The 54,881-nt window shown below is 62.6% G+C and carries 56 protein-coding genes and 1 riboswitch (1 of these 57 cut by a window edge); of the genes, 33 read left to right on the top strand and 23 right to left on the bottom strand.

Annotation, left to right across the window (positions count from 1 at the left end):
- Both J7E24_RS04575 and J7E24_RS04570 read right to left on the bottom strand, forming a co-directional pair.
- Positions 1-675 carry the beginning of a M13 family metallopeptidase gene (locus J7E24_RS04575; protein WP_215135591.1) on the bottom strand. Its footprint begins 1,437 nt before the window's first position, so only the first 675 of its 2,112 coding nucleotides appear in the window; its start codon is at positions 673-675; the stop codon falls past the left edge of the window.
- A gap of 181 nt (positions 676-856) precedes the next feature.
- On the bottom strand, positions 857-1,927 hold the full coding sequence (locus J7E24_RS04570) for an NADH:flavin oxidoreductase/NADH oxidase (protein WP_215135589.1): 1,071 nt from the start codon (positions 1,925-1,927) through the stop codon (positions 857-859).
- Between the two features lie 152 nt (positions 1,928-2,079).
- Between J7E24_RS04570 and J7E24_RS04565 the strand changes: the two genes are divergently transcribed.
- The 5 genes from J7E24_RS04565 to J7E24_RS04545 all read left to right on the top strand — a co-directional run bounded on the left by J7E24_RS04565 (position 2,080) and on the right by J7E24_RS04545 (position 5,185).
- Entirely contained in the window at positions 2,080-2,937 is an 858-nt protein-coding gene (locus J7E24_RS04565) for a pirin family protein (RefSeq protein WP_215135587.1), read from the top strand.
- Between the two features lie 113 nt (positions 2,938-3,050).
- A complete protein-coding gene (locus J7E24_RS04560; RefSeq protein WP_215135585.1) occupies positions 3,051-3,500 on the top strand; it encodes an Rrf2 family transcriptional regulator in 450 nt (149 codons plus the stop codon).
- 147 nt (positions 3,501-3,647) lie between these two features.
- Positions 3,648-4,211, top strand: coding sequence for a biotin/lipoyl-binding protein (locus J7E24_RS04555; RefSeq protein ID WP_215135583.1), 564 nt, complete (start codon positions 3,648-3,650; stop codon positions 4,209-4,211).
- A gap of 38 nt (positions 4,212-4,249) precedes the next feature.
- Positions 4,250-4,522, top strand: a complete 273-nt coding sequence (locus J7E24_RS04550; protein ID WP_215135581.1) for a phosphopantetheine-binding protein — start codon at positions 4,250-4,252, stop codon at positions 4,520-4,522.
- Positions 4,523-4,612: 90 nt separating this feature from the next.
- Positions 4,613-5,185, top strand: a complete 573-nt coding sequence (locus J7E24_RS04545) for a GNAT family N-acetyltransferase (protein ID WP_215135579.1) — start codon at positions 4,613-4,615, stop codon at positions 5,183-5,185.
- Between the two features lie 176 nt (positions 5,186-5,361).
- Here J7E24_RS04545 and J7E24_RS04540 read toward each other — a convergent pair whose 3' ends face one another.
- On the bottom strand, positions 5,362-6,120 hold the full coding sequence (locus J7E24_RS04540) for a PPK2 family polyphosphate kinase (RefSeq protein ID WP_215135576.1): 759 nt from the start codon (positions 6,118-6,120) through the stop codon (positions 5,362-5,364).
- A gap of 283 nt (positions 6,121-6,403) precedes the next feature.
- A complete protein-coding gene (locus tag J7E24_RS04535; RefSeq protein WP_215135574.1) occupies positions 6,404-7,051 on the bottom strand; it encodes a hypothetical protein in 648 nt (215 codons plus the stop codon).
- 233 nt (positions 7,052-7,284) lie between these two features.
- On the opposite strand from J7E24_RS04535, the gene J7E24_RS04530 reads away from it, so the two are divergent.
- Entirely contained in the window at positions 7,285-7,665 is a 381-nt protein-coding gene (locus J7E24_RS04530; RefSeq protein WP_215135572.1) for an Hsp20/alpha crystallin family protein, read from the top strand.
- A 339-nt stretch (positions 7,666-8,004) separates the two neighbouring features.
- Here the strand turns inward: J7E24_RS04530 and J7E24_RS04525 are convergent, their stop codons facing one another.
- Positions 8,005-8,328: a hypothetical protein gene (locus tag J7E24_RS04525; protein WP_215135570.1), complete on the bottom strand. Its 324-nt coding sequence runs from the start codon at positions 8,326-8,328 to the stop codon at positions 8,005-8,007.
- Between the two features lie 308 nt (positions 8,329-8,636).
- A complete protein-coding gene (locus J7E24_RS04520; protein WP_215135568.1) occupies positions 8,637-8,915 on the bottom strand; it encodes a VF530 family DNA-binding protein in 279 nt (92 codons plus the stop codon).
- A 133-nt stretch (positions 8,916-9,048) separates the two neighbouring features.
- On the opposite strand from J7E24_RS04520, the gene J7E24_RS04515 reads away from it, so the two are divergent.
- The 3 genes from J7E24_RS04515 to J7E24_RS04505 are packed head-to-tail and all read left to right on the top strand — an operon-like array spanning position 9,049 to position 10,529.
- Positions 9,049-9,894: a glycoside hydrolase family 25 protein gene (locus J7E24_RS04515; RefSeq protein WP_215135566.1), complete on the top strand. Its 846-nt coding sequence runs from the start codon at positions 9,049-9,051 to the stop codon at positions 9,892-9,894.
- Between the two features lie 41 nt (positions 9,895-9,935).
- A complete protein-coding gene (locus tag J7E24_RS04510; RefSeq protein ID WP_215135564.1) occupies positions 9,936-10,310 on the top strand; it encodes a septal ring lytic transglycosylase RlpA family protein in 375 nt (124 codons plus the stop codon).
- A 27-nt stretch (positions 10,311-10,337) separates the two neighbouring features.
- Entirely contained in the window at positions 10,338-10,529 is a 192-nt protein-coding gene (locus tag J7E24_RS04505; protein ID WP_215135562.1) for a hypothetical protein, read from the top strand.
- A gap of 106 nt (positions 10,530-10,635) precedes the next feature.
- Here J7E24_RS04505 and J7E24_RS04500 read toward each other — a convergent pair whose 3' ends face one another.
- Complete coding sequence (locus J7E24_RS04500; protein ID WP_215135560.1) at positions 10,636-11,037, bottom strand: DUF6799 domain-containing protein; 402 nt, start codon at positions 11,035-11,037, stop codon at positions 10,636-10,638.
- Positions 11,038-11,204: 167 nt separating this feature from the next.
- Here J7E24_RS04500 and J7E24_RS04495 point away from each other — a divergent pair, with 167 nt between their 5' ends.
- From J7E24_RS04495 to J7E24_RS04450, 10 genes are all read left to right on the top strand, one after another.
- Positions 11,205-12,119, top strand: a complete 915-nt coding sequence (locus J7E24_RS04495; protein ID WP_215135558.1) for a DnaJ C-terminal domain-containing protein — start codon at positions 11,205-11,207, stop codon at positions 12,117-12,119.
- Positions 12,120-12,217: 98 nt separating this feature from the next.
- Entirely contained in the window at positions 12,218-12,547 is a 330-nt protein-coding gene (locus J7E24_RS04490) for a chaperone modulator CbpM (RefSeq protein WP_215135556.1), read from the top strand.
- A gap of 173 nt (positions 12,548-12,720) precedes the next feature.
- Positions 12,721-14,307, top strand: coding sequence for an OmpA family protein (locus J7E24_RS17840; protein WP_215135554.1), 1,587 nt, complete (start codon positions 12,721-12,723; stop codon positions 14,305-14,307).
- Between the two features lie 163 nt (positions 14,308-14,470).
- Positions 14,471-14,836, top strand: a complete 366-nt coding sequence (locus J7E24_RS04480) for a BlaI/MecI/CopY family transcriptional regulator (RefSeq protein WP_215135552.1) — start codon at positions 14,471-14,473, stop codon at positions 14,834-14,836.
- Positions 14,833-16,413, top strand: a complete 1,581-nt coding sequence (locus tag J7E24_RS04475) for a M56 family metallopeptidase (protein WP_215135550.1) — start codon at positions 14,833-14,835, stop codon at positions 16,411-16,413. Before J7E24_RS04480 ends, J7E24_RS04475 begins: the two co-directional genes overlap by 4 nt.
- Before the next feature lie 280 nt (positions 16,414-16,693).
- Positions 16,694-17,077 carry a hypothetical protein gene (locus tag J7E24_RS04470; RefSeq protein WP_215135548.1) on the top strand — a complete coding sequence of 128 codons (384 nt, stop codon included), beginning with the start codon at positions 16,694-16,696 and terminating at the stop codon, positions 17,075-17,077.
- 115 nt (positions 17,078-17,192) lie between these two features.
- The gene (locus J7E24_RS04465) at positions 17,193-17,612 is read left to right on the top strand and encodes a hypothetical protein (protein ID WP_215135546.1); all 420 of its coding nucleotides are present in this window, start codon (positions 17,193-17,195) and stop codon (positions 17,610-17,612) included.
- Positions 17,613-17,836: 224 nt separating this feature from the next.
- On the top strand, positions 17,837-18,157 hold the full coding sequence (locus J7E24_RS04460; RefSeq protein ID WP_215135544.1) for a hypothetical protein: 321 nt from the start codon (positions 17,837-17,839) through the stop codon (positions 18,155-18,157).
- A gap of 234 nt (positions 18,158-18,391) precedes the next feature.
- Complete coding sequence (locus J7E24_RS04455; RefSeq protein WP_215135542.1) at positions 18,392-19,924, top strand: bifunctional GNAT family N-acetyltransferase/carbon-nitrogen hydrolase family protein; 1,533 nt, start codon at positions 18,392-18,394, stop codon at positions 19,922-19,924.
- A 96-nt stretch (positions 19,925-20,020) separates the two neighbouring features.
- Positions 20,021-20,344 carry a hypothetical protein gene (locus J7E24_RS04450; protein ID WP_215135540.1) on the top strand — a complete coding sequence of 108 codons (324 nt, stop codon included), beginning with the start codon at positions 20,021-20,023 and terminating at the stop codon, positions 20,342-20,344.
- Between the two features lie 130 nt (positions 20,345-20,474).
- Here J7E24_RS04450 and J7E24_RS04445 read toward each other — a convergent pair whose 3' ends face one another.
- Entirely contained in the window at positions 20,475-20,750 is a 276-nt protein-coding gene (locus tag J7E24_RS04445; RefSeq protein WP_215135538.1) for a hypothetical protein, read from the bottom strand.
- A 158-nt stretch (positions 20,751-20,908) separates the two neighbouring features.
- Here J7E24_RS04445 and J7E24_RS04440 point away from each other — a divergent pair, with 158 nt between their 5' ends.
- From J7E24_RS04440 to J7E24_RS17555, 4 genes are all read left to right on the top strand, one after another.
- Positions 20,909-21,316: a hypothetical protein gene (locus tag J7E24_RS04440; RefSeq protein WP_215135536.1), complete on the top strand. Its 408-nt coding sequence runs from the start codon at positions 20,909-20,911 to the stop codon at positions 21,314-21,316.
- 68 nt (positions 21,317-21,384) lie between these two features.
- Entirely contained in the window at positions 21,385-21,750 is a 366-nt protein-coding gene (locus J7E24_RS04435; RefSeq protein WP_215135534.1) for a four helix bundle protein, read from the top strand.
- Positions 21,751-21,995: 245 nt separating this feature from the next.
- Positions 21,996-23,144: a HesA/MoeB/ThiF family protein gene (locus J7E24_RS04430; RefSeq protein ID WP_317195614.1), complete on the top strand. Its 1,149-nt coding sequence runs from the start codon at positions 21,996-21,998 to the stop codon at positions 23,142-23,144.
- A 477-nt stretch (positions 23,145-23,621) separates the two neighbouring features.
- A complete protein-coding gene (locus J7E24_RS17555) occupies positions 23,622-26,378 on the top strand; it encodes a class I SAM-dependent DNA methyltransferase (protein WP_251047013.1) in 2,757 nt (918 codons plus the stop codon).
- Positions 26,379-26,559: 181 nt separating this feature from the next.
- Here J7E24_RS17555 and J7E24_RS04420 read toward each other — a convergent pair whose 3' ends face one another.
- Positions 26,560-27,213 carry a hypothetical protein gene (locus J7E24_RS04420; RefSeq protein ID WP_215135532.1) on the bottom strand — a complete coding sequence of 218 codons (654 nt, stop codon included), beginning with the start codon at positions 27,211-27,213 and terminating at the stop codon, positions 26,560-26,562.
- A gap of 748 nt (positions 27,214-27,961) precedes the next feature.
- Between J7E24_RS04420 and J7E24_RS04415 the strand changes: the two genes are divergently transcribed.
- Positions 27,962-29,131 (top strand): putative sulfate/molybdate transporter, encoded by a 1,170-nt coding sequence (locus tag J7E24_RS04415; RefSeq protein ID WP_215135530.1) that lies wholly within the window; start codon positions 27,962-27,964, stop codon positions 29,129-29,131.
- 155 nt (positions 29,132-29,286) lie between these two features.
- Here the strand turns inward: J7E24_RS04415 and J7E24_RS04410 are convergent, their stop codons facing one another.
- Entirely contained in the window at positions 29,287-30,129 is an 843-nt protein-coding gene (locus J7E24_RS04410; RefSeq protein WP_215135528.1) for a DUF2490 domain-containing protein, read from the bottom strand.
- A gap of 62 nt (positions 30,130-30,191) precedes the next feature.
- Positions 30,192-31,187 carry a GTP 3',8-cyclase MoaA gene (gene moaA, locus J7E24_RS04405; protein ID WP_215135615.1) on the bottom strand — a complete coding sequence of 332 codons (996 nt, stop codon included), beginning with the start codon at positions 31,185-31,187 and terminating at the stop codon, positions 30,192-30,194.
- Between the two features lie 197 nt (positions 31,188-31,384).
- On the opposite strand from moaA, the gene moaD reads away from it, so the two are divergent.
- Both moaD and J7E24_RS04395 read left to right on the top strand, forming a co-directional pair.
- On the top strand, positions 31,385-31,627 hold the full coding sequence (moaD, locus tag J7E24_RS04400) for a molybdopterin converting factor subunit 1 (RefSeq protein WP_215135526.1): 243 nt from the start codon (positions 31,385-31,387) through the stop codon (positions 31,625-31,627).
- A gap of 202 nt (positions 31,628-31,829) precedes the next feature.
- On the top strand, positions 31,830-32,249 hold the full coding sequence (locus tag J7E24_RS04395) for a molybdenum cofactor biosynthesis protein MoaE (RefSeq protein ID WP_215135524.1): 420 nt from the start codon (positions 31,830-31,832) through the stop codon (positions 32,247-32,249).
- A gap of 102 nt (positions 32,250-32,351) precedes the next feature.
- Here the strand turns inward: J7E24_RS04395 and J7E24_RS04390 are convergent, their stop codons facing one another.
- Both J7E24_RS04390 and moaC read right to left on the bottom strand, forming a co-directional pair.
- Entirely contained in the window at positions 32,352-33,575 is a 1,224-nt protein-coding gene (locus tag J7E24_RS04390; RefSeq protein WP_215135522.1) for an NTP transferase domain-containing protein, read from the bottom strand.
- Positions 33,565-34,053, bottom strand: coding sequence for a cyclic pyranopterin monophosphate synthase MoaC (gene moaC, locus J7E24_RS04385; protein ID WP_215135520.1), 489 nt, complete (start codon positions 34,051-34,053; stop codon positions 33,565-33,567). The genes J7E24_RS04390 and moaC overlap by 11 nt, the downstream gene beginning before the upstream one ends.
- 223 nt (positions 34,054-34,276) lie before the next feature.
- Between moaC and J7E24_RS04380 the strand changes: the two genes are divergently transcribed.
- Entirely contained in the window at positions 34,277-35,503 is a 1,227-nt protein-coding gene (locus J7E24_RS04380) for a molybdopterin molybdotransferase MoeA (protein WP_215135518.1), read from the top strand.
- Between the two features lie 9 nt (positions 35,504-35,512).
- Here J7E24_RS04380 and J7E24_RS04375 read toward each other — a convergent pair whose 3' ends face one another.
- From J7E24_RS04375 to metH, 10 genes are all read right to left on the bottom strand, one after another.
- Positions 35,513-36,142, bottom strand: a complete 630-nt coding sequence (locus J7E24_RS04375) for a hypothetical protein (RefSeq protein ID WP_215135516.1) — start codon at positions 36,140-36,142, stop codon at positions 35,513-35,515.
- A 34-nt stretch (positions 36,143-36,176) separates the two neighbouring features.
- Positions 36,177-36,629, bottom strand: a complete 453-nt coding sequence (locus J7E24_RS04370; RefSeq protein WP_215135514.1) for a DUF2007 domain-containing protein — start codon at positions 36,627-36,629, stop codon at positions 36,177-36,179.
- Positions 36,630-36,719: 90 nt separating this feature from the next.
- Positions 36,720-36,863, bottom strand: coding sequence for a hypothetical protein (locus tag J7E24_RS04365; RefSeq protein ID WP_215135512.1), 144 nt, complete (start codon positions 36,861-36,863; stop codon positions 36,720-36,722).
- A 235-nt stretch (positions 36,864-37,098) separates the two neighbouring features.
- Positions 37,099-38,508, bottom strand: a complete 1,410-nt coding sequence (locus J7E24_RS04360) for an OFA family MFS transporter (RefSeq protein ID WP_215135510.1) — start codon at positions 38,506-38,508, stop codon at positions 37,099-37,101.
- Between the two features lie 178 nt (positions 38,509-38,686).
- Complete coding sequence (locus tag J7E24_RS04355) at positions 38,687-40,225, bottom strand: N-acetylmuramoyl-L-alanine amidase (RefSeq protein WP_215135508.1); 1,539 nt, start codon at positions 40,223-40,225, stop codon at positions 38,687-38,689.
- Positions 40,226-40,463: 238 nt separating this feature from the next.
- Positions 40,464-40,991: a hypothetical protein gene (locus tag J7E24_RS04350; protein WP_215135506.1), complete on the bottom strand. Its 528-nt coding sequence runs from the start codon at positions 40,989-40,991 to the stop codon at positions 40,464-40,466.
- A gap of 52 nt (positions 40,992-41,043) precedes the next feature.
- Positions 41,044-41,622 (bottom strand): energy transducer TonB, encoded by a 579-nt coding sequence (locus J7E24_RS04345; RefSeq protein ID WP_215135504.1) that lies wholly within the window; start codon positions 41,620-41,622, stop codon positions 41,044-41,046.
- A 259-nt stretch (positions 41,623-41,881) separates the two neighbouring features.
- On the bottom strand, positions 41,882-42,343 hold the full coding sequence (locus J7E24_RS04340) for a tetratricopeptide repeat protein (RefSeq protein WP_215135502.1): 462 nt from the start codon (positions 42,341-42,343) through the stop codon (positions 41,882-41,884).
- 197 nt (positions 42,344-42,540) lie between these two features.
- Entirely contained in the window at positions 42,541-43,497 is a 957-nt protein-coding gene (gene metF / locus J7E24_RS04335) for a methylenetetrahydrofolate reductase [NAD(P)H] (protein ID WP_215135500.1), read from the bottom strand.
- 109 nt (positions 43,498-43,606) lie between these two features.
- Positions 43,607-47,908: a methionine synthase gene (gene metH, locus J7E24_RS04330; protein ID WP_215135499.1), complete on the bottom strand. Its 4,302-nt coding sequence runs from the start codon at positions 47,906-47,908 to the stop codon at positions 43,607-43,609.
- A 68-nt stretch (positions 47,909-47,976) separates the two neighbouring features.
- Positions 47,977-48,089: riboswitch (SAM riboswitch) on the bottom strand.
- Between the two features lie 191 nt (positions 48,090-48,280).
- On the opposite strand from metH, the gene J7E24_RS04325 reads away from it, so the two are divergent.
- The 6 genes from J7E24_RS04325 to J7E24_RS04300 all read left to right on the top strand — a co-directional run bounded on the left by J7E24_RS04325 (position 48,281) and on the right by J7E24_RS04300 (position 54,782).
- Entirely contained in the window at positions 48,281-49,432 is a 1,152-nt protein-coding gene (locus J7E24_RS04325; protein ID WP_215135497.1) for a PA14 domain-containing protein, read from the top strand.
- A gap of 83 nt (positions 49,433-49,515) precedes the next feature.
- Positions 49,516-50,499, top strand: coding sequence for an SDR family oxidoreductase (locus J7E24_RS04320; RefSeq protein WP_251047012.1), 984 nt, complete (start codon positions 49,516-49,518; stop codon positions 50,497-50,499).
- A gap of 134 nt (positions 50,500-50,633) precedes the next feature.
- Positions 50,634-51,230: a gluconate 2-dehydrogenase subunit 3 family protein gene (locus J7E24_RS04315; protein ID WP_215135495.1), complete on the top strand. Its 597-nt coding sequence runs from the start codon at positions 50,634-50,636 to the stop codon at positions 51,228-51,230.
- Between the two features lie 56 nt (positions 51,231-51,286).
- On the top strand, positions 51,287-52,963 hold the full coding sequence (locus tag J7E24_RS04310; RefSeq protein WP_251047011.1) for a GMC family oxidoreductase: 1,677 nt from the start codon (positions 51,287-51,289) through the stop codon (positions 52,961-52,963).
- Between the two features lie 169 nt (positions 52,964-53,132).
- On the top strand, positions 53,133-53,873 hold the full coding sequence (locus J7E24_RS04305) for an alpha/beta fold hydrolase (protein ID WP_215135493.1): 741 nt from the start codon (positions 53,133-53,135) through the stop codon (positions 53,871-53,873).
- 90 nt (positions 53,874-53,963) lie between these two features.
- Positions 53,964-54,782, top strand: coding sequence for an aquaporin (locus J7E24_RS04300; RefSeq protein WP_215135491.1), 819 nt, complete (start codon positions 53,964-53,966; stop codon positions 54,780-54,782).
- Positions 54,783-54,881: the final 99 nt, after the last annotated feature.

Below are 54,881 nucleotides of genomic sequence, written 5' to 3'. Positions count from 1 at the left end.
CTGCACGTAGGCGGTGCGCACGGCCAGCGAGCGGGCGTCGCTCTTCAGGTAGTAGTCGCGGTCGGGCATGCTCAGGCCGCCCTGGCTCATGCTCACCACGTACTGGCTGCTGTTTTTGCGGTCGGGCGTGACGCCGGCCCGAAAGAACGCGCCGGTGCCCAGCGTCTGCTGGCGGGCAATTTCGGCACGCACGCCGGCCAGGTCGCGGATGGCGGCAATGCGGGCCAGCTCGGGCTTGAGGTATTTGAGGCCGGCCTGTTCGAGGGCTGTCGAGTCCATGCCCGAGGCATAGAAGTCGCCCACTTTCTGGCGGTTGCTACCGGGGGCAGCAGCGCGGTCGGAGGCAGCGTCTTCGAGCAGCTGGCGCAGGCGGGCCTGGGTGCGGTCATTCAGCAGGTTGCGCGGGCCCCAGCTGGAAGCGTAGCCCGGCACCGGGTTGTTGCGCAGCCAGTTGCCGCCCGAAAACTGAAAAAAGTCCTCGCAGGGTTCTATTGAGCGGTCAATGTCGGCCAGGTTGATGCTGCGGCCGGGGCCCAGGTCCTGAACGGCGGCGGTAGGCGTTGAGGCGGCGGGGGCAGTTTGGGTAACGGCCGCGGGCTGGGAAGTAGCGCAACCGGCCAGCGCCAGCATCAAGGCCGCTGCCCCGGCGCGGTGAGGGGTAGAAAGTTTGTTCATGCAGGAAGATAAAGAGAATGCGTAGGATAAGGTCGCGATTTTGCTTGGCAGGCTGCAAGCCAAGTTCGCCACTAGCCTGTAGAACGATGTAGGGGCGGGGCTTGCCCCCGCCCGCCGTTAAACGATAATCGTTGATACGGTGTGAACGGCGGGCGGGGGCAAGCCCCGCCCCTACATCGTTCTACAGCCTCGGTTTGGCTCGCTCGTACTGCACCGGCCACTGCACGTCGGCGCCTAACTCGTGAGCGGCATGCAGCGGGAAGTAGGCATCGCGCAACGACTCACGGCCTAGCAGTACTACGTCGGCCTGGCCGGAAGCCACGATTTCCTCGGCCTGTCGGGCATCGGTGATGAGGCCCACGGCGCCAGTGGCCAGGCCGGTTTCGCGGCGCACCTGCTCGGCAAAGCGCACCTGGTAGCCGGGGCCCACCGGAATGTCGGCCTTTGGTACGTTGGCCGCCGTCGAGCAGTCGAGTAGGTCTACGCCGGCGTCCTGGAGCAGGCGGGCCAGGCGCACCGAGTCGTCGCCGGTCCAGCCGCCTTCGGTCCAGTCGGTGGCCGAAATGCGCACCCACAGCGGCCGGTCGGCGGGTAGTTCGGCGCGGGCGGCCGCCACCACTTCCAGCAGCAGCCGCACGCGGTTCTCAAATGAGCCGCCATACTCGTCGGTGCGCTCATTGCTGAGCGGCGACATAAACTCGTGTAGCAGGTAGCCGTGGGCGGCGTGCAGCTCAACCACGTCGAAACCAGCCCCTACGGCCCGGCGGGTGGCTTGCCGGAAGTCCTCGACAATCTGGGCTATGCCGGCTATATCCAGGGCCTCGGGGGTGGGGTAACCGGGGCCAAAGGCCAGGGCACTGGGGCCCACGGTAGTCCAGCCGCCCTCGTTCGGGCCCAGCGCTTTACCCCCTTTCCAGGGACTGCTGTGGCTGGCTTTGCGGCCGGCGTGGGCCAGCTGAATGCCCGAAGCGCCGCCCTGGGTGCGGATAAAGTCGGTGATGCGGCGCAGGCCGGGCACGTGCTCGTCCTGCCAGATGCCGAGGTCGTCGGGGGTGATGCGGCCGGCGGGCGCGACGGCAGCCGCTTCGAGCAGCACCAGCCCGGCCCCGCCCACGGCCCGCGAACCCAAATGCACAAGGTGCCAGTCGGTACTGAAGCCGTTTTCGGAGCTGTACTGGCACATGGGCGAGATGACGAGGCGGTTGCGGAGCATAAGGCCGCGCTGGGTGAAGGGCTGAAACAAGTGGATCATGTGACGTACTGAGGGTAAAACCGGGGTGAAAATAAACGGGCTAAAGCCAGTGTTATAACAAAATGGGTCGTAAACGTTTTATTCGCCGCCGCTGGCTCTCCTACGGTCAACCGGCTCCGGCAATCAATCCGCTTCTCTAATTTGCTCTCCCGATGCGTACCATTAAAACCGTTCATCAGGCCCAAAACGCCCCCATTGCCGACCTGACGACCTACCGGGCGCTGCCCACCAACTCGCTGCAGCACCTCGACCCGTTTCTGTTTCTCAACCACCACGGCCCGCAGGTATATCCGGCCAACAACCGGGGCCTGCCCTTCGGACCGCACCCGCACCGGGGCTTCGAAACCGTTACGTTTATCCTGGAAGGTGACATTATGCACCAGGATTCGGGCGGGCACCGCAGCGTTATCGGGCCAGGCGGCATCCAGTGGATGACGGCCGGCCGGGGCCTGATTCACTCTGAAATTTCGTCCGACGAGTTCAAGCAAGCCGGCGGGCCACTGGAAATTCTGCAACTCTGGATCAACCTGCCCGCCCGCCTCAAGATGACCGAGCCCCGCTACATCGGTCTGCAGGAGCCGCAGATTCCGGCTGTTTCGCTCGATGAAGGCCGCGTAACTGTGCACGCCGTGTCGGGCGAGTGGGCCGGTAAGGCGGGGGCCGTGCAGCCGCTCACCGATATGGCGCTGGCCACCGTTAATTTCCGGCAGAACGGCCGGCTGCACCTGCCGATTGCAGCCGCACGCACCATTTTCTGCTACGTCATCCGGGGCCGCGTACGCGTGAATGGGCAGCAGGCCGAAGCCCGGCAGCTGCTGGAGTTCAACCCCGACGGCAACGAGCTGCAGGCCCAGGCCCTGACCGACGATACTGTGCTGCTGCTGGGCCACGCCGCGCCACTGCGTGAGCCTATCGTGGCGGCCGGACCTTTCGTGATGAACTCCGAAGCCGAAATCCGGCAGGCTTACCAGGATTATCAGGCGGGCCTTTTCGGTACCTGGACCGAATAGATAAGACAAACGGCCAAAAGGCAGGCGAGGGAAGCGTAGGCTGAAACCAAAATGATTGCGCACAATCATTTTGGTTTCGTACATTTGTAACCGAAACTGTTACTTACCTGGCTATGAACACCCGTTTTGCCGTTGCCACCCACATTATGGCCTACCTCGCGCACTCGGCGGGGCAGCCGGTATCGTCGGATGTGCTGGCGGGCAGTGCTGGCACGCACCCGGTGGTGGTGCGGCGGCTGTTGGGTACGCTGCGCACGGCGGGGCTGGTACGCAGCCAGCGCGGCGCGGGCGGCGGTACGCTGCTGGCCCGCCCGCCGGCCGCTATTTCGCTCCTCGATGTGTACCGGGCTATGCAGCAGGCCGAGCCCGACCTGTTTCAGGTAGGCAGCACCACCCCCAACCACAAGTGCGACCTGGGCCGGGTAATGCAGTTGACACTTGAAGGACTGTTTGGACCCGCCATTGAGGCCATGTGCACGGCATTGGCAGCCGTTTCGGTGGCCCAGCTACAGCAGCAGCTGCACCAGCGGCTGGCCGACTGCTGTTCTCAAAGCTCGGCCTGACTTCGCACTACTGGCCCATAACCGGGCATGTTCTCTTTCCTTGAATCTTATTTCTGCCGGCTTTAGGGCCTTTTCGCAGAAGAACTTTTTTACCGGTGGCTGGCTCAAACAGGATACTATATCCTGAGGGTCTGCTGGTTTCAACTCATGAAAAAATCAATTAGCGCGGGGCTGCTCCTGCTTGCCTTTGCGGCCGGCGGCACTGTGGTTCCCCGCTGGCTTGCACATCCTCGTCCGGCCCCGGTTTCTGCGGCAGTGGTGCCTCAAACACCCACGCCAGCGGCCCCGGCGGCCGGCGAGCCGCTGCTGGCCGGCCAGAGCGGCCGGGTGCACGAAGTGTTCTACCATGTGGGCCAGCAGGTGCGGCGCGGACAGCTGCTGCTAAAACTGCTGCAGAAGCAGCCCAGCGTACAGCAACAGCAGTTGCAGCTTCGGTTGCAGCGGCAGCAGCAGGCTTATGTGGCCCTGCAGCGCCAGGCGGCTCCGGCCGGGCAGCTGCAGGCAGCGCAGGCGCAGCTGGCCGCCACCCGCGAGCAGCTGGCCCGGGCCGTGCCCATGTTCAACTTTGTATATGTAACAGCCCCAGCCGATGGCCAGGTGCTGGCACCCACCGCCCATGCCGGCGACCAGCTCCGGCCCGATTCGCCGGTGGCCCAGCTGGTTTCGTTGCCTGCGCCCGATACTACGCCGCTACTCAGCCACGTTGAGTAGGGCCCTAATAGTTTGTTTTTTTGCTTTCTGACTTTCTCATGGAAAATCTCATTCGGTATCAGGTAGAGCGGATGCTGCTGCGCAAGGGCCGCAACCCGGCTTTGGTGCTGCACCCCGGCACCCGCCTGCAGCAAGACATCGGCCTCGACTCCATCGACCTGGTGGAGCTGGCCATCAACTTGGAGCACCGCTTCCATATTGAAATACCCGACGCTGAAATGGAGCGCCTGCGCACCGTGCAGCACGTGTTCGACTGCGTAGACCACCACCTGAGCGAAACGACGGTAGCCGTGGCGGCGGGCAGCCGGTAGGGCGCTACCGCCAGCCGGTGTAATGGCGCATGAAAGCCCGAACCCAAACCCGGCTATACCCTAACCTGGGCCGGTTGCGTATCTTTTCGCATGATTCCACTCATTACCTACACGCCCCGCCTGACGCTGATTGCCGCCAGCCGGGCCCTGCTGATTGCCGAAACTGCCAAGCCGCACTACTTCCCGGTGCTGCTGGGGGCGCAGCTGCCCCAGCACTGGCCCCCACCCGAATACGACCTGGAGGTGCAGCAGCACGCGCTGGAGCAGCTCACGGCCGGCGGACGCGAGGCGGCCGGCTGGTACGGCTGGTACGCCCTGCTGCGCGCCGGCACCGAAACGCCTGCCAACACGCTCATCGGTACCGGCGGTTTCCATGGCCCGCCCGTTGATGAGACGGCCGAAATCGGGTTTGCCGTAGCCACCGACTGGCAGGGCCGGGGCTTGGGGGCCGAACTGGTGACCGGCCTCGTGCGCCACGCCGCCGACACCGAACTAGTGCGCTACCTCACGGCCCGTATTGCCCCCGCCAATGCGCCCGCCCGCCGCACGCTCGAAGCCAACGGCTTCCACCAGATCAGCGAGGCCCCCGACACCGAAGGCCGGCACCTGTTTGGCCGGAACGTAACGGAGGCGGATAAGAACGAAGTGAGAAGTGAGAAGTGAGAAGTGAGAAGTGAGAAGTGAGAAAAAGTACGTCATTCTGAGCGAAGGCGCAGCCGTAGTCGAAGAATCTCTACCGATGTGCTAACTCCTGACGACAGGATTACCATTGCACGCGGGATTCTTCGGCTACAGCTGCGCCTTCGCTCAGAATGACAGCCGGTTTACTTTTCACTTTTTCACTTTTTCACCTTCCTGCTTGTCGGGTACTGCATGTCGAGGGCCACAAGGGCATCGCGCAGGGTTTGGGCCACAACGTGCGCTTTATACCAGTTCTGGTCGGCGGGCACGATGTGCCAGGGGCAGCTGGCGGGGCTACAGTGGCGGAACACGTCTTCGTACGCGGCGCGGTATTCGGGCCGCTGCCGGGCCTTTTGTTCGTCGCCGGCCTCGTATTTCCAGCGTTTGGCGGGGTCGGTGGTGCGCTCCTGCAACCGTTCCGTCTGCTCTTCCTCCGACACATGCAGGTAGAACTTGAGTACCGTGGTGCCGGCCTGCTGCAGCAGCTTTTCGAAGTTATTGATGGCCGTAAAGCGCCGCCGGGCCTCCGCCTCGTCGATTAGCCCCTCTACGCGGGTAATGAGCACGTCTTCGTACTGCGAGCGGTTGAACACCTGCAGCATGCCACGGGCCGGTGCTTGCTGATGGATACGCCATAGGAAATCGTGGGCCAGCTCGGTTTCAGTGGGCTCCTTGAACGAATACACCCGCACCCCCTGCGGGTTGATGCCGCTGAATACGCGCCGGATCAGGCCGTCTTTGCCGCTGGCATCCAGGCCCTGCAGAATGACGAGCACACTGTGGCGACCCTCGGCATAGAGGCGGTCCTGCAGCTCTACCAGCTCCTGCCGAAGCTTTTTGTTGGCCCGCTTGGTGGCCGCTTTGCGGGCGCTGGCCGGCGCACGGGTTGGCAGTTGGGTAAGGTCGATGTCAGCCATTGTCTTGATCTGCTGCTGGGCTTATATAGGCAACCCAAGTTGCGAAGAACATTGTAGGGGCGGGGACAGGCCCCGCCCGCCGTTGAAAGATTATCGTTGAACCGGCGCGAATGGCGGGCCGGGCCTGTCCCCGCCCGCCGTTGAGAGATTATCGTTAAAGCGGCGCAAACGGCGGGCGGGGACAAGCCCCGCCCCTACAACGTTCTTCGCAACCTGATTTAAGCAGGACTCACGCAAAGCGGAGGCTTCGCGCTACAGTCGTTCTGCGTAGAGCCCACTAGGCCTACTTGCCTACCGTGCCCAGGGCGGCAAGCGTAAGCGGGCCTTCGGACACATAGCGTTGCTGGGCGCTCAGGCCCACGTCGCGCAAATCCTGCAGCAGCCCGGCCCCGGCAGCCTCGGGGGTAAACGCTTCGGTGGTCGTTGAGATGAGGGTAACGGGGCGCTCGGGCAGGCCTACGAGCGTGGCGCGACGGTCGATGGAGGGCGGAAAAACGGGTGCGTACAGCAGCAGCCGGTCGTAGTGGGTGCGGCCGCTGGCCAGCCAGCGGCAGGCGGCCGCTGCGCCATGGCCGTAGCCCAGCACCGTTACGGGTACGTTGGCGGGGCACTTGGCCAGCACGTCAACGGCCAACTCGTCGAGGTACGTCGTCAGGTCGGCCAGGTCGGGCAGCAGCGAATCGGGGGCAAACCACGAAGCGGCCGTAACGGGCGTTTCGGTGGGGCCGGCCGGCAGGGCATAGCGCGAGAGGCCCTCGGGCAGCACCAGCAGGCGGTCGGGCGTATCGAAATTGACGAGTTGGGCAGCAAAGCTGGCCAGGGGCTGGCTTTCGCCGTGCAGGCAAAACCACACATGCTGAATATCGGCACCCGGTTCGCCGAGGCTGATGTAGCGGGCTGTGCGGGAAGTAGTAATGGTGTTGAGCTCCATAACACAAAGGGACTGAAATTGGACAGCTGCCCCTGTGTACGCAGCCCCAGGAGTTTCCGCCACGTATGAGGAGCACAGCAGGCTCCAAATACGCCCGACACAATGGCCGATAAAGCGCAAAACATCCTACCTCAATCAGACTTTATGGCATTATCGGACCACCGAAGTCGGCCCCAGAGTCTTGGTACAACTTTTGAAATAAGTCAGTCACATCACCTGTAAGGACCTATCTTATGAACCTGATCAGCAAAGAATTTATCCGCAACATTGCGCCCCAGCTCGACCTGCTTAACACCTTGGGTGGCGGCATCGCGCAGGCCCACATGCGGGTTGATAAGCGGGAGAAAGGCGTCATTATCCGCGTGGCCCTCCCGTCGGTCAATCCGCAGAGCTTCCACGTGGTGCTCAACGAAAATACCCTTACCGTGTACGCCGAGTTCCGGCACACGCCCGACGATAAGCTGGCCGCGCCGCTCTTTAGCCACAGCCTCAGCCTGCCGGCCGGCCTCAATGCCAGCCGCATCGATGCGGTGTTTGAAGGCTCGGAGCTGCTTGTACGCATCCCGTACGCGGCCAACGACGAGCCGCGCGAAATCGACATCAGGCAGCGCTAAGCCGCGCATTACGTTATAACGCCGGGACCGACCGGCCCATGTTTCATCTGGCCACTGCCTTTGCAGTGGCTTTTTTTATGGGTTTCAGCCTAGAGGCTAGCTAACCCAAGTTGCGAATTACGGTGTAGGGGCGGGGCTTAGCTGCGCTGTCCTGCGGGTGCCCCCGCCCGCCGCCCAAACGGTACGTTAAACGATTGTTGAAATGTCCCTCAATGCCTCGTTGAAACGGCGCGAACGGCGGGCGGGGACACCCGCAGGACAGCGCAGCTAAGCCTCGCCCCTACACCGTGCCGATAGACCTACTGCGCAACTTGGGTTGAGTAAGGCCCGCAGCAGAAATCAGGAGAAGAGCGGGACCAGCAGTGCGAAGCCCACGAGCAGCGAGAGGTAGAACCAACCCATGAGCTGGCCCCTCAGGCGGCGCGGCATCCGGTTGCTGAGCACCAGCACGGCCACCACCACCAGCGTCAGATGCAGCAGCAGAAACACCACCGTCTTCACCCAGTTGCTCACAATGGTGTTTTCGGGCTGCAGCTGATTGGCCATACCCAGGCCCGAAGTAGCAAACTTCAGCAGGTAGTAGGCCACCGTTTCGAAGGCTACGAACAGCCCCGCCCCCACTAAAAAAGCCAGCGGCCCGGTTTTCTGCTTGAGTTCAGCCATGGAAGGGAAATAGGTGGTCTAGGATATGAGAAGCCGGGCTCCGCTACCTGGAGGATGGTGGAGGCCAAAAGTCGGGTTTGCTGAGACAAGCGGAGACAAGCGCCTAATTACTGAGCAGACAGACAGTTACCTATCCTTGTGCAGTAAGTCTATTAGCACGATGTAGGGGCGGGGCTTGTCCCCGCCCGCCATTGAACGAGGCATTTAGGAACCTTTCAATAATCGTTTAACGTGCTGTTTGGGCGGCGGGCGGGGACAAGCCCCGCCCCTACATCGTGCTAATAGACTTACTGCGCAGCTTGGGTTAGTTATCTGGCCTTGCGTAGCTCGGCCGTGCGGGTTTCGATGTAAAGCGCCTCGACCTTGGCGCGGGCCCAGGGCGTACGGCGCAGGAAGGTGAGGCTGGATTTGATGCTGGGGTCCACCGAAAAGCAGTTGATCCGGATGCGGCTGTCCAGCCCGGGCCACCCGTAGGCCGCCACCAGGTACTCCAGAATCTGGGCCAGCGTAATGCCGTGCAACTCCCGGATCAGGTGGCCCGATTCGTCGCGGGCATCGGAGGCGGAAGGGCGGGATGGTTGAGACATAGCAAGGAAATTGAGAAGCCGAAGGTGCGAAAAAACCGGCGGTTGCACCCAATTCGCGGGGTGTTTTCGGGAGCCGGGGCACCAACCGGCCAGCGCGGGTCGTTATCTTTGCCCACGTACCGTTGTCGGTTCTATGCCCCTTACGTCCTCCTCCTCCTCGTCGGCCCGCTCGCGCCAGCCGCGCCCTGCCCGGCGGCGGAAGCCCAAGCCGCGGTGGGCGGGTTGGCTGCTGGCCGGACTGCTGCTGGTGGGCCTGGGCTTTTACGGCCGCTACGCCACACAGCTCAACCGCTATGCCCGCCGGGCCTACGCCACATTGCGCACCAGCTCGCTCACGGGCCAAGAAAAAACCCCGCTTCGGGCCGGATATGCAGTCCACGGCATCGATGTATCGTCTTACCAAGGCCGCATCGACTGGCCGGTGGTAGCCAGCAACCAAGTGCGGTTTGCGTTTATTAAGGCCACCGAAGGCGGCACCCTGCGCGACCCGCGCTTTGAGCGCAACTGGCGCGGGGCGCGGGCGGCGGGCGTTTTCCGCGGGGCCTACCACTACTTCCATCCCAAATCCGACCCCACCAAGCAGGCCAGCCTGTTCACGCGCACCGTGCCCCTCGGCCCCGGCGACCTGCCCCCGGTGCTCGACGTGGAGCACGCCAATTTTCATGATGTGGCCCAGATGCGGCGCGGCGTGGCCCTGTGGCTGCGGCTGGTAGAGCGCCACTACGGCGTGCGGCCTATTCTGTACTCCAACTACGGCTTCTACCAGCGCCACCTGGCAGGCCACTTTGATGACTACCCGCTGTGGCTGGCCCACTACGAAGTCGACCAGCCCCGGCTACCGGCCAGCCGCTGGATTATCTGGCAGCACTCCGACGAGTCGTACGTGCCCGGCATCCGGGGGCCGGTCGACTTTAATGTGTTTCAGGGTAGCTTTGAGCGGCTGCAGGCCCTACGGATTCCGCCGAAACGACGGCCATAAAGACCCAGCCGCCGTATCATGAAGCTTTTAACCTGACTGCTATGCATCTCTTTTTTCGACTTGCGGGGTGCTGCGGGGCCGGGCTGCTGCTAGCCGGCTGCGCGGGCACCGGGGCCTTCACCGAGTCAGGCAAGGCCTCTTTCTACGCCGATAAGTTTGAGGGCCGCCGCACGGCCAGCGGCACCGTGTACCGCGCCGGCCAGCTTACGGCGGCGCACAAAACGCTGCCCTTCGGCACCCGGGTACGCGTAACCAACCCGCGCAACAACCGCTCGGTGAAAGTAGTCGTAACCGACCGGGGCCCGCACGTGAAAGGCCGCATCATCGATTTATCGAAGAAAGCGGCCCGCAAGATTGACATCGTCGACAACGGCGTGGCCCCGGTAACGCTGAAAGTCATTCGTAAAGCCCGCTAATCGGGCTCGTCTTACCACTCCTATCTTATGCGCATCCGTAAAAAAATCCGCTGGACGGCTCCCGCCGAGGCCGACCGTTTCACACAGCTTAGCGCCTTCATCAAGGCGGCCGAAGACGAAGGCTGGAGCGAAGACGAGGTGCAGTTCGTCATCAACGAAATCGTGGAAGCGCCCAACGAGGCCGAGGTAGCCCTCATCTTCCAGGATTACAGCCACTAGCGTTCAACAGCGGCTATCAGCAACATGAAAGAAGGGGCCGGCCATGCGTAAGCAAAGCCGGCCCCTTCTTTCATGTTGCTGATACGTCAGCGTTTCGAAGCGGCAGTTACCGCTTCTTCTTGCCCTTGGCCTTCATTACCTGCACCTGCTGCAGGCTGTCCTGCTCGGCCTTCATGGCGCGGGTGGTCATACGGCCGGTCAGCGACATATAGTCGCCTTCCTGCAGGCGTACGGTGGTGCCGTCGGCCATCATTACGGTACCGTCGGGCTGCACTTTGGTGCCGTTTACCAACGCCGATTCGGCCGTAATGGCACCGGTGTGAGCATTGCGGGTTTCGAGCACCTTACCATCTTTCATCAGGAAGCCATCCTTCATGGTGGCCCCATTGGACACCACGCGGGCCTTGGGCTGCACGCTGCGCCGAGCGGGTGGGGTTTTGGTTTGGGCCTGAGCAGCCAGCGTACCGGCCAGCAGCATTACGGCCGCGAGAGTAGCGAGAAATTTCATAAAGCAAGCGGTACTGGGGTGGTGGTGGATGGGTGGAGAAAAGACCGGCGGGCGCCGGCAATGCGAGGGTAACCCACAACGGGCTGAGTTCGTTCTAAAGTATTGACTGGCCTGCTTTCTACCAAATTCGGGCCGGTTTTTCTTCTGCCTTTCCGCTCTACTCGCTCGTGGATTACAAAGACTATTACAAGACGCTGGGCGTCGATAAAAAGGCCACGCAGGACCAGATAAAAAAGGCCTACCGCAAGCTGGCGCGTCAGTATCACCCAGACGTGAACCCCAACAACGCCGAAGCCGAGCGCAAGTTCAAGGAAGCCAACGAGGCCAACGAAGTGCTCGGCGACCCCGAAAAGCGCCAGAAATACGACCAGCTGGGCGCCGACTACCAACGCTACCAGCAAGGCGGCGGCCGGGCGGGCGGCGGCCCGGGCGGCTTCGACTGGTCGCAGTACGCGCAGGGCGGGGGCGGCGCGGGTGGCGCCGACCCGTTCGGCGGGGCCGACTTCTCCGACTTTTTCGGCTCCATGTTTGGGGGCATGGGCGGTAGCGGCGGGGGCGGTAACCGCCCGCGCGCCGGCCAGGACTACCAGGCCGAGCTGGAGCTGATGCTGGAAGATGCCTACCGCGGCGGGCCGCGCACGCTCACCGTCAATGGTAAAAACCTGCGCCTCACCATTCAGCCGGGCGTTGAGGACGGGCAGGTTATCCGGCTGCGCGACCAGGGCGGGCCGGGCCGTAGCGGTGGCCCGGCGGGCTCGCTCTACATCACGCTCCACATCCGGCCCGACCCGCGCTACGCCCGCACCGGCAACGACCTGACCATGGACGTGCCAGTGGACCTGTACACGGCCCTGCTGGGCGGCGAGCAAACGGTGGAAACGCTGTCAGGGGCCGTCAAAATCAACATCAAGCCCGAAACCCAGAATGGTACCTGCCTGCGCCTGCGTGGCAAGGGCTTTCCGGTATACCGGCAGTCCGGCCAGTTCGGCGACCTGTACCTGCGCCTCTCCGTTAGCCTGCCCCAGCACCTAACGGAGCAGGAAAAGACGCTGTTTCGGCAGCTGGCGCAGTTGCGGGCCTGATTTCAGGCTGTTGGCTACTCGCTTTTCGACTAAAAAACACAATCAGCACGAAAGCCAGCAGCCAACACCTAGTACCTAACAGCTTAAAAGAGAAAGATATGGAAGCGGCTATTATTACAATTACCTTCCGCGAATGCGGGGTGCGCTACGGGCTGAGCGAAACCGAAGTGCGCGAGTTTGTGCGCTATGGCTTACTGCATCCGGCTCCCGACGTACCCGACGCCCTGCGCGAAGAGCCTGAGCGCGTAGCCCGCCTTGCCCGCCTGCACCGGGAGCTAGGCCTGGGCAAAGCCAGCCTCGACGTAGTGCTGAACATGCACCGCCAGCTGGAGCAACTGCAGCAGGAAGTGCGCCGGCAGCGGGCCCGAGTGCAGCAGCTGGAAGCCTTTCTGGGCGGCAGAGGCCCTTTGCTCGACTTTGACCAGTAGGCTGCTTTGCCATGCAAAAATCTCCACTATTGACTATGAATCAATTAGTTATAGTATAAATCTTGGTTATATACAAGCTCATCTATAGATAGACAACTTTTTCGCTCTTGAGCAAGTATAGAAACTCATTCTGCGTCCGCAGAGCACTCTCCCGTCACTTTTTCCCTTTCTATATGCTTCCACGCATTCCCTTTTCGAAGGTGCTGGCGTTGGGTATAACGGCCTGTACGCTGGCCCCCCAACTAACCCAGGCCCAAACGGCCGACCGTAAAACCAACATCAGCGTCTACTACAACTGGCTGCAATACCACGGCGACCTGGGGTCGGAGTGGTTCAAGCAGGACAAAGTAGAGTACGGTCTGGGCCTGACAGTAAGCCGTTACATTGCGCCCGGCCTCGACATTGGCTTGGATCTGAGCTACGGCGACATGAAGTTCTCGGCCGACTATCCGAAGAACACGCAGTACGCCATCCGGCGCTTCGATGCTAACGTGGTGAACGTAGGTGTACCCATTAAGCTGAAGCTCAACAACGGCTGGGCACTGAAGGAAGACGCGTTCATCGCGCCTTACCTGGTAGTGCAGCCCGGCGTATTCTTCGCCAGCCCCGACCTGTACGACATCAACGACCGGCTAGTTAGCAACTCAGACGTGTACGCGTTTGACATTCAGGCTGCTGCCGGCATCAAGTTCAACTTCTCGCCCGCTGTGGGCCTGTTCGTTCAGACTGGTCAGCACTACCCGCTCACCGATCAGGTGGACGGTATTACCAATGTTGGCGACCTCAACGACCGGTACCTGCAACATAAGCTGGGCCTGAGCTTCAACCTCGGCAAAATGGCCGATGAGGATGGCGACGGTGTATCGGACAAGAAAGACAAGTGCCCCGGCACGCCGGCTGGCGTAGCCGTCGACCTGAATGGTTGCCCGCTCGACGGAGACAAGGATGGCGTTCCGGATTACCAGGACAAGTGCCCGACTGAAGCCGGCGTAGCAGCCCTCGAAGGCTGCCCCGACCGCGACGGTGACGGCGTACGCGACAGCGAAGACAAGTGCCCCGATACTCCCGGCAAAGCGGCCCTGCAGGGTTGCCCTGATGCCGATAACGACGGTGTAATCGATAGCGCAGATAAGTGCCCAGACACCCCGAGCGGTGTGCAGGTAGATGCCACTGGTTGCCCGCTTGATGGTGATGGTGACGGCGTTCCGGATTACCTTGACCGTTGCCCTGCCCGTCCGGGCCCAGCCTCGAACAAAGGCTGCCCCGAGATGAAAGTAGAGGAGAAGAAGCGTCTGCAGGAAGCCACCAAGTTCATCCAGTTCGAGTTCAACAAGGCGGCCCTGAAGCCTTCGTCGTACCCGACCCTCGATGCGCTGTCGAAAATCATGCAGGACTACCCTGACTATTTCCTGAGCATTTCGGCCCACGCCGACAGCAAGGGTGAGGACAACTACAACCTGCGTCTGTCGGATGAGCGTGCTGCCTCGGCTCGCGCTTATATGCTCAGCAAAGGCGTACCCGCCGACCGCATCGTGTCGAAGGGTTACGGCGAAGCCAAGCCGATTGCCAGCAACACCACCGATGCCGGACGCGCCCTCAACCGTCGCGTCGAGTTCGATGTGTACCTGCCCGGCGACCCGAACCCAGCCGTAGAGAAGTATGGCCAGGCTCCCGAGATGACGGAGGCCCCAGCCGTAGCTCCCAAGGCTGCTCCGGTGAAGAAAGCCCCGGTTCGTAAGCCGGCTCCGCGCCGCAAGTAATTCCGGCTCTGGTAAAGTAAAAAGCAGCCCGCTCGTTTGAGTGGGCTGCTTTTTTGTGGGGTATTGGGAAGGTTAGTAAAGGCTGATGAAAAAATATTTCAGCAAAATATTATCTACTATTACGAATTATTCGTACAATTACGAAAAAATCGTAATAACTCTTATGGAACGACTTACCCAACCCGAGGAAGATGCCATGCGTATTTTCTGGAACCTTCAGGGCGGCTTTATTAAGGAGGTGCTGGAGCAGCTGCCCGAGCCCCGGCCGCCCTACACCACGCTGGCCTCCACGGTGCGCAACCTGGAGCGCAAGGGCTACCTCAGCGCCGAGAAGCTGGGCAACACCTTCCGCTTTACGCCCGCCATTGCGGCCGAGGAATACCGGAAGCGGTTTCTGGGCACCTTCGTGGGCGACTATTTCCGCGACTCCTATAAGGAGCTGGTTTCCTTCTTTGCCAAGGAGCAGAAAATCAGTGCCGAGGAGCTGAAGGAAATAGTGCGCATGATTGAAAACGGCCCACCGAAATGAGTGCGCCTGAGCTGTTGCCCTACCTGCTGAAGGTAAATGGGGCGCTGGTGCTATTCTGCGCCGTGTATTATCTGGGGCTGCGGCGGCTTACGTTTTTCGGGCTGAACCGGGCCTTCCTGCTCTTTGCCCTGCTGTTCGCGCCCACCTACCCGCTCCTGGATTTCAGCGGCTGGCTGGCCCGTACCGCGCCGCGGCCGGCAGAACTGCTGCGCCTGCCGGCCGAGTGGTCGGGGCTGGCGCTGCCCTCCCCAACGGCCGCGCCGGCCGCTACCAACTGGCTGCTGGTGGCCTACTGGGCCGGCGTGGTATTGTTTGGGCTACGGCTGCTGATACAGTTGCTGGCCGTGTACCGTTTACACCGCCAGGCCCGGCCGCAGGCGCTGCACGGCTGGTCCTTTCGCCGCCTGAGCGGGTCGGTAATGCCTTTCGCATTCTGGCAAACCGTGTATCTGAATCCAGACCGGCACCCGGCCGCCGAGTTGCCCGCCATTCTGGCCCACGAGCATGAGCATGTGCGCCTCTGGCATACGATGGATATCCTGCTGGCCCAGCTGAGCCTCGTGTTTTACTGGTTCAACCCGGGTGGGTGGCTGCTGCGTCGGGCTCTGCACGAAAACCTCGAGTTCCAGGCCGATTACCGGGTGCTGCAAACCCAGGCCCACGATGCCAAAGCCTACCAGTATGCGCTGCTGCATCAGAGCATAGTACGCGGCCCGGCCAACGAAATAGTCTGTCACTTCAACTTCCACCTTCTTAAAACCCGCATTGCCATGATGAATACGAAACCATCTGCATCCCGCCATCTGCTGCGCTATGTAGCTGTAGTGCCACTTGCCGCCGGCCTGCTGTTTGCCACCGCCGCCTCGACTGCGGCGCCCACGGTGGTACCGGTTGCTGGTTTGGAAGCTGTAGTAATTGATATAGAAAAGCAAGCTCCTATAAGCGCCTTGCCACCGGCTGCGCTGGCCTACATCGTTCAGCAGTACCCCGGCTACCGGCTTATCGGCCTGACGGAGGTGCGGGCCAATGATGGCAGCAACCTGCGCTACAAAGCCCAGATTGCCGTCGGCCGCCGCCCGACCGAGGTGCTATTCGACGAAAAGGGGCAGCCACTCCAAACCGGTGATCCGCTGATTTTCCTCGATGGGAAGCGCATCAGCCAGGCAGAGCTGAATAAGCTGGACCCCAAGCTGATTGAAAGCATGAACGTGCTTAAGCGTGATGCGGCCCTGAAGGCCTTTGGCCAAGAAGCTGTCAACGGGACCATTCTGATAATCACAAAGCAAAACAAGAACTCCCCCGAAGTGCAGGCTTTCATGCGCAAGCATGCCATTGTGAATACCCCAGCTAGCCCGGAAACCCAGCGCCTTATACAACTAGCTACTTCTGGCCAGCGCCTCACGACAGACGACCTGCAGGGCCGGCTGCTGATTGTGAACGGCGAAGAAACGGTGGCTGAACGCCTCAAGATACCTGCAGAGCAGATTAAGGCAGTGTATGTGCTTGACGCCGAACAGGCCACCAAGAAGTATGGGGAGAAAGGAGCCAAGGGAGCCATACTTATCAGTACCAAGTAGCATATTTCGCTTGCGCAGACTTTGACCCCAAGCCGCCCAAGACACAACGCCTTCGTGGTTCAGGCGCGGCTGCCGCCACACCATCGGCGCCATTGGTTTCATATCAGACAGCACTAAAAATAACGGGGGCGTCCAATTGGGCCTGATTTTCGTAGGGACTAAATACTCCACAAAATAAACGACTGCTTCAGGAGTTTATACCAGCGTTGCGGGGCTTTGTGCAACCGCGACGCTGGCGTTGGTATCCATCGGGTATAGTCCTCATTCTTAGCGCTTATATATGTCGTTTTCCCTATTAGTCGGCGCGGTGCTTGTCACGGCCGCTCTCAGTGTAGCCGGTGTTGCACGGGCCCAGAGCCAGCCGGCAGGTGCGGCCGAAACGCGCGTAGCAGCCGCGCCCAGCCTGTATTTTCTGGATGGGCAGCTCACCGATAAAAAAACTATTGATGAGCTCAACCGCCGCACTATTGCCTCGGTGAACGTGGTAAAGGGGGCGGAAGCAGTCCGGATTTTCGGCGACACGGCCACCGAAGGCGTGATGATTGTGGTTACCAAGCGCAACGTGGCTTCGGCGGGCGTAGCCGAGTTCAACCGCCGCTACGACATTCGGCCGGTAGAGGTGCCGGTAACTCCTATGCCGCCGGCCCCGCACGTACAGCACTAACCGGCTGCTACAATAGCGCTATTTAGGGCTTGGGCAATGCTTGCCGGGCCCGCAGCTACTGCCGAAACTGCCGGGTGCATACGGCAGTAGGCCGGGTTCACTTGATTTTCTCAGCATGTCCATTGCCACCGCTTCGCTTGCCGATTTCCTGGAACTCACTCATCGGCCCGACCTGGGTATTATTGCGGCCCGCTGGCTCCGGCCTACAACTTCGGGCGAGCTGCGGGCAGGCTACCAGCTGCTGTTGCGCCATGCCAACTCCTGCAGCGCCTGCCATTGCTGGCTGATTGACTCCCGCCGCCGCATACGTGTAGATTTAGGCGACGTGCATTGGCTGACGGACCATTTCTACCCTACGCTGCGGCAGCATATGGGCCGCCATGTGTTTCTGGCTTTCCTGGTAGCCCCCTACCAACTCGAAGACGCCCAAGATGATACGTTGCCTGCTATGCCCCACACCCATGGCAACGACTGCTCGGTGCATCAATTCACCGACGAAGGTGAAGCCGTACGCTGGCTTCGCTCGCGCCGATAAGCAGCCGGACACTTTTTTTGCACTATCCTAATCACTTCTATTCAGATTACTTATAAAAAATACAATTATTTGCCATTCATATAGACTGTGCAAAATATTCGTGGAAAGATGAATTTTTATAGTGCCTGATTTTCGTTTACCTTCATTGTGAGTTAAATACTTCGCCTTCGAAGCGACGAAAACAACTTTAACAGGCCCTTCCATTCACCCTTTCCTTCTTCTATATGTTCAAAACATTACTTTTCCTGTTGCTGGCTTTTGCCATGATGCTGGATCCGGCACCAGCCCGCGCTACTACCAAGATGTACGCTGCTACAAGCGGTACTGTGCTACTGGCTCCGGCCGCGGCCGAGGGCGGCTTTTTCCGGCGTGCCCCGCGCAAGGGCCGTCCCAACTACATGAGTTACAAGGGAGGTGCCCGCAAAAAAATGAAGAAGCTGGGGCCTGTGCGTCGTTGGAAACTGCGGCGCAAGGCCCAAGCCAAGCGCCGCACCCAGGGGCCCAGCATAAAAGCCGGTGCTCCTACCCGGGTTATGAAAAAATAACCTACTTTCCAGCTGATTGATCAAAGCCGCTTCCTTTTCAGGAAGCGGCTTTTTTGCGGCAGGCGTCTACCAACGTCGGCCAACCAAACGCTACAATGCGCGTTTATCCTGCAGGGGCAATGCCACGGCTCAACCGGTTCGGCCTATCTGCGCGGCCCGCCAGCGGCCCCGGCCCGTGGGGTGCTGGTGCGGCCGGCAGTGGCTGCACAGAATCCCCTTTCAACCCTTATTTGCATGAACGAAGTAATTGAAATCCGCCATCTGCAGGCCAACGACTACCAATCATTTGATGCGGCTATGCGGCGGGCCTACCCCGAAATGGGTAGCTACTGGCCGGCCAAGTCGTTGGACAAGCTCCGCGAATTATTTCCGATGGGGCAGCTGGTGGTAACGATAAACGGGGCGGTGGTAGCAGCCGCTTTGGCCATTATTGTGGAGCGTGCCAAGTACCCCGATGAGCACACTTACCGCCAGATTACCGGCGAATACACTTTCAGCACCCACGATCCGGCCGGCGACACGCTATATGGCATCGAGGTATTCGTGGACCCCGATTACCGTGGGCGGCGGCTGGCGCGGCGGCTGTATGAGGCACGCAAAGAGCTGTGCGAGCGGCTTAACCTGCGGGCCATTACGTTTGGGGCCCGCATTGCCGGCTACCGCGAATACCAGGACGCCATGACGCCCAAGGACTACGTGCAGCGGGTAAAAAACCGCGAAATCGTGGACCCGGCCCTGAACTTCCAGCTCTCCAACGACTTTCATCCGGTGCGCGTGATTCGGGGCTACCTGCCCGGCGACGAGGCCTCGGGCAACTATGCCCTGCTGATGGAGTGGGATAACATGCTCTATAGCCAGCGCCCCGCCACGGCCGTAGCTCCCAAAACCCAGGTTCGCCTGGGCCTGGTGCAGTGGCAGATGCGCCTCTACGACAGCTTCGACGACCTGTTTCAGCAGGTGGAGTACTTTGTGGATGCGCTGTCGGCGTACCGGGCCGACTTTGCTTTGTTTCCGGAGCTGTTTCATGGGCCCCTGATGGCCGAAACCAACGAGCTGGCCGAAATTGATGCCATCCGCAAGCTCAGCCAGTTTTCGCCCGAAATCCTGCACCGCTTCACGCAGCTGGCCGTTAAGTACCACATCAACATCATTACCGGCTCGATGCCCGAATTGGCTGCTGATGGGCAGCTGATGAACGTGGGCTACCTGTGCCGCCGCAATGGCACGACCGAGCGCTACGAGAAAATCCATGTAACGCCCAACGAAGCCAAGTACTGGGCTCTGAAAGGCGGCACTCACCTCCAGACGTTTGATACTGATAGCGGCCGGATAGGAGTGCTGATCTGCTACGACTCGGAGTTTCCGGAGCTGGCCCGCCTGCTGGCTGACCAGGGCATGGATATCCTGTTCGTGCCCTTCCTAACCGACACCCAGACGGCCTACTCGCGGGTGCGGCACTGCGCCCAGGCCCGGGCCATCGAGAATGAGTGCTACGTGGCCATTGCCGGTTCGGTGGGCAATCTGCCCCGCGTAAAGAACATGGATATTCAGTACGCCCAGTCGGCGGTGCTCACGCCCTGCGACTTCTCGTTTCCGACGACCGGCGTGAAAAGTGAGGCCACGCCCAACACCGAGATGATACTGGTGACCGACGTAGACCTTTCGATTCTTGACAAGCTGCGCCAGCAGGGCAGCGTGCAGAACCTGCGCAGCCGCCGCCACGATGTGTACTCGCTCAGCTCGGCCCAACTAATGCCCAAGCACTAGCTACGCCGGCCAGCCAACTGGCCAACGCTGGCCGCCGGGTCGCCGTAACAGGTAGCAAAGGGCTGGTGCCCTATTCTTCACTTAGCCTTCTCCTACATGTTTCGTTTCCTGACCATTGCCCTGCTGCTGGGCGGCCTGGGTGCCCCGCTCGGGGCCCGCGCCCAGAACCGCGCGCCCGTTACGCCCACCCGTCATCAGCCCACCGAGCGCATCAGCCCGGTGCCGGGCGTGGTGCTACCCACCGGGGCCGGGCAGGGTAGCGCCACTCCGCTGCCTGTGCCAGCCGTCGAGCCCAATGCCCAGCTGCCCATGCCCAAGGTGCAGTTCGGGCAGGTAAGCGCCGACTCGGTGCAGATGCAAACAGCCCCACCGGCCCCCGAACCGCCCGTGCGCAAGCGCCGGCGCAACACCCGCCCATAGCCTAACGGCTGATTGGATATAGCACGAAGCTCCCGCTTCGCGTATCGTTGAACGGCGCTGTGTAGTACAGCCGTCGGCAACGATACGTGAGGCGGGAGCTTCGTGCTACAGCGGGGTATCGGGGCGGGTTTTACTTCACCTTCACGGTGCCGTCGTCGGCGTCGCGCTTCACCTTGTTGCCGTTGGCGTCTTTTATCTTGATGTCGCCATCTTCCTGCTTCTTGATTTTGCTGCCATCGTCGGCTTTGATAGTGGTACCGGCCGGCAGGTCGGCGGCGCGCTCCACGGGGGTTTCGGTAGTTTCGGCAGTATTGATGTCGGTGGCAGGCTGCTGGTCGGTTTGGGAGCAGGCGCCGAGCAGCGTGAGGGCAGTGGCAGTGCTCAAAATCAGGGAGGTGCGTTGCATGGCAGGGGAAGTGGAGGAGGGATGAAAGCCAGCGGCCCCGCCCGGAGCCACTGTGCCCCTCCTACGCACGGTGGGGCCGTTGCGTTGATCAGGCCTGGTGTAGCGGCCGCAGCCGCAGCCGCAGTGCATTCCGTAGCTTTGCTTCCTACTTCTCCGCCATGGCCTCCGATATTCCTGCCGAGCTGCTTCAACTCACCTACCGCGCCGACCTCGACCTGCTGGTGGGCCGCTGGACCCATGAGCCGGATACGTCGCTGCTGCCCGGCGCCTACCAGCACTTGGCCCGCGAGGCCCTGGCCAGCAACTGCCGCTACTGGCTGCAGGACATCCGCCGCCGCGTGGTGAACGACCCACCCACCACCCGCTGGCTACTGGCCGACTATTTCCCCGACATGGCCCGCCGCCTCGGCGGCCTGCGCGTAGCCTACCTCACCAGCCCCGCCCTGCTCGCCCACGTCATGGCCGACCCCGGCTTCAAGCCCCTGAAATACTATGCCGACAAGCCTTATCAAGTGCATTTCTTCGGCGACGAGGGCGCGGCCGTAGCGTGGCTCTTTGGATTATGAATTTTAGATTTTGAATTTTGGATTGGGGGTTCTGTATATTCATTCTGTTCTCTTAGCAGCAGGATGATATGAAAGACAACCTGGTTCGGGATAAGTCGTATGTCTTTGCCTCGCGGATTGTGAAGGCGTATAAGTACCTGACGATAGAGAGGCGAGAGTTCATCCTATCGAAGCAGCTGTTGCGCTGCGGCACCTCCATTGGGGCCAACGTGGAGGAGGCCATTGCCGGGGTGTCGCGCCCCGACTTTGTGCACAAGCTCACCATCTCAGCCAAGGAGTGCCGCGAAACCAGCTACTGGCTCCGCCTGCTCCACGACAACGAATACCTGCCCACTCCCCTTTTCGACTCCCTCCACGACCAGAACGCTGAACTCCTGCGCATTCTCACGAGTATCATCCTTACCGCTCAGAAAAAGAGCGGTAAGGATGAATAATTATGAATTTTGGATTTTGGATTTTGAATTATGAATGGAGGACGGCTTTAGCAGGAGCCCTTTTAAGACCGGAAGGGCGGAAGACCGGAAGGGCGGTAGGGCCGTAGGCCATATTTGATGGTCAGATGTTCTACCAGGCAACGCCGCGCCCCCGCCTCCCCGCCGCCAGCACCTACCCACCCCAGCCAAAGCCCTAATTCATAATTCAAAATCCATAATTCATAATTTATAATTCCCCCCCTCTCGTGCCTGCCCCAATTCATAATTCAAAATTCCTAATTCCTAATTCCCGCTTCTCCTCCGAAGTGCTAACGGAGGAGGAGAAGCGGAGATACCGCCGCCATCTGCAGCTACCCGAAATCGGCGAGGTGGGCCAGCTGAAGCTGAAAGCAGCCCGGGTGCTGGTGGTGGGCGCGGGCGGATTGGGCTGCCCGGTGCTGCAATACCTGGCCGCGGCCGGCGTGGGCACGCTGGGCATCGTGGATGCCGATGTGGTGGACGAGAGCAACCTGCACCGCCAGATTCTGTTCGGGCCGGCCGATGTGGGGCGTAGCAAGGCCGCGGTGGCCGCCGAGGTGCTGGCGCGGCTGAATCCGCTGGTGGCTACCGAGGTGCACGCCACGCGGCTCGATATGGGCAACGTGCGGGCGCTGGTAGCCGCCTACGACGTGGTAGTGGATGGCACCGACAACTTCGCCACCCGCTACCTGCTGAACGATGCCTGCGTGCTGCTGGGTCGGCCGCTGGTGTCGGGGGCCATTTACAAGTTCGAGGGGCAGGTGAGCGTGTTCAACTACCGGGGCGGCCCCACCTACCGCTGCCTGTTTCCGGTGCCGCCGGGCGCCGAGGAGGCCCCCAACTGCTCGGCCACCGGCGTGCTGGGCGTGCTGCCCGGCGTGGTGGGCACGGCCCAGGCCACCGAAACGCTCAAGGTGCTGCTGGGCCTGGGCGAAGTGCTGAGCGGCCGGCTCTGGCTGTTCGATGCCCTCACGTTTGCCACCCGCACCCTGCGCTTCGCCCGCCGCCCCGAGCAGGCCGCCCTGCACCTGGGCACCGCCGACCCCACCGCCTACGCCGAGCTGTGCCAGCCGGCTCTGCCCACCATTGCGGCCGCCGAGCTGCGCCACGAGCTGGCCGGCCCCACTGCTCCGCTGCTGCTCGATGTACGCGAGGCTCACGAATACGCCGCCGGCCACCTGCCCAATGCCGTGTCGCTGCCCCTGAGCCAGCTGGAGGCCCGCGCCGCCGAAGTACCCGCCACCGGCCCCGTGGTAGTGTACTGCCAGGCCGGCACCCGCAGCGCCCGCGCCGTGGCGCAACTGCAAGCCGGGTTGGGGTTAACGAACCTGCGTAGCCTGGAAGGCGGGGTGGAGGGGTTGGGTTTTGAATTATGAATTTTGGATTTTGAATTATGAATTGGGGGGCGCGTGGCGAATAACGATGGACAAGCCCCAGCGGGGCGGCATATTGGTAGCAACCAACCGCCTAAACGCACCAAAGCCCCAGCGGGGCGGCATATTGGTAGCAACCAACCGCCTAAACGCACCAAAGCCCCAGCGGGGCGGCATGTCGGTAGCAACCAACCGCCTAAACGCACCAAAGCCCCAGCGGGGCGGCATATCGGTAGCAACCAACCGCATAAACGTGTTGAAGCCCCAGCGGGGCGACATCCCCAATGCAACGATGGGTGTCGCCCCGCTGGGGCTTTACTACTTTTCTTCCCGGGTTTTTCTACCGATATGTCGCCCCGCTGGGGCTTGGGCCCGCTCCTTCCTGCGGTTTACTACCAATATGTTGCCCCGCACGCCCTATCTTCCCCCGCCGCCCCCAATTCAAAATTCAACATCCATAATTCATAATTCCCAAAGGAAATGCCCTTCTCCCTTGCCGAGCTGCGCCACCGGGCGGCCGACTTCGCCCGCCTGCACGCCGACGACCACGACGAGAAATCCCAGGCGCAGGACTTTTTGCGCGACCTGTTCGACGTGTTTACGCCCCAGGGACGGCGGCGGGCCCGCTTCGAGCAGCGCGTGAAAAAGGCCGACGGCTCGCAGGGCTACATCGATGCGCTCTGGCCCGGCACGCTGCTCGTGGAGATGAAAAGCCGCGGGCGCGACCTCGACGCGGCCTACCAGCAGGCCCTGGATTACCTGCCCAACCTGCCCCAGGCGGCCCTGCCCGGCTACGTGCTGGTGTCCGACTTCGAGCGCCTGCGCCTCTACGACCTCGACGCCGGCACCCGCCACGATTTTGCGCTGCCCGAGCTGGCCGAGCACCTGCCGCTGTTCGGGTTTCTGACGGGCTACCGGCCCGCCGGCCAGCAGCGCCCCGAAGACCCCGCCAACGCCCAGGCCGCCGAGCTGATGGCCCAGCTGCACGACGCGCTGCTGGCCGACGGCTACGCCGGCCACCCGCTGGAGGTGCTGCTCGTGCGCCTGCTCTTCTGCCTGTTTGCCGAGGATACGGCCATCTTCGACAAGGACGAGTTTCGGGCGCTGCTGGAGGAGCACACCGCCCCCGACGGCCACGACCTGGGCGGGCGGCTGCTGGAGCTGTTCGCGGTGCTCGATACGCCGGCCGGGCAGCGCAGCGCCGCGCTGGCGCCGTTTCTGGCCAGCTTCCCCTACGTGAACGGGGCCCTGTTCCGCGAAAACTTCCGGCCCCCGGCCTTTACCGCCGCCACCCGCCAGCGCCTGATTGACTGCACCTACTTCGACTGGAGCCGCATTTCGCCGGCCGTGTTCGGCTCGCTGTTCCAGAGCATTGCCGACCCCCGGCAGCGCCGCACGCTGGGGGCCCACTACACCTCCGAGCCCAACATCCTAAAGGTGCTCGGGCCGCTGCTGCTCGACGGGTTGCGCCACGAGCTGCACCAGGCCGGGCAGGGCCGCCCCGCCCTCACGCGCCTGCAAAACCGACTGGCGGGCCTGCGCCTGCTCGACCCGGCCTGCGGCTGCGGCAACTTTCTGGTAGTCGCCTACCGCGAGCTGCGCCTGCTGGAACACGAGATTCTGGAGCGCCTGTACGCCGGCGAGGTGGCCCGGGGGCGTAACGTGAACCTGGCCCTCTACCAGCAGGTGGCCGTGGGGCAGGTGGCGGGCATCGAAATTGAGGAGTTTGCCGCCCGCATTGCCGAGGTGGCCCTCTGGCTGATGGACCACCAGCTCAACCTGGCCCTGTCGGCCCGCTTCGACCAGCGCTACGTACGCCTGCCGCTCACGGGCGGCGCCCGCATCGTCAACGACAACGCCCTGACCCTGGACTGGCACGCCGAATTCCCCGCCCTCGACTACATCGTGGGCAACCCGCCGTTCGTGGGCTCCAAGCTGATGACGGCCGCCCAGCGCGACAACCTGCTGGCTGTGGCCGGCCCGAAGCTAAAGGGGGCCGGCGTACTCGACTTCGTGAGTGCCTGGTACCTGAAGGGGGCGCAGTACGCGCAGCAAAACCCCGCTACCCGCGTGGCGTTTGTGAGCACCAACTCGGTAACGCAGGGCGAACAGGTGGGCCTGCTGTGGGGCGACATCCTCAACCGCTACGGCTGCCACATCCAGTTCGCGCACCGCACCTTCCGGTGGAGCAACGAGGCCCGCGGCAACGCGGCGGTGTACTGCATCATCGTGGGCTACGGCATCGACAAGCTCCCCAACCCCCGCCTGTTCGACTACGCCACGCCCAACAGCGCCCCCCAGGAAATCCCGGCCCGCAGCATCAACCCGTATTTAGTTGATGGGCCGGAGGTGCTGGTTGTCAAGCGGAGCAAGCCGCTTAGCATGGTGCCCGTTATGCGCTTTGGTTCTATGCCTATTGATGGTGGAAATCTCCTTATGCTAGAAGATGAGAAGGATGCTCTTATTGATGCTGAACCAGAAGCGGCGCGGTTCATCCGGCGCTTTGTAGGAGCGGAAGAATTTATCAATCAGAAAAGCCGATACTGTTTGTGGATGCTGGGAATAACTCCTAGCGAGTTGAAGTCTTTGCCAAGAATTATGGAGCGGATTGAGGGAGTTAGGAAGGCGCGTCTTGAAAGCGTGCGGCCTGCTACTCAACAATTGGCGGTAACCCCAACACTATTCGGATTCATTTCTCAGCCGGATACAGACTACCTTTTGGTTCCGGGGGTTTCGTCTGAAAACAGGCGGTACATTCCGATTGGCTTTATGTCGAAAGAAGTTGTTGCATCCAATCTTGTAAACACGATTCCCAATGCTACACCTTACTTGTTTGGCATCCTGACTTCGGAAATGCACATGGCCTGGATGCGGCAGGTGTGCGGCCGGTTGAAGTCGGACTTTCGCTACTCCGGCACCCTCGTCTACAACAACTACCCCTTCCCCCCGAACCCGACCGAGGGGCAGCGGGCGGCCGTGGCGGCGGCGGCCGAGGCCGTGCTGGCCGCCCGCGCCCTGTTCCCCACCGAGAGCCTGGCCGCCCTCTACGACCCCAGCACCATGCCCCCCGCCCTGGCCCGCGCCCACGCCACCCTCGATAGGGCCGTGGACCGCTGCTACCGCCCGGCGGCCTTTGCCACCGAGCTGGCGCGGCTGGAGTTTCTCTTCGGCCTCTACCAGCAGCTCAGCGCCCCGGTGCTGGGGGCCGCAAAGAAGGGGCGGCAGGCTAAAGGCTAGTTGCGCCTCACGGGTGCCTCCCCCCCTAGCCCCCTCTCCGGGGGGAGAGGGGGGGACTAGTTCTTCGTTTCTAAAGCTAAAGCAACCGTCACTAGACTAGAGATTAAAGACTAGTCCCCCCTCTCCCCCCGGAGAGGGGGCTAGGGGGGGAGGCGCACGCGCAGAGCGGCTACGCGAGGTGCTAGCTGCCGGCGGCTACCACGCGGCGCTGCTGCTCGTACTGGGCCACCAGCTCGGGCAGGGTGGGGCGCAGGTTGGGCAGGCGCACATCGAGCCGCTCGATGGCGGCGCGGGCATTGGCCAGATGGTCGAGGGCCTGGCGGCGGGCCGAGGCGCCCTCCACCGTCTGGGTGCGGGCCACGCCCACCAGCGCGGCGAAGGCGGCAGCCGTGTCGCGCTGCGTTGTTAGCTGGGCGGCTGTTACCAGCTCGGCGGCCAGCTCGGTGGCGAGGGGGGCGGCCAGGGTGCCAATTTCGGTGAGGGCATCGGCCTGGGCCTGGTCGCGCAGCTTGCTCAGGGCCGAGGGCGAGTAGGCGGCTACTTTGGCCAGGGCGGGCCGGGGGGCATCGAGCTGGAGCGCGCGCAGGCCGTTGAGCACCACCACGGCGGCATTGAGGGCGGCAGTTTCGGCGGCGTCTTTGGCGTTGGTGTAGCCCGCGGTGTCGGTACTGCTGCGGGCCTGGGCATACACATCAACTTCGGCGAGGGCCTGGCCCAGGGCCTCGTAGTCGGGCAGCAGCTTGGCGTAGCGGGCCTCCCACTCGGAGCGGGTACGCGTGAGCAGGGCCAGCACGCCCTGGGCCATGATGCGGTAATTCTGACTTTTGTCGTCCATGAAGAGGTAACCAGATGAGGGGAGGGAGGATAGCCGCCGGTTTCGGGCCGGTAACTACCTGGTAAGCTAGCCAATAACCGGCCCACCTGCAAGCCCAACCCGTTCGCGCCCCCGCCCAACCCGTCCGCGCCCCCGCCGAAGGCCGCCGCGCCCCCGCCTAACCCGTTCGCGCCCCCGCTAATAGGATTCGCGCCGCAGAAAGTAGGATTCGCACGGCTACCCTAACCGTTCGCGCCACTGTCAGTAGGATTGGCACGGGTAGAAGTAGGATTCGCCCGGGTCACGTATTGGTTCGCGCCGCTGTCAGTAAGATTGGCACGGGTAGAAGTAGGATTCGCCCGGGCCACGTATTGGTTCGCGCCCAATACCCCTGCGCCCAACCGGCCCCGGCACACAGTAGCCCCAGCGGGGCGGCATATCGGTAGAAAAACCCGCGTAAAAAGGCCAAGCCCCAGCGGGGCGACACCCTCGTTGCCACAGTTGGTGTCGCCCCGCTGGGGCTTGAACAGCTAGTTGGCTTCTTTCTACCGATATGTCGCCCCGCTGGGGCTTGAACAGCTAGTTGGCTTCTTTCTACCGATATGTCGCCCCGCTGGGGCTTGAACAGCTAGTTGGCTTCTTTCTACCGATATATCGCCCCGCTGGGGCTGATGTCTGGCCCCTCCCCATCTCCCGGAGGATGTCGCGCATCGAGCAAACCGGGGGCCGGGGGGGTGGGGTGGGTGCCGCCGCCGTATCTTGCGCGCCCATGCCAACCACTGCCCCCCCCGCCGCCGCCACCCGCCCCCGCATCCGCTTCGACCGCAACGAGCTGGCGGGGGCCTTCGGCGACCTGGGTACCGACCTGCCGCTGCTTATCGGCGTCATTGCCGCCTCGGGGCTGGATAGTGCCGGGGTGCTCATCATGTTCGGGCTGATGCAGCTGTTTTCGGGCCTGTGGTACGGGATGCCGATGCCAGTGCAGCCCCTCAAGGCCTTCGCGGCGCTGGTTATTGCCCAGAAAATCCCCGGCCGCATCATCTTCGGGGGCGGGCTGGCGGTGGGCGTGGGGATGCTGCTGCTCTCGGTTACGGGCCTCATTGATGGGCTGGCCCGCCTCGTGCCCAAGCCCGTTATCCGGGGCATTCAGTTCGGGCTGGCCCTGCAGCTTTCCACCCTCGCCCTCAAGCAGTACGTGCCCGCCGACGGCCTAAGCGGCTACGCGCTGGCCGCGGCCGCCTTCCTGATAACGGTGGTACTGCTGGGCAACCGCCGCTGGCCCGCCGCGCTGGTCGTCGTGAGCCTGGGCGTACTTTACGGGCTGGTTTTCCAGCTCGATTTCAGCTCGGCCCAGCAGGCGCTGGGCCTGCGCCTACCCGGCTGGCACGTCCCCCAGATGGCCGACATCCTCACCGGAGCCGTGCTGCTGGCCCTGCCCCAGATTCCGCTGTCGTTGGGTAACTCGGTGCTGGCCACCCGCCAGGTGGTGCGCGACTACTTCCCCGAACGGCCGATTACGGTGCGCAAAATCAGCTTCACCTACGCCCTGATGAACTTAGTGAACCCGTTTCTGGGAGGCTTTCCGGTCTGCCACGGCTCGGGCGGCATGGTGGGCCACTACACCTTCGGGGGCCGCACCGGCGGCTCGGTGGTCATCTACGGCGGGCTGTTTCTGGTGCTGGGTTTGTTTTTCAGCCAGGGTTTCCAGCAGCTGGTGCAGGTGTTCCCGCTGCCCATTCTGGGGGTGCTGCTGTTCTTCGAGGCCCTCAGCCTGGCCGCCCTGCTCCGCGACATCAGCACCGAGCGGGCCCACCTGCTGCTGGCCCTGCTCACCGGCATCCTGTGCGCCGGCCTGCCCTACGGCTACCTGGTGGGCCTCACGGTGGGCACGGGGCTGTACTACGCCATGCAGCGCGGCTGGGTGGGCCTGGGGAAATAGGGGTTAGGGCTTAGGGGAGAACGTCATTCTGAGCGAAGGCGCAGCCGGAGTCGAAGAATCTCTACCGCAATAGTAATCCTGTTGATTGCAACGAAGCGGTAGAGATTCTTCGACTCCGGCTGCGCCTTCGCTCAGAATGACGTTTCCTACACCGTTCAGTCCGGCTGGAAGGGCGTGGGGTCGGGGGTTTTGTCTTCGGCTTTGGCGCGGGCAATGCGGTAGACCACCGACAGCACCAGGTTGTTCTTGAACTGGCGGCTGCGGGCGATGAATAGTCCGGTACCGGGCTGAGCACGGGCGGGCTGCCAGTCTACTTGGTTGAGCCAGGCAGCCTGCACCGTTACGCCCCGGCTGAGCTGCACCCCGGCGCCCGCGTAGGCCCGGTTGCGCTCAAAGTACGGTCCGCGCGGGTCAAAAAACACCTCGTTGTACACCGACAGGAACGCCGTGCCGGGCTGCATAGTGGGTTTGTTCAGGGGCAGCACCGCACTGAGGCGGTAGCGTTGCCGCCCCCGGTAGCGGGCCTGGTTGGTGGGCACTATATCGTTGCGGAAGCGCGTCCAGCGCTGCTCCACCCGAAACCGGTGCTCCAGCTTGATGCGGCTGATGGGCTGCGTAAAGGTGAACTGCTGCCAGACCCGCGCCTCCAGCGCCTTATAGCCCTGGCTCAGGTCGCGGTAGTCGGCCGTGGAGTAGCGGCCGGTGCCCAGCAGCACCGTAAAATTGTCGGTTACATCGTAGCTGATGCCGCCCTTGATTTCGTTGTAGAAAAACTCGCGGGCTACGCTGTTGGAGCGACCCTGAAGCTCGAAATACCCACCCCAGCCCTTAGGTCCGCCGGGCAGCACCACGGTGCCTATCGTCCAGGAGCCCCACTTTCGGGTGGGCGAGGCAGTGCCGGTTTGGGCAAGGGCAGCGGGGCTGGCCAGCAGCAAAAAACCACCCAGCAGGGCGTAGGTGGTGCGGGCAGCTGCCAAAGCGAAAAATAGCTGGTTCATCCGGCAAAGGTAAGAGGCCAGCACCAGGGGCGCGGGGCACTTACCAAACGCCCGGTCCGCCACTACCCCCCAATCGTGCTCATCGACTCGAAGCTGAGCTGGTGCAAGGGCCGCTGGCTCTCGGCCTCGAAGCCGTTGGCAGCGCGGTTGCGGAAGGCGTGGCTGAGGGCGGCCACCAGCTCGTCGTCCGAAGCGCCGGTGCGCAGCATGGCCCGCAGGTCGAGCACGCCCTGGTCGTAGAGGCAGGTTTTGAGGCCGCCCTCGGCCGTGAGGCGCAGGCGGTTGCAGGTGCCACAGAACGTGCGCGAGTAGGCCGCGATGATGCCCAGCCGGCCCTGGTGGCCGGCCACGGTGTAGTGGCTGGCCGTGTCGCCGGGGCGGGTAGGCACAGGCAGCAGCTCGCCCAGGTTCAGGGCCAGGTGCTGCCGGATGCGGTGGTGGTTCCAGGGCAGCGTGGCAGGCGTGGCCTCGTGGCTGCCCCCATTAAAGGGCATCTCCTCGATAAAGCGCACCTCCACGGGCAGCTCCCGGGTGAGTTCGGCCAGCGGCAGCAGGTCCTCGATATTCTGCCCGTCCATCACCACCGCGTTTATTTTGACGCGGATGCCCGCCTCCAGCAGCGCATACAGCGTGTCGAGCACCCGCGGCAGCTCGTCGCGGCGGGTGATGCTGGCAAAGCGCGCCCGGTCGAGCGTATCGAGGCTGAGGTTGACGGTGCGCACGCCCAGACGGGCCAACTCGGGCACGTGGGGGGCAGTAAGCACGCCGTTGGTGGTGAGGCTGATTTCTTCGATGCCAGGCAGCTCGCTCAGGCGGGCCATAAACGGCACCAGGTCGCGCCGCACAAATGGCTCACCGCCGGTCAGGCGCACCTTACGCACGCCCAGGCCGGCCAGCAGACCCGTCAGGCGCAGCATCTCCTCATAGCTCAGCAGCTCCTGTTTGGGCAAGTACTTAATGCCTTCCTCGGGCATGCAATAAAAGCAGCGCAGGTTGCAACGGTCGGTAACGGCCAGGCGCAGGTACTCCAGCGGCCGGCCGTGGTTGTCGAACAGCACCGGCCGCGGGGCCGCGGGCAGCGGCACGGGTGGGTTATGGAGAGCAGACACGGGCGAAACGGCGGGGAAGGCCATGAAGAAGCAAAAAAATACGCGGCACCCGGGCCACAATGGCGGGCGCTTGCAGAACAAACGTAACACCGGCACGGTGGTTTGGGTTTGCTCTACGTACTATTACGCCATCAGTCCAAAAACCAATGCGCCTCAATATAGCTTTGTTCGGCGTGGCCCGCGAAATCGTGGGCCAGCCCAGCCTCGAAATAGAAACTACTGCCGGTCAGTCGGCCCGCGGCCTGCTCGCCGAGCTACACACCCGCTACCCCGCGCTGGCCGCCCTCAGTAGCCTGGCCGTGGCCGTCAACAACGAGTACGCCGCCGACGATACGCCCCTGCACGAGCGCGACGAAATAGCCCTGATTCCACCGGTTAGCGGCGGGTAAGCCTTCAGCTGTGAGTTTTCAGTGCCCAGTTGTCAGTAAGCAGAACGTCATGCTGAGCGAAGCCGGAGGCGTAGTCGAAGCATCTCTACCGCTTCGTTGCAGTAGCAATCAGCCGGCAAGGATAGCATTGCGGTAGAGATGCTTCGACTACGCCTCCGGCTGCGCTCAGCATGACAGTCTTTTTTCCAGTTGCCCCAACCACATGATTCACATCGACCTGACCGACCAGCCCATAGCCGTAGCCGACGCCCTGCGCAGCGTGGAAGCCGACGGCGCCGGCGCCATTAACACGTTTATCGGCACGGTGCGCAACCGCAGCACCGGCCGGGCCGTGGTGCGCCTGGAGTACGAGGCCTACGACAGTATGGCCCTGCACCAGCTGCGCAAAGTAGCCGAACAGGCCGTGGCGCAGTGGCCCATGCTGCAAAAGGTAACCGTTATTCACCGCAAAGGCACCCTGCACATCGGCGACGTGGCCGTGGTGGTGGCCGTTTCCACGCCCCACCGCGCCGAAAGCTTCGCCGCCTGCCAGTACATCATCGACACGCTTAAACAGGTGGTCACCATCTGGAAAAAGGAGTTTTATGAAGACGGCGACGTATGGGTAGCCGCGCACCCGTAGGACTCTTTGAGTCGATTATGAATTTTGAATTATGGATTTTGAATTGGCCGTTGAATGTCCGATTCGGGCACCGTTCAACGGCCAATTCCTAATTCCTAATTCCTAATTCTTAATCATTTCCCTCACCTCTTCTGCCTGCTCCGGGGTGTTCACGTTGCGTAGCTCGCCGGGGGCCGGCGGGGTCAGCAATTCAATGTCGGAATTGATGAGCGTTTTACGAGGGCAGCTGTAGCCCAGGCTCAGAAAGCGCAGCAGCTGGCCGTAGCTGGCCGGTTCCCAAATGGTAATGAGCGGCTCGGGCCACTCGTTCTCGGGGCTCTGGAAGGTGGTGGCGAGGCGGCCGGGCTGGCGGCTTGCTACCAGGTAACCCAGGGTGGCTTCCGTCAGCAGCGGCAGGTCGCAGGCCACTACCAGCCAGGCGGCGTTGGGGTCGAGGCGGAAGGCCGAAAGCAGGCCACTGAGCGGCCCCAGGTCGGCAAACGAGTCGGGCAGCGGGCGCAGGCCGGCGTATTCGAGCTCCGTAAGCTGGTCGGGGCGACAGGAAACGTGCACATCTTGGCAGAAGGGGGCCAGCAGCTCGGCGGCGTAGGCGCGCTGTTGCTGCTGGCCGTGGTAGGCGAGCTGGCCCTTATCGTGGCCCATGCGCTGGCTGCGGCCGCCGGCCAGCACCAGGCCCCGCAGCGGCGGAGCGGCGGCATGCCACTCGCGCAGCACCAGCTCGGCTAGGGCGGCGGTATCGGCCAGGGGCAGCACCGGCACGGCAGCCGCACCGAGATGGGCGCGCAGGTAGGCGGGCACTTCGGTTACGCCTTCGGGCAGCAGCAGGGCGCGCACGTCGGTCAGGCGGTCGAGCTTTTTGTCCAGCGGCTTGGCCGGATCAAGAATAACGAGCTGTTGGCGCGCCCGGAAGTGGTTGCCGTTCATCAGCGCCAGGCTTTGGTGGGCCAGCAGCTCGGGCTGGCTGAACCGGTCGAGCGGGCGGCGCACATCGAGTCGGGCGAAGCGGATGTTATCGGTCAGCTCGGCGCTGGCCCCGGCGGCCAGCATTCCGGTTTCGGGCGTGGTGCCGTTGCGCACGGCGTCGGCCGCGGCGTGGTCGGCATCTATGTAGGCCACGCGCAGCGTAGGCGTCAGCAGCGGCAACAGCCGGGCCGCCAGCTCCTTAATCCGGCCGCAAGGCGCCCCCAATATGGCCAGCTCGTGGCGGCCGAACTCGCCCAGGTCGGGCCGGGCCAGGGCGGCGTGCTTGCGGCGGGGGGCCGCGTCTTTGGGGGCAGCCGGGTTGGTAGCGGGGCCGGTGGGCGGGGTTGTTGGGTTAGGCGTCATGCTGAAAGTCGCTTTTGCCGCCGGTTTTGCTGATGAGGCGGGTTTCCTGAATAACGATGTCGTGCGAGAGGGCCTTGCACATGTCGTAGATGGTGAGGGCGGCCACCGAGGCGCCGGTCAGGGCCTCCATTTCGACACCGGTTTTGCCCGTTACGGTGGCCGTGCACTCAATCCGCACGGCCTCGGGGCCATCGGGCTCAATGGTTACCCGGCAGTTATCCAGGCCCAGCGGGTGGCAGAGCGGAATCAGCTCCGAAGTACGCTTGGCCCCCATAATCCCGGCCAGAATGGCGGTCTGGAACACGGGGCCTTTGCGCGTAGGCAGGTCGCCTTCTTTCACCAGGGCCATAATTTCGAGGCCGAGCACCACCCGGCTGCGGGCCACGGCCACGCGGCGGGTGGGCATTTTAGCGCCCACATCCACCATGGCCGGCTGGCCGGAAGCATCCAGGTGGGTCAGTTTAGCAGAATCAGACATAGCGAGGGTTAGCAGGTGGAAAGGAATAAACCGATAAGTTCGGCACTTGGCGGTTGTAGAGACGCATCTTTGCGCTTCGGCGTTGAACAACCCGTGAGAACCCGCCAGCGCAACAGCTCAGACGCTCCCTAAATCGTCGCGGGAGTTGTTGTTCGGTGGCGCCGTTCAACGCCGAGACGCAAAGATGCGTCTCTACCATCGTCTTCTACCTGCCTACCCGCCCATGATTTCCGTTGCTGAAGCCACCCGCCTCGTTGCCGCTACCGCGCGCCCGCTGGGCACCGAACTGCTGAGCCTGCCGCTGGCCGCCGGCCGTATCCTGCACGAAGAGTTGCGGGCCGACCGCGACTTTCCGCCCTTCAACCGGGTGGCCATGGATGGCATAGCGCTGCGCTACGAGGCCCTGGCCGCCGGGCAGCGCGAGTTTCTGGTTGAAGCCACCCAGTTTGCCGGCCAGCCCCCAGTGGCTACTCCCAACGCTACCGCAGCCGTCGAAATCATGACCGGTGCGGTACTGCCCGCGGGCCTCGACACGGTGATTCGCTACGAAGACCTCACCTTCCGCACTGATGAAGCCGGCCGGCGCCACGCCACCGTGCAGGCCCTGCCGCCCCGCGCCGGCCACAATGTGCACGCCCGCGCCGCCGACCGCCAACAGGGCGACTTACTGCTGCCCGCCGGCACCCAACTTCAGCCCGCCGAAATGGCCGTGGCCGCCACCGTTGGGGCCGCCACCGTAGCCGTGGCGCGCCGCCCGCGCCTGGCCGTGGTGAGCACCGGCGACGAGCTGGTGCCTATTGCCGAGCAGCCCGCCGCTCACCAAATCCGACGCTCCAACGGCCTGATGCTACAGGCCGCCGCCTGGCAGGCCGGCGCCGAGGCCGATGGGTTTCATTTTGACGACGACCCGGCCGCTCTGCGTGCGGGCCTGCCCGCGCTGCTGGCCGGCTACGACGCCGTAGTACTAAGCGGCGGCGTATCCATGGGCAAGGCCGATTTTTTGCCTGAAATACTGCAGGAGTTGGGCGTGGAGCAGCTGTTTCATGGGGTGGCCCAGCGGCCGGGCAAGCCGTTCTGGTTCGGGGCTAAGGTTGGCGGAGCGGTGGTGTTCGCGCTGCCCGGCAACCCGGTGTCCACGTTCGTGAACTTCTACCGCTACGTGCAGCCCTGGCTGCGGGCCGGGCAGCAGCCCGCCGGCGCGGCCGCCGCCGGCAGCGGCCCGGTACCGGCCGTGCTTACCGCGCCCGTCGATTTCAAGCCTGCCCTCACTCACTTCCTGCTCGTGAGCCTGAAGCCTGGCCCCGATGGCCGCCTGCTGGCCACGCCCGAGCGGGCCGGCGGCTCCGGCGACATGGCCAGCCTGCTCACATCCAGTGGTTTTCTGGAACTGCCTCCGGAACGCACGCACTTCCCAGGCGGCACCGTGCTGCCGGTGTGGCGGTTTCGGTAAGGGACATGGCTACGGTTTGAGTAGTGCTTCCAAAGCCATACGCGCCTTGACTGCCTGCCGCCGGTTTACCTCTGTCCCTTCACACTCTTCATAAAACTCGGGGGCATAGAAGCTCACGTTTCGGGAGCCTGATCGAGTCAGAAACCAGAGCGTCAGCGTATATGCATCTTCAATCATACAGTCCTCATTTGGGGAGCTGACATTATGAGCGCGCAACTGCCACAGCCGGGCCGGCTGCAGGTTTTTCCACGTCTGCTTCAGTTTTGATGAGGGTACGTGCTGAAGCAACAGATATTGGTTGGTGTCTGGCAGAGCAGCCCTGAACTTAGCCTCCTGCCTGCTAAACTGCTGTATGAGGCCGCCGGGCATATAGCGCCCCTGCGCCAATCTGTACGGACTACGGTATGTAAAGAAATACACGTCCTGCCCCTGTTTCGACAGAATCAACATATCCGGACCTTGATTCCAGGCACCATACTGTTGATAGACGATAGTGCTATCGAAATGCTGCTGAAAGAAACGATACAAAGGCAGGGCTGAATCGGCCGGAGTGGCCGCAACAGGGCGCGCACTACCGTGGCTCGTGCCAAGTAGCAGGAGCCCTACCCTGGCGATACTTGAAAACAGCGCAATAAGCATAGAGTGTCCCGTTTATACGGCTTCTGCAAGTAAGCTATGGCTTCACCACCTCAAAATCGTGGCCGCAGTGGAAGCAGTGGCACTGGGGGTTATCGGGGGCCAGTAGCCAGAAGCGGAGCCTGACGAACAGGTTGTCGGTGGGGCCGGGTTGGTGGCGGCACACCACGTCGTGGTGGTGGCAGCGAGGGCAACGGGTGGCCGCTGTTTCGGTTGCGTCGGGGGCTGCGGGCACGGCAGTATCGGGCGCTACGGCGTACATGTGGGTTTGCTGCGGATGCAGGACTTCACGGGCCGCTTCTACGTCGGGGGCGCGCACAAAAAGGCTCACGCTGCCCATTACCTGGCCGTAAGGGCGGTTTTCGTTGCTCAGAAAGCACGGTATGCCGGCCGCATCGAGCTGGTTGCGGGCCAGGTGAGCGGCTATAGAATCGGTGAACGAGTCGAGCAGCACAATGGCCGCCGCTTCGGAAGGGACATCTGCCGACATGAGGAGAGACGCGAAATAGAGAATCCACTAAACAAACGCGGCACCCGTTTGGGTGCCGCGAAAGGTACATAATAAGAGCCGCAGGCCGGTCTACTTAAACAGGTCGAGCGCCTTAATAAACGTTTGGGAAACACCCCACAGCAGCGGGATGCCCACAAAGGCCCAGGCCAAAAACAAGGCTCCACCCGAACTGGTCGTTTCGGGCGTGGCAGAGGAAACGGGAGGCTGATTCATATCGGTTTTAGTGCTTAGTTGTTGGTTTTTAGCTGCCGGTTGTCAGTTGCCGGTTGTCAGTTGCCGGTTGTCAGTTGCCGGTTGTCAGTTGCCGGTTGCCAGTTGCCGGTTTTTAGCTGCCGGTTGTCAGTTGCCGGTTGTCAGTTGCCGGTTGTCAGTTGCCGGTTGTCAGTTGCCGGTTGCCAGAACGACCTGACAACTGACAACCAACAACTGGCAACTAATAACTAGCCACTCAATGCCCGCCCGGCTCAGCGTCGACGGGGCCCTTCTCGTTGTATTTCGCGTTAACAGCCGTTACGGCGAAGTTGGCCAGCAGGCCCACTACCAGCAGGACGGCCATGGCGTAGAACACCGTTTGGTAGGCTGCCGCACCGGTAAATCCTTCGGCTTTGCGGCTCTCGTGCAGGAAATTGACGATGAGCGGCCCCAGTATTCCGGCCGTGCTCCAGGCCGTGAGCAGGCGGCCATGAATGGCGCCCACCTGGTACTTACCAAACAGATCGGAGAGGTAGGCCGGAATAGTGGCGAATCCGCCGCCGTACATGCTGATAATCACGCAGGCCACGCCCACGTACAGGGCCAGCTGCAGATTATGACCCAGTGTTGGAATGAGAGCGTACAGAACGATACCGAGGCCGAAATAGATGGCGTAGGTAACCTTGCGGCCCAGCTTATCGGAAGCCGACGACCAGAAGAAGCGGCCCAGCAGGTTGAACAAACTCAGCAAACCCACGAAGCCCGCGGCAGCAGCGGCCGTTACGCCTCGCCCGGCTCCCATGGCCGCATCAGAAAACGACTCCTGAACCAGCGGCGAAGCCGTTTCGAGTACCCCGATGCCGGCGGTTACATTCGTGACCAGTACCACCCAAAGGAGCCAGAACTGCGGCGTTTTCAGGGCGTTATCGGCCGACACGTTGTTGTTGGTAATCAGGGCACTTTCCTGGGTACTGGGTACGTAGCCGGCAGGGGCCCAATCATCGGCGGGCACCCGGATGGTCCAGACCCCGAACTGCATAAAAATCAGGTAAATGACTCCGAGCGTGAGAAAAGTGGCGGCCACGCCCAGCGAACCGGTGCCCGTGGTTTTAAAGTAGTCCATGAGGGCCACTGATAGCGGCGAGGCAATCATGGCGCCACCGCCAAAACCCATAATGGCCATACCAGTAGCCACGCCCCGGCGGTCAGGAAACCACTTAATCAGGGTGCTCACCGGCGAAATATAGCCGATGCCCAGCCCGATGCCGCCTACCACGCCATAGCCGAAGTACACAATCCAGAGGTTGTGCAGATGCACACCCAAGGCCGCAATAAAAAAGCCGCCGCTAAAGCACAGCGCCGCGGCCATCATGGCCTTGCGCGGCCCCACACGCTCCAGCCATTTCCCAAAAATAGCCGCCGAAAGGCCCAGCAGCACAATGGCAATCGAAAAAATGATACCCAGCTGCGTGGGTGTCCAGTCGGCAGCAGCGGGGGCGGCGGGGTCGCCGCTGATGAGGGCGCCCAGCGGCTTTTTGAACACGCTGAAGGCGTAAGCCTGGCCGATAGCCAGGTGAATTGCCAGGGCGGCGGGCGGAATCAGCCAACGGTTGTAGCCTGGTCCGGCCACAGTGCGGCTACGGTCCAGTAACGATGCTTCTGCCATAAAACAGGTGGTTTGGGAGTGGAAAGAACGAGAAACCTTGCCCCGCACCGGCGCCCTGACCAGAGGCTTACCAGATTAGGATTCAATAAGGTAGACGTCTGGTACGGGGTTTAAACCACTTCCGGCCAACTATTTTTTGGTAAATTGCTATATCCTGGCGTTACTATCATTCCGGCTGCTACTGCTCAGCCGGTTGCCGGCCCAGCCAGCCCCGCACGCCCTTGGCCCGCGCCGACTTCAGAAAATCGTGGATGCCCTCGGCCATGCGCCGGGCCATCTGCCGCTGCTGAGCGGGGTCAGTCAGGATTTTAGCGTCTTCGGGATTGGAAATAAAGGCCGTTTCCACCAGCGCGTTGGGGTAGTCGGTGGGACCATTGAGGGCGAAGTTGAAGTTGCCCACCAGCCCCCAGCCCGGCAGCCCGGTTTGCTGCATCTGCCCGTACAGCGCCGCAGCCAACGGCCGGAAGGCCGCGTATCGGTAAAAGGCACTGGTGCCGCGGGCCGCCGCACTGCCCGCCGAGTTTACATGCACGCTTACCAGCAACGCCGGCCGCTGCCGCTGTAGCAGCGCCACCCGCTCGGCCATGTCCAGGCTTTCGTCGGCGGTGCGGGTGAGCACTACAATAGCGCCGCGGCGTTCCAGCTCGCGCTGCAGCTGCTGCACAATGGCCAGCGTGAGGTCTTTCTCGCGCGCTCCATTGGCTCCTACGGCGCCTACGTTGCTGCCGCCGTGCCCGGCATCGAGGGCAATACGCAGGCCCCGCAGCTGCAGCCGCGCCGGTGGCCGGGCTACCCGCACTACCAGCGTGTTTTTTTCGTAGCCAATGTGGTAGCCCCAGCTCTGGCGGTGGCGCAGCGGCAGCACCAGCCGGAAAATATCGGCCTGCGGCTGCTCGTAGTACACGGCTCCTAGGGCCTGCAGTCCGGTTCGCTGGGTTATCCAGTTGGTGTTGGAAGTGGCCCCAAACACGTCAATCACCAGGCGGGCAGGATTTTCCAGAATCTGCGAGCGGTAAGGCAGCCGCTGCGTGAGCGGCACCCGCACGTAATCGGACACCGAGTCGCCCTGCACGCTCCAGGAGCCCGTGAGCGAGGCCGGCACGAAGCCACCGGGCGGTAGCAGCCGGGCCCGCTCCAGCGGCAGCCAAGCGTAGTGGCCCTCGGCCAGCCGCACCCGGTACTGGCCCGCTACCCGGCCCACCACGTGCAGCAGCACCAGCGAATCGAGGTAGCCCAGCTTGGCCCCACCCAGCCGGTCGTCGCCGAGGCCATAGTTGAGGTGGGCCAGCGTGGTGCGCGTAACGGCCAGCAGCGGTTGGCTGGGGCTTAGCAGGCGCACGGGGGCAGCCGTGGGCAGCGAGTCGTGGCGGCCGTTGGGCAGGCGCAGATGCAGCCACAGCGGCCGACCCGCAGCCCCGCCCAGCGTATCGGCGGGCTGTACAATGTAAGTACCTTGGTACACGCCCCGCCGGCCGCCGGCCAGCTCGGGGGCCAACTCCGTAAGGGGGCGCCCCCCCAAAAAAGTGGCCCGGCCGCCCGGCGTGCCCGTCAGGCGCACTTGCAGCGCATCACCGGGGCTAAGCCACTGCTCACCGGCGGGCACAGTTTCCACTTTCTGAATCAGGCGCTGGGCCCGCACGGCGGCCACCGGCAACAGCAGCCCACAAGCCAGCAAAGCCGCCTGCCAAATGGCCCGGATGTTAGTTTTCGGCCCCATAGCGAAGAGTGATAAATGCATGCCTATCAGCACGATGTAGGGGCGGGGCTTAGCTTCGCTGTCCTGCGGTTGTCCCCGCCTGCCGTTTGCGTCGCTTCAACGGTACTCGTTCAACGGCGCGAACGGCGGGCGGGGACAACCGCAGGACAGCGAAGCTAAGCCCCCCCCCTATGGCGCCCTATACAATTGGGGTTACTAAATGAGGAACCACGCCCTGGCAGGAACCAAGTTGATCCGGTTAGGGCTGCTTAACGGCCTCGCCCAGGTCTTTCACGTCGCGGCTGGTTTCGAGGGCCGTAAACTCGGTTTGCAGGGCCCGGATGTGCAGCTCGTCGCGGCCTTTTATGTCGAGGCGCACAGCCCGGAACTGGGCGTTCAGCTGGCGGCTAATGGCCGTGGCGTAGTCCCAGTCGCGCTGGGTCCATTGTTTGCGGCGGGCGCGCACCTGCTGCATAAACTGCACAAAAGCCGGCTCGATGGTAGCTGACGTAAGGCTGCCGATGGCGGAATACGACCCCAGCAGCTCGTTGCTGAAGGCCTGCTCGGCGGCGGGGTCGAGGGGCTGGCGGTTACGACTGCGCGAAACGGAGTCGAAGCGGGCCGCGCGGCGGCCGGCTACGCGCAGCTTGTCGGCGGCGCGCTCGGCCAGCGTATCGAGTTTCTGGGTTTCTCTCTCCACCACCTCCTGCCGCTCGCGCGGGGTCGAGTCGCAGGAAGAAAGCAGGCTGGCAGCGGCCAGCAGCGAAAGCAAAAGGGGCGTTTTCATGCCCCAAGGTAAAACTTGTCGGGCATAGTGTGGCTACCAACGGCCCGTTGGCTTAGCGCCCGGCCATCCGGAAAGTGAAGGGCACATCAACCTTCGATACTACAGCGCGGCTGCCCACCCGGGCCGGAATCCACTGGTCGGGGATGCTGCGGGCCACGCGCAGGGCCTCCTCATCGCAGCCCGAACCGATACCGAGCAGCACCTGCTGGTTGCTGGCGCGCCCGAGCGTATCAACGGTAATCGTGACGATGACGCGGCCCTGCACGTTTTTGGCCGCGGCTGCGGTCGGGTAGCTGAGCCGGCTTGTATAAGCGGCCAACGCGGGGTCGGCGCCGATAAAGAACACCGGATGGGTTAGTCGCGCGCGGCTCCACTCGCCGCTGGCCGTCTGCACCGGGTACAGCACGTCATCGAAAGGCCGAAAAAAAACCAGCCTGCCGGCCGTGTGATCGTACTTCTGGACAATAACCTGAGAGCCGTCGCGGGTGCTGGCGTAGTATTCCCACTCGCCTACCTTCTCGCCTTTTTCTATTAGGCCGCTGCCGGCAGCTGTTTTGCGCAGCTTCTGGGCCGGGGCCGAAAATGACTGCAGCAAAATGAAGGATAGAGCAAAAAGGAAAGCGTGTTTCATAGCAGTGGGACGGACAGGGCGGGAAACCGAAAGACACCGCTGCTACCAGCGTTTATCAATCGTATGTACAAAGAAAAACATTTCTTTAGTACAAATCCGCTCCCACCTATTGCTAGTTTAGACTGAGTGCCGTGAAAATGCTCAAACAGCAGATAAAGTTCTCAAAAATATCGTTTTTAACCAGCATTTAATATTCGCGCCAAGTAGTAAACGCCTAATTCACAGTCAATAATTTCGCACAAAAATACAATTCTCTCTCTTACTCCAATTCCTCGCGCAAGGTGCGCAACTGTGCCTGCAAACCGGGCCAGGCAGGGCAAATCTGCTCGATGCGCTGCAGCACCCGCAACGCACCGCGCGCGTCGCCGAGGGCCCGCAGCATAAGCGCCTGGCCCGATAGCGCCCCGAAGTGGCGGGGCTCGCGCAGCAGGGTTTCGCGCACGTCGCGGAGGGCCGCTTTGTATTCGCCCCGCAGAAAGTAGGCCGTAGCGCGCTTGTTCCAGCCTTCGGCGTAGTCGGGAGCTGTTTCGGTGAGAAAGGTGAATTCCTGAATGGCCAGCCCATAGTCGCCGGCCGAGAGGGCGCGGGTACCGGTTTCGAGGCGCTTATCCAGCAGCGGGTGGCCGGCCGTCAGCCAGATTTGCCAGATGCCATCCTGCAGGGTTTCAATTTCGGCCGGCGCCGTGGCCTCGCGCAGGCGGCTGAACAGGTCGTCGAGCATGAGGCGGTAAAGTAAAAGGGTGAGAGGGCGAGTTGACGGTCAGGCTGCCTTGTTGGTGGCAAGTATAAAGAACGTCATTCAGAGCGTAGCGAAGAAGCTCGCGTGCTGACGTTGCCATAGTATAACAACGTGAGCGTGCGAGATTTTTCGCTACGCTCTGAATGACGTTCAACTCAGCATTTCCCCGGCCCATCACCCTAGAACAGCGCGGCCGCCACCTGGCGGATGCTGTCGGATTTGCCCATGCTGTAGTAGTGCAGGCAGGGTACGCCGTGGGCCATCAGCTCGCGGCTCTGGTTGATGCACCATTCGAGGCCGATCTGGCGGGCGGCGGCGTTGTCGGGGGCCAGGTGCACGGCGTCGGCCAGTTCTTCGGGCAGGTTGAGGTAGAAGGAGCGCGGCAGCATGGTAAGCTGGCTTTTGGTGGTGAGGGGCTTGAGGCCGGGGATAATGGGCACCGTAATGCCGGCTTCGCGGCAGCGCCGCTCGAAGGCAAAAAATTGCTCGTTATCAAAAAACATCTGGGTCACGATGTACTCGGCCCCGCGGTCGACCTTGTGCTTGAGGTAGCGCAAATCGGCCCCGTAGTTGGGCGATTCGAAATGCTTTTCGGGGTAGCCGGCCGTACCGATGCAGAAGTCGGTGGCCCAGGTATCATCCTGCTCCTCATCCAGATACGCACCTTTGTTGAGGTCCGAAACCTGCCCAATCAGGTCGCAGGCGTAGCTGTGGCCGTCGGGCTCGGGCACGAAGCGGCCTTCGCTCTTGATGGGGTCGCCGCGCAAAGCCAGCACGTTGTCGATGCCCAGAAAGTGGAGGTCGATGAGGGCATTTTCGGTTTCCTCCTTCGTGAAGCCCCCGCAAATCAAATGGGGCACGGTGTCCACGTCGAAGCGGTTTTTGATGGCCGCGCAGATGCCCACCGTGCCGGGCCGCCGCCGCACGGTTTTCTTTTCGAGCAGCCCGTTGGGGTGCTGGCGGTACACGTACTCCTCGCGGTGGTAGGTCACATCAATAAACGGCGGCCTGAACTCCAGTAGCGGCTCGATATTGGTGAAAAGCGTCTGGATGTTCTCGCCCTTTTTGGGCGGCAGCACCTCGAAGGAAAACAGGGTTTTGCCTTCGGCGCGGGACAGGTGTTCGGTTACTTTCATTGGGCTTGTGTTGTCGTGCTGGCGTGGCGCCTCACCCCCCGGCCCCCTCTCCGAAAAAGGAGAGGGGGAGCCTGACGAAGGTATTTTCACTGTTCAGGCTTGGGCAGGGCTAGTTGAGGGCGGCTTTGATTTCGCTCACCACGGATTCCAGTTGCTCGATGACTTGCTCATTGGGAAAGCGCAGAACCCGATAGCCAAGTTCTTCCAGCAAAGCCGTTCGGCCGGTATCGTAGTCCTGCTGGTCGGGTTCGTAGTGCCCACTGCCGTCAACTTCCACAATCAGCTTAGCAGCGATGCTCACAAAATCAACGATGTAGCGGTCAATGCTGTGCTGACGGCGAAATTTTGGCCCAGCTTGGCCACCACGCAAAGCCTGCCACAATAGCCGTTCGGCTTCCGTCGGTTCCTGTCGCATAGCGCGGCTCCTACCCTTCAGATTCAGCTTGCCATACTGCCGCTTGTCCGCCGTCAACGCCGAATCCTGCAAAGCCGCCTGCCATCTGGAATCAGACGCTTGGCTCCCCCTCTCCTTTTTCGGAGAGGGGGCCGGGGGGTGAGGCGCCACGTTGCCCGGTGCTACCACCACCGGCTCGTAGTTCAAATTCGGCATCAGCCACCGTTCCAGCTCCGGCAGGGGCATGCGCTTGCGGTTGGCCAGGTCGGCTACCTGGTCCTGGCCCACGCGGCCGAGGCCGAAGTAGCGGGAGTCGGGGTGGGCGTAGTAGAGGCCGCTGACCGAGGAGGCGGGGTACATGGCCAGGTTTTCGGTGAGCTTGATGCCGGTGGTATTCTCGGCGTCGAGCAGGTTGAAAAGGGTAATTTTCTCGGTGTGGTCGGGGCAGCCGGGGTAGCCGGGAGCGGGTCGTACGCCCTGGTACTTCTCCTGAATAAGGTCGTCGTTGGAGAGGCTTTCGGCGGGCGCGTAACCCCAGAACTCCTCGCGCACCCGCTGGTGCAGCCGTTCGGCAAAGGCTTCGGCCAAGCGGTCGGCCAGGGCTTTGAGCAGGATGCTGCTGTAGTCGTCGTGCTCGGCGGCGTACTGCTCCAGCAGCTTCTCGATGCCCAGGCCAGCGGTTACGGCGAAGCCCCCGAGGTAGTCGGCACGGCCGGTTTGTTTGGGAGCCAGGAAGTCGGAGAAGGCCAGATTGGGCACACCAGCCGCCTTTTCGCTCTGTTGGCGGAGGGTGAAGAACTCCGCCTGCACCTGCTGGCGGGCGTCGTCTTGGTACACCTCAATTGTATCGTAACCCACGGTGTTAGCGGGCCAGAAGCCGATGACGGCGCGGGCCGTGAGCAGCTTCTCGTCGATGATGCGGCGGAGCATCTGCTGGGCGTCGGCAAAGAGTTGGGTGGCGGCCTCGCCCACGGTTGAGTCGGTGAGAATGCGCGGGTAGCGGCCTTTTAGCTCCCAAGTCTGGAAGAAGGGCGTCCAGTCGATGTATTCGGCCAGCTCGGCCAGGTCGTAGTCTTCCAGCACCTTGGTGCCCAAAAAGCTCGGCTTCACGATGGGCGTGGTTTGCCAATCGGCCTTGAAGCCGTTTTCGCGGGCGGCTTCAATCGGGAGGTAGGCCTTTTCGCGCTGGCGGCCGGCGTAGTCGTGGCGGAGCTGGCGGTACTCGTCGTGGATGGCGCGGGCGTAGGTTTCACGGGCCGAGCCGAGCAGGCTGGCGGCCACGCCCACCGAGCGCGAAGCGTCGTTGACGTGCACGATGGGCCCCGAATACTGGGGCGCGATTTTCACGGCCGCATGCAGCCGCGAAGTGGTAGCGCCCCCGATGAGCAGGGGCGTTTTCAGGCCGCGCTTTTCCATCTCCTGGGCCACGTACACCATTTCATCCAGACTCGGCGTAATCAGCCCGCTCAGGCCAATCATATCGGCGCCCTGCTTTTGGGCTTCGTCCAGAATGCGCTCCAACGGCACCATCACGCCCAGGTCCACGATGTCGAAGTTGTTGCAGGCCAGCACCACGCCCACGATGTTTTTGCCAATGTCGTGCACGTCGCCCTTCACGGTGGCCAGCAGGATTTTGCCGGCCGTCTGCCGGTCGCCCTGCTGCTTGTCGGACAGCAGATAGGGTTCGAGATAGGCCACCGCCTTCTTCATCACCCGGGCCGATTTCACCACCTGGGGCAGGAACATCTTGCCGGCCCCGAACAGGTCGCCGACAACGCCCATACCGGCCATCAGCGGCCCCTCAATCACCTCCAGCGGCCGGTTCAGCTCCTGCCGGGCCGCTTCGGTGTCCTCGTCGATGAACTCGGTAATGCCCTTAATGAGCGCGTGGGCCAGCCGCTCTTGCACCGGTAAGTCGCGCCATTCTAAGTTGTTAGTTGTTAGTTGTTGGTTGTTAGATTTTTGGCCTTTCACCGTTTCGGCGAAGTCCAAAAGGCGCTCGGTGGCGTCGGGCCGGCGGTTGAGCAGCACGTCTTCCACCAGCTCCAGCAAATGCTTGGGCACCTCATCGTACACGGCCAGCTGGTTGGGGTTGACGATGCCCATGTCTAGGCCGGCGCGGATGGCGTGGTAGAGAAAAGCCGCGTGCATGGCTTCGCGCACCACATCGTTGCCCCGGAACGAGAAGCTGATGTTGCTGACGCCGCCGCTGGTGAGCACGCCCGGCAGGTTGGTTTTAATCCAGCGCACGGCCTCGATGAACTCCACGCCGTAGTTGCGGTGCTCCTCCAGGCCAGTGCCCACGATGAGGATATTGGGGTCGAAAATGATGTCCTCGGCCGGGAAGCCGATGCCCATCAGCAGCTCGTAGCTTCGCTTACAGATGGCAATGCGCCGCTCCAGCGTGTCGGCCTGGCCGTCCTCATCAAAGGCCATGACCACCATGGCGGCCCCGTATTGGCGCACGGTGCGGGCCCGCTGCAGAAATACTTCCTCGCCTTCCTTAAGTGACACCGAGTTGACGATGCTTTTGCCCTGCACGCACTTGAGGCCGGCCTCCAGTACGCTCCACTTTGAGGAGTCGATCATGACTGGCACCCGCGAAATATCGGGTTCCGAGGCAATCAGGTTCAGAAACGTGGTCATGGCCAGCTCCGAATCGAGCATGCCCTCATCCATGTTGATATCGAGCACCTGGGCGCCGCCCTCCACCTGTTCGCGGGCCACGGCCAGCGCCGCATCGTAGTCGCCGGTGCGGATGAGGCGGGCAAAGGCCCGGCTGCCCGTCACGTTGCACCGCTCGCCCACGTTCACGAACAGGCTGTTTTTATCAATGTTGAATGGTTCGAGGCCGGCGAGGCGGGTAGTTGCCTCACCCCCCAACCCCCTCTCCGGGGGGAGAGGGGGGGCTAATTTTAGCTTTTTATTAGCTTCTAGCTTTAAATCTATAGCTAGTTCCCCCTCTCCCCGCGGAGAGGGAGCTAGGGGGGGAGGCACTACCCGCGGCTTGTACCGCCCGGCCAGCTCGCTCAGGGCCGCAATGTGCTCGGGCGTGGTGCCGCAGCAGCCACCTACAATTGTCACGAGGCCTTCTTTGAGGTAGTTCTCCACCACATCGGCGAACTCGCGGGCCGACTCGTCGTAGCCGCCGAAGGCGTTGGGCAGGCCGGCATTGGGATAGGCCGAAACGTGGACGTCGGCGAGGCGGGCCAGCTCCTGCACGTAGGTTTTAAGCTGGTCGGCGCCGAGGGCGCAGTTGAGGCCCACGCTCAGCAGCGGCAGGTGGCGGATGGAGTTCCAGAAAGCCTCCACCGTCTGCCCGCTCAGGGTGCGGCCTGAGGCGTCGGTGATGGTACCCGAAATCATGAGTGGCACTACCCGGCCGCCCTCATCAAAGAACTGTTGCACCGCGTACAAGGCGGCCTTGGCATTAAGCGTGTCGAAGATGGTTTCAATCAGCAACGCATCCACACCCCCATCCACGAGGCCGCGCACCTGCTCGTGGTAGGCGGTGGCCAGCTCGTCAAACGTCACGGCCCGGAAGCCGGGGCGGTTCACGTCGGGCGAAAGCGAGGCCGTGCGGTTAGTGGGGCCGATGGCACCGGCCACGAAGCGCGGCTTATTGGGCGTTAGGGCCGAATACTCGTCGGCCGCCGCCCGAGCCAGCCGCGCCGACTCATAGTTCAGCTCGTACACCACGTGCTCCAGCCCGTAATCGGCCTGGGCAATGGTGGTACCCGAGAAGGTGTTGGTTTCCACCATGTCGGCCCCGGCAGCAAAATACTCGGCGTGGATGCCCCGGATGAGGTCGGGGCGGGTGAGGCTGAGCAGGTCGTTGTTGCCGCGCAGGGGCTTGGGGTGGTCGGCGAAACGGGCTCCGCGGAAATCCTCCTCGGTCAGCGGGTGGCGCTGAATCATGGTACCCATGGCCCCATCGAGCACCAGCACGCGCTGGCGCAGAATGGCGTGCAGGGGCGAAGTAGCGGCGGTAGTGGGGGCGGCGGAAGGGGTAAGCATGGGCTCGGCTGGAAATAGCGGCGACAGAAACGCCTATCCAGAAAGAGCCGGGCACGAGGCCGGTTCCGCACTTATCTTCTTCCAGACCGCCGGGCGGCTTGAAAAGGGAGTTAGCACCTTGTTTGATTTCAGGTTGCTAAGACGTCGTCGGGCCCAATCCCTCGGTCTTTCTGGATAAGTAACAAGGCGAAGATACGGTTGAAAGGCGGAATGGCCAAAGCCGCCGGCCTAAGTACGCACCGGACTCCCAGCACATGCGCTGTACAAACCGGCTGGCTTCCGGGTAACAAATGGCTGGCTTCCGGGTAACAAATGGCTAGCGTTTTCTATCTTTTGGGCAGCACTTATTCTATGTATCTCTTACCCAACGCAATGTCCCAGCCTCTTTATACTACTCTGGCAGTAAGCGCACTATTGTCAGCGGCGCTTACCGGCTCTGCCCAAACCCTTACCCCGCGCGGCCTGACGGGCACTTACTACCAGGGGAAGAACTTCGAGCGGGCTGTGCTCACGCGCATCGATAACCAGCTGGATTTCGAGTGGAAAAAGCGCGCTCCTGCCCCTGGCTTACCGACCGAGCACTTCTCGGTGCGCTGGACGGGCTTTCTGGAAGCGCCCGTAACGGGCCAGTACACGCTGCACCTAACCGTGGACGATGGCGTGCGGGTCTGGCTGGGCGGCAAGCTGCTGTTTGAGTCGTGGAAGGACCAATATTTCACCAACGGCCAGGCTAAAGTGCGGCTGGTAGCCGGCCAGCGCTACGCCCTGCGCGTGGAGTACTACCAAAACGCGCTGGACTCGCGGCTGCTGCTGGCCTGGCAGCGTCCCGACGCCTCGTTGGCCGATTTCTTCGGGGGCCAGTCAGCCATCCAGCCCATTCCGATGCGCTACCTCTGGTCGGCGCGGCCCGTGCGAGTCAGGCTCCCCAACGCGGCCGATTCGGCGGCCTACCTTGCCGCCCGGCTCGCGGGCATCAAAACGACGCCCGTTAAGCCCGCCCAGGTAATCGGGTATCGGCCCCGCACCAGGCCCGCGCCGCTGCGTAATTCCGCCCCCGCCCTGCCCTCGAAGCCTGCGCCCAAACCCACCGTGGCGGCCCGTAAGCTTCCGCCAAAATCTGCCCCAACTCCCGCCCCAGCTGCTGCTGCCGGGCCGGCGCTGGCCGAGCTGGGCAGCCTGGCTAAAGGCGCGGCCCTCACGCTGCCCAACCTGTACTTCATGCAGAGTACCGCCGAGCTACTGCCCGCCTCGCGGCCGGTGCTCGATGAGCTGGCCCAAACCCTGCGCCGCCAACCCGCCCTGCGCCTCGAAGTAGTGGGCCACACCGATAACGTGGGCGACGCGGCCCGCAACCGGCTTTTGTCGCAGCAGCGGGCCCGGGTGGTGCGCCGCTATTTGGTGCAGCAGGGCGTCGACTCGCTGCGCCTGACGGCCGTGGGCTACGGCGGGGCCTACCCGGTGGCCGACAACCGTAACCCCGCGCTGCGGCCCCAAAATCGTCGGGTAGAAGTGGTAGTACGGTAGCCCGGGCGGTGGCTGAGTTGATTTACCCCAACGCCTGTCCCGGTTTCGCGTAAGCCTTACTTCCACCCTATCGAACATCCGCTATGGCTACCAAAAAGACCCCTGCTTCCGCCGACACCTCAAAACCGACCACCAATACAGCCGCCACGCCCGCTGCCAAAAAGGCCGCCCAGGCCGCCGGCCACGCACCCGAGCCGGTACAGCATCCCACAGCCAAAGACATGGCCCAGCATGCTCAAAAGCTGCCATATCCGGCCAAGCAGGCCGATATGGAGCTGCAACCGGGCATGGCCTTCAGCACCTACCGCCCCGCCGGCAAGCTCCAGGACAAAGTGGCCCTAATAACCGGAGCCGACTCGGGCATCGGGCGGGCTGTGGCCGTGGCCTTTGCCATGGAAGGCGCGCACATTGCGGTTCTCTACAACGAAAACACCGTGGACGCCGAGGAAACCAAGCGCCTCGTGGAAGCCCAGAACCGCCAGTGCCTGCTGCTGAAACACGATGTGCGCGAGCCCGAGCAGTGCAAGGAAGCCGTGCGCCGCACCCGCGCCGAGCTGGGCGGCCTCAACATTCTGGTAAATAACGCCGCCTACCAGATGGCCCAGCAGAAGTTCGAGGACATTCCGGAAGAGCAAATCCGGCGCACCTTCGACACCAATATTCTGGGCTACATCTGGATGGCGCAGGCTGCCGTGCCGCACATGCAAAAGCCCGACTGCATCATTAACACCGGCAGTATTGTGGGCATGACGGGCATCCCGCTACTTATCGATTACGCCAGCAGCAAGGCCGCCATCCATGCCTTCACCAAAAGCCTGGCCCTGAACCTGGGCGAGCGGGGCATCCGGGTGAACTGCGTGGTACCCGGCCCGGTCTGGACGCCTAACATTCCGGGCACGATGCCCAAGGAGGAAATTGAGAAGTTCGGCCACGAGGTGGCTCTGGCCCGCCCCGGCCAGCCCGAAGAACTGGCGCCCGCCTACGTGCTGCTGGCCTCGCAGGACGGCTCGTTCATGACCGGCTCGCTGGTGCAGGTAACCGGCGGCAAGCTCAGCAGCGACGATTAACAAGCGCCCGGATTGCCGGCCGGTTTCCGGAGTTCAACCGAAACCCCACTGCAGCTCAACTGTTATCAGCCCAAACCGCCGGGTAAATGCTCCGGCAGTTTGGGCTATCTTTTTCACTTTAGTTTCGCAACCGAATGCCCCATTATCCCGAAGGCACCGTGAGGGCCCTGCTGCAAACCGACCTGGTAACGCCCGCCACCCGGGCGGCGCTGGAGGCCCGGCTAACGGCCCCGGGTGCCTACGAGCCGCAGTTTTTCGACGCCGATACCTACCGGCTGCTGCAGGCCGTAGCCGCCCGCATTTATCCGCAGCCCGACCGCGAAACGCCCATTGCGCTGGCTCCGGCCGTAGATGCGCGCCTGCTGAGGGGCGATGCTGATGGCTGGCGCTATGATTCTATGCCACCCGACCGCGAAGCCTACCGCCTCGGCCTCGGCGGCATCAATCAGGCTGCCGAAGCCCGGTTCCGGCAGCCGTTTGTGGCCCTGGATGAGGCCCGGCAAGACCAGATAATCGGCTTACTGGCCGAGGCCCAGGCGCCTGGCGAAAACTGGCACCAGTTGCCGCAAGACCGTTTTTTTGAGGAGCTGCTGGCCGAGCTGACCGAAACCTACTACGCTCATCCGCTGGCCCAGGAAGAAATCGGGTACGTGGGTATGGCGGATGTGCCCGGCTGGCAGCGCATCGGCCTGAATGAGCTGGAGCCGCGCGAACCGGAAAGGACAAGCTAACGCCTGCCGCCAAACGCCTCTCCCTCACTCCTCCCTCATCACTACTACACTAGCTCATGCCCGACGAAGAAACGCTGGAAGAAGGCGTACTCAACCCGGTTCAGCCCGAAATACAGGACCCGCTGCTGCGGGAGATACTCGAAGAAAACGACCTGCAGGCCGACCCTAGCCGCAACCCGCTGGAGCAGCCCGCCCCCCTACCCGACCCCGATGAGGTAGTAGACTGCCTGGTGATTGGTACCGGTGCCGGCGGAGCGCCACTGCTTGCCCGGCTGGCCCAGGCCGGCCGCCGCGTTGTGGCGCTGGAGGCCGGGCCCCGGCACGACCCCAAAACCGAGTTTGCCACCGACGAAAAAGCCCAGAACTTCCTGTTCTGGAACGATGAGCGGCTGTCGGCTGGCCAGAACCCGGTGGCATTCGGCAAAAACAACTCCGGCATCGGCTACGGCGGCTCGACGCTGCACTATACCGCCTACACACCCCGCGCCCACCGCGGCGACCTGACCCTGCACACCGAGTTTGGGGAGGGGGTCGACTGGCCCTTCGGCATTGAGGAGCTGGAGCCATACTACGAGGAACTGGAGCAGTTTATGGGCATTTCGGGGCCCACTCCCTACCCCTGGGACCCCGGCCGCCGCAAGGGCTACCCGCTGGCACCGCTGCCGCTCAATGGTGCGGCCCAGCTTATGGAGCGAGCCTGCGCCCGGCTTGGCATTAAAACGTCGCCGGCGGCCAATGCGGCGCTGTCGGCGCGCTACTACCAGGAGGGGGTGGGCTGGCGCGAGGCCTGCACCAACCGCGGCTTTTGCCAGGCGGGTTGCAGCACCGGCGCCAAGGCGAGCATGGATGTTACGTTCCTGCCCTTAGCCGAGCAGTACGGGGCCGAAATCCGGCTTGGGGCATACGTAACCGAAATTGAGCGTGACGCTACGGGCCACATAACGGCCGTGGTATACGAGCAGGGCGGGCGCACGGTGCGCCAACGCTGCCGCAACCTGTTTCTGTGCGCCGGGGCCATCGAAACGCCTCGCCTGCTGCTGCTCAATGAGCTGGCGCTGAACAGTGGCCAGGTGGGCAGGCACTTCATGTCGCATGTGGGCATGCAGGTGTGGGGCACTTTTCCCGAAGATATCCGCCCCTATAAAGGTATTCCGGGCGGCCTGATTTCGGAGGACACGCACCGGCCCAAAGACGCCGACTTTGCAGGCGGATACCTCTTGCAAAGTATTGGCGTGATGCCCGTAACGTTTGCCACCCAAATGGTACGCCAGCGCAAGCTCTGGGGCCAGGAGTTACGCGACTACATGCGCAGCTACAACCACATTGCCGGCATCAACGTGCTCGGCGACTGCCTGCCCCACGCCAGCAACTTCGTGGAGCTGAGCGATGAGAAGGACGCCCGCGGCGTGCCCAAGCCCCGTGTGCATTTCACGGCCCAGGAAAACGAGCAGCGCATGAACCGGCACGCCGAGCGCACCATGCGCCAGATTTGGGAGGCCGCCGGCGCTACGGACATTTGGGCGTTTGAGCGCTACGCCCACATCATCGGCACGGCCCGCATGGGTACTTCGGCCTCCGAGGCAGTCGTCGACCCCAACGGCCGCGCCTTCGATGTGCCTAACCTTTACATCTGCGACAACTCGGTATTCCCAAGTGCCCTGAGCGTAAACCCGGCCCTCACCATTATGGCCCTCAGCCTGCGCACCGCCGATAAGTTTCTGACAAACAAGTAGTGGGGCACCACCGCCTGACGCATACTATAGCTGCCTACCAACTGTAAACCAAGCCAACAATCGGCCACGGGGACGGTTCCGGAAGGAGCTGCCCCCGTTGCTGTGTAAGGGCCGGCAGGTTTTGTAGGTCTCCGGCCGTTGCTGGCCCGCTGCCGTACATATGCTCACTATGCCCGACTCTCTCACGTTTATTTGCCTGCACTACTGGGCCGGCGCTGGCCACGAGTTCGACCAGGTGGCCGAGCTGCTTGCCCCCGACTACCAGCTGCTGGCTCCCGACCTGGGCGGTTTTGGCAGCGCACCGGCCCTGCCCGGTGGCTTTACTGTAGCGGCTTACGCCGATGCCGTGGCCGCTTATATTGAGGCCGAATGCCCGGGCCGCTACGTGCTGGTGGGCCACAGCATGGGCGGCAAAATTGCCCTGGAACTGGCTGCCCGCCGGCCCGCCGGCCTGGCCGGTGTGGTGCTGCTGAGTCCTTCGCCGCCCGGCCCAGAGCCCATGACCGACGAAGACCGCCAAGCCAGTCTGCAAGCCTGGGGAAAGTCGGCAGAAGCCGAAAAAACTGTTCGTCACATCACGGCCCGGCCGCTACCCGCTGCCATGCACCGGCAGGTAGTAGCCGACAACCTGGCCAGCTCGCACGCGGCCTGGGAGGCCTGGCTGCTGCATGGCAGCCGCGAAGACATCAGCCCCCGGATGGTGCTTATTGAGGTGCCCTGTGCGCTGATAGCCGGCGACCAGGACGCGGTGCTTTCGCCCTCGGTACACGGCCTCGAAACGCTGCCCCTGCTGCCGGTCGGCACAACGCTCGAAATAATAGCCGGGGCCGGCCACCTGCTGCCCTATGAGTCCCCCGAGGAAGTAGCTGCCCTGCTATACCGTTTCGCCCAGCAACGGAAGCAGGATTGACCCTCGGTGCAGTGGCCACGGCCTTTCGCAGGCCTGCTGATTCGGACACTACGCATCAGAAATCAGTATATCCAACCCCTTGCTTCTCTCGTGCGCCAACCCGGTTTTCTTGCTCATCTGCTGGTATCGGCCAAGCGCCATTGGCCCAACTACCTGGCCGAAGCGGCAGGACTGTTCGTTTTCCTATTTATGGCGAGCCTGATTGCAACGGCCGTTCATTACCCCGGCTCGTGGCTGGCCCGGCAGCTGGTAGGGCAGCCGCTCCTGGGGCGCACGCTTATTGGGCTGGTGGTGGGCTTTACGGTGGTAGTGCTGGTGTACAGCCCCTGGGGCAAGCGCTCAGGGGCTCACCTGAACCCGGCCGTAACGTTGGCCTTCTGGCAGTTGGGCAAAATAAAAACAGCCGACGCATGCTGGTACATACTGGCCCAGGTAGCCGGCGCCCTGCTGGCCGGGCAGGTATTACTGGCGTTACTGGGCCACTATTTCACGCATCCTGCAGTAAACTACGCGCTTACTTTGCCGGGGCCACAGGGGACGGTCGTAGCCTTCGGTGCCGAGTTTGGCATTACGTTCGGCATGGTAGCCGTGCTGCTGCTGGCGCTGCACACCAAGCGCCTCCAGAATCTGGCCGGCTGGCTGCTGGGGGCGCTGCTGGCTTTTTATATTCTCGTCGAAACACCGTATTCAGGCATGAGTCTCAATCCGGCCCGCAGCCTGGGCTCGGCTGTAGCGGCTCACCACTACACGGCTCTGTGGATCTACTTTGCCGCTCCCCTGTTAGCGGCCTGGCTGGCGGCCGTGCTCTTTCGGGTGCTGTTCCGCAACTCGCCCCTGGCGGGCTCCATTCTGGCCGGGCCTGCCACAAGCCCCCTCAATACCGAGCCGCCACAGCACCCGGTAGAATAATCATGGGCAGGTAGTACAAAGAACACCCGGCCCATACACGTTCATCCTGTGCTATATACTCCACGTGGCGAAGAAACCCGTAGGGGCGGGGCTTGCCCC

Source organism: Hymenobacter sp. ISL-91, assembly GCF_018613725.1.
Taxonomy (GTDB): domain Bacteria; phylum Bacteroidota; class Bacteroidia; order Cytophagales; family Hymenobacteraceae; genus Hymenobacter.
The sequence above is the reverse complement of the archived record's forward strand: the minus strand, read 5'-3'. Positions and strand labels throughout refer to the sequence as shown.

What these genes read in the sequence shown, in the direction of transcription:
- J7E24_RS04570 (WP_215135589.1), bottom strand. Translation starts at nt 1,927, where the DNA reads ATGATCCACTTGTTTCAGCCCTTCACCCAGCGCGGCCTTATGCTCCGC.
- J7E24_RS04545 (WP_215135579.1), top strand. Translation starts at nt 4,613, where the DNA reads ATGATTCCACTCATTACCTACACGCCCCGCCTGACGCTGATTGCCGCC.
- J7E24_RS04340 (WP_215135502.1), bottom strand. Translation starts at nt 42,343, where the DNA reads ATGCTCGACGACCTGTTCAGCCGCCTGCGCGAGGCCACGGCGCCGGCC.
- J7E24_RS04320 (WP_251047012.1), top strand. Translation starts at nt 49,516, where the DNA reads ATGGCTACCAAAAAGACCCCTGCTTCCGCCGACACCTCAAAACCGACC.
- J7E24_RS04530 (WP_215135572.1), top strand. Translation starts at nt 7,285, where the DNA reads ATGAACCTGATCAGCAAAGAATTTATCCGCAACATTGCGCCCCAGCTC.
- J7E24_RS04510 (WP_215135564.1), top strand. Translation starts at nt 9,936, where the DNA reads ATGCATCTCTTTTTTCGACTTGCGGGGTGCTGCGGGGCCGGGCTGCTG.
- J7E24_RS04355 (WP_215135508.1), bottom strand. Translation starts at nt 40,225, where the DNA reads ATGGGGCCGAAAACTAACATCCGGGCCATTTGGCAGGCGGCTTTGCTG.
- J7E24_RS04310 (WP_251047011.1), top strand. Translation starts at nt 51,287, where the DNA reads ATGCCCGACGAAGAAACGCTGGAAGAAGGCGTACTCAACCCGGTTCAG.
- J7E24_RS04365 (WP_215135512.1), bottom strand. Translation starts at nt 36,863, where the DNA reads ATGAATCAGCCTCCCGTTTCCTCTGCCACGCCCGAAACGACCAGTTCG.
- J7E24_RS04555 (WP_215135583.1), top strand. Translation starts at nt 3,648, where the DNA reads ATGAAAAAATCAATTAGCGCGGGGCTGCTCCTGCTTGCCTTTGCGGCC.
- J7E24_RS04515 (WP_215135566.1), top strand. Translation starts at nt 9,049, where the DNA reads ATGCCCCTTACGTCCTCCTCCTCCTCGTCGGCCCGCTCGCGCCAGCCG.
- J7E24_RS04360 (WP_215135510.1), bottom strand. Translation starts at nt 38,508, where the DNA reads ATGGCAGAAGCATCGTTACTGGACCGTAGCCGCACTGTGGCCGGACCA.
- J7E24_RS04315 (WP_215135495.1), top strand. Translation starts at nt 50,634, where the DNA reads ATGCCCCATTATCCCGAAGGCACCGTGAGGGCCCTGCTGCAAACCGAC.
- J7E24_RS04325 (WP_215135497.1), top strand. Translation starts at nt 48,281, where the DNA reads ATGTCCCAGCCTCTTTATACTACTCTGGCAGTAAGCGCACTATTGTCA.
- J7E24_RS04450 (WP_215135540.1), top strand. Translation starts at nt 20,021, where the DNA reads ATGTTTCGTTTCCTGACCATTGCCCTGCTGCTGGGCGGCCTGGGTGCC.
- J7E24_RS04445 (WP_215135538.1), bottom strand. Translation starts at nt 20,750, where the DNA reads ATGCAACGCACCTCCCTGATTTTGAGCACTGCCACTGCCCTCACGCTG.
- J7E24_RS04305 (WP_215135493.1), top strand. Translation starts at nt 53,133, where the DNA reads ATGCCCGACTCTCTCACGTTTATTTGCCTGCACTACTGGGCCGGCGCT.
- J7E24_RS04560 (WP_215135585.1), top strand. Translation starts at nt 3,051, where the DNA reads ATGAACACCCGTTTTGCCGTTGCCACCCACATTATGGCCTACCTCGCG.
- J7E24_RS04410 (WP_215135528.1), bottom strand. Translation starts at nt 30,129, where the DNA reads ATGAACCAGCTATTTTTCGCTTTGGCAGCTGCCCGCACCACCTACGCC.
- moaD (WP_215135526.1), top strand. Translation starts at nt 31,385, where the DNA reads ATGCGCCTCAATATAGCTTTGTTCGGCGTGGCCCGCGAAATCGTGGGC.
- J7E24_RS17555 (WP_251047013.1), top strand. Translation starts at nt 23,622, where the DNA reads ATGCCCTTCTCCCTTGCCGAGCTGCGCCACCGGGCGGCCGACTTCGCC.
- J7E24_RS04525 (WP_215135570.1), bottom strand. Translation starts at nt 8,328, where the DNA reads ATGGCTGAACTCAAGCAGAAAACCGGGCCGCTGGCTTTTTTAGTGGGG.
- J7E24_RS04455 (WP_215135542.1), top strand. Translation starts at nt 18,392, where the DNA reads ATGAACGAAGTAATTGAAATCCGCCATCTGCAGGCCAACGACTACCAA.
- J7E24_RS04380 (WP_215135518.1), top strand. Translation starts at nt 34,277, where the DNA reads ATGATTTCCGTTGCTGAAGCCACCCGCCTCGTTGCCGCTACCGCGCGC.
- J7E24_RS04520 (WP_215135568.1), bottom strand. Translation starts at nt 8,915, where the DNA reads ATGTCTCAACCATCCCGCCCTTCCGCCTCCGATGCCCGCGACGAATCG.
- J7E24_RS04375 (WP_215135516.1), bottom strand. Translation starts at nt 36,142, where the DNA reads ATGCTTATTGCGCTGTTTTCAAGTATCGCCAGGGTAGGGCTCCTGCTA.
- J7E24_RS04395 (WP_215135524.1), top strand. Translation starts at nt 31,830, where the DNA reads ATGATTCACATCGACCTGACCGACCAGCCCATAGCCGTAGCCGACGCC.
- J7E24_RS04505 (WP_215135562.1), top strand. Translation starts at nt 10,338, where the DNA reads ATGCGCATCCGTAAAAAAATCCGCTGGACGGCTCCCGCCGAGGCCGAC.
- J7E24_RS04490 (WP_215135556.1), top strand. Translation starts at nt 12,218, where the DNA reads ATGGAAGCGGCTATTATTACAATTACCTTCCGCGAATGCGGGGTGCGC.
- J7E24_RS04465 (WP_215135546.1), top strand. Translation starts at nt 17,193, where the DNA reads ATGTCCATTGCCACCGCTTCGCTTGCCGATTTCCTGGAACTCACTCAT.
- J7E24_RS04470 (WP_215135548.1), top strand. Translation starts at nt 16,694, where the DNA reads ATGTCGTTTTCCCTATTAGTCGGCGCGGTGCTTGTCACGGCCGCTCTC.
- J7E24_RS04535 (WP_215135574.1), bottom strand. Translation starts at nt 7,051, where the DNA reads ATGGAGCTCAACACCATTACTACTTCCCGCACAGCCCGCTACATCAGC.
- J7E24_RS04565 (WP_215135587.1), top strand. Translation starts at nt 2,080, where the DNA reads ATGCGTACCATTAAAACCGTTCATCAGGCCCAAAACGCCCCCATTGCC.
- metH (WP_215135499.1), bottom strand. Translation starts at nt 47,908, where the DNA reads ATGCTTACCCCTTCCGCCGCCCCCACTACCGCCGCTACTTCGCCCCTG.
- J7E24_RS04540 (WP_215135576.1), bottom strand. Translation starts at nt 6,120, where the DNA reads ATGGCTGACATCGACCTTACCCAACTGCCAACCCGTGCGCCGGCCAGC.
- J7E24_RS04415 (WP_215135530.1), top strand. Translation starts at nt 27,962, where the DNA reads ATGCCAACCACTGCCCCCCCCGCCGCCGCCACCCGCCCCCGCATCCGC.
- J7E24_RS04550 (WP_215135581.1), top strand. Translation starts at nt 4,250, where the DNA reads ATGGAAAATCTCATTCGGTATCAGGTAGAGCGGATGCTGCTGCGCAAG.
- J7E24_RS04420 (WP_215135532.1), bottom strand. Translation starts at nt 27,213, where the DNA reads ATGGACGACAAAAGTCAGAATTACCGCATCATGGCCCAGGGCGTGCTG.
- J7E24_RS04350 (WP_215135506.1), bottom strand. Translation starts at nt 40,991, where the DNA reads ATGAAAACGCCCCTTTTGCTTTCGCTGCTGGCCGCTGCCAGCCTGCTT.
- J7E24_RS04370 (WP_215135514.1), bottom strand. Translation starts at nt 36,629, where the DNA reads ATGTCGGCAGATGTCCCTTCCGAAGCGGCGGCCATTGTGCTGCTCGAC.
- J7E24_RS04435 (WP_215135534.1), top strand. Translation starts at nt 21,385, where the DNA reads ATGAAAGACAACCTGGTTCGGGATAAGTCGTATGTCTTTGCCTCGCGG.
- J7E24_RS04475 (WP_215135550.1), top strand. Translation starts at nt 14,833, where the DNA reads ATGAGTGCGCCTGAGCTGTTGCCCTACCTGCTGAAGGTAAATGGGGCG.
- J7E24_RS04390 (WP_215135522.1), bottom strand. Translation starts at nt 33,575, where the DNA reads ATGACGCCTAACCCAACAACCCCGCCCACCGGCCCCGCTACCAACCCG.
- J7E24_RS04460 (WP_215135544.1), top strand. Translation starts at nt 17,837, where the DNA reads ATGTTCAAAACATTACTTTTCCTGTTGCTGGCTTTTGCCATGATGCTG.
- J7E24_RS04500 (WP_215135560.1), bottom strand. Translation starts at nt 11,037, where the DNA reads ATGAAATTTCTCGCTACTCTCGCGGCCGTAATGCTGCTGGCCGGTACG.
- metF (WP_215135500.1), bottom strand. Translation starts at nt 43,497, where the DNA reads ATGAAAGTAACCGAACACCTGTCCCGCGCCGAAGGCAAAACCCTGTTT.
- J7E24_RS04440 (WP_215135536.1), top strand. Translation starts at nt 20,909, where the DNA reads ATGGCCTCCGATATTCCTGCCGAGCTGCTTCAACTCACCTACCGCGCC.
- moaC (WP_215135520.1), bottom strand. Translation starts at nt 34,053, where the DNA reads ATGTCTGATTCTGCTAAACTGACCCACCTGGATGCTTCCGGCCAGCCG.
- J7E24_RS04345 (WP_215135504.1), bottom strand. Translation starts at nt 41,622, where the DNA reads ATGAAACACGCTTTCCTTTTTGCTCTATCCTTCATTTTGCTGCAGTCA.
- J7E24_RS17840 (WP_215135554.1), top strand. Translation starts at nt 12,721, where the DNA reads ATGCTTCCACGCATTCCCTTTTCGAAGGTGCTGGCGTTGGGTATAACG.
- J7E24_RS04480 (WP_215135552.1), top strand. Translation starts at nt 14,471, where the DNA reads ATGGAACGACTTACCCAACCCGAGGAAGATGCCATGCGTATTTTCTGG.